The sequence below is a fragment of the Niallia sp. FSL W8-0177 genome, assembly GCF_038006285.1.
In the GTDB taxonomy this organism is placed as follows: Bacteria; Bacillota; Bacilli; order Bacillales; family Cytobacillaceae; genus Niallia; species Niallia circulans_A.
The window spans coordinates 1-57671 of the sequence record NZ_JBBOUX010000001.1; the positions used below are offsets into that span (position 1 = coordinate 1).

A 57671-nucleotide genomic window follows, 5' to 3' on the forward strand; every position below is an offset into this window, starting at 1 on the left:
CTGGAGTTTGGCTGATAAATTCCAGGTTTGGCTGATAAGAGCTGGAGTTTGGCTGATAAGAGCTAAAGTTTGGCTGATAAATCCCGAAATTGGCTGATAAGCCCTTAACTTTGGCTAATATCCTAAAATATCTTACCTCTTTTGCAAATGTCTCAGTTCTTTTTATTAATTTCCTTAAACGAATCAATCATATGCTGCCGAAATTGTCTTGCTACATAAGAATAATGTCTATTTTTTAACCAAGCGAAACCAACCATTTGATAACAATGGGGATTCTTTAAACGAATGATTTTACTATTAGTTAGTTGTTTTCCTAAAAAAGAATACTGAGGATAAAAGGAAATACCTTGTCCTTCGTCAACGAGCTGCAGAACTATCGACAGTTCCGTTCCTTCAAATACAATATTAGGTGTAAAGCCAGCTTGTATACAACATTGTTCAAACATACTTGTAGATTCTAATCCTGACTTATAGCCAATAAATCGTTCATTTTTTACATCTTGCAAATCAATTTCATCTAAGTGTGCTAGTCGATGGTTTTTTGGAACGATTAAATCCAACCGTTCTTTTAAGATAGGCAGCCATTCTATATCCGGCCCTGTTATGGGTGTATTAGAAACGCATAATTCAATTTCTCCCCGCATTAACCGTTCCTTTGCAATAAAATCAGGTAATATCGATTGTTGAATCCGTACATTGGGTCTTCTTTCATAGAAACGTTTGAATATAGAAGGAAGAATAGTGGAACTCATGACACTAACCGATACTTGATCTTCCTCTATTTCAGCCATTTCTTGAATTGTTTCATGGGCGTCTTCTAAGATTCTTAGAGCGTGTTCTACTTCTTTCGCATAAAACTTCCCATAATTATTCAACCGAATATTCTTCCCATTTCTATTGAATAAAGGAACACCTAAATCCTCTTCTAATCTAGCAATTGTTTTGCTTAGTGATGATTGTGAAATATCTAAATGAAGTGCTGCTTGAGACATATGCTCAGTCTTGGCAACAGTTAGAAAGTAGTGTAACTGTAATAATTGCATACGAACCCCTCTTATGAATCATAATAAATATATATATTCCTTTGCTTCTATTGTATCCATTTTCGGAAAGGATTACGATAAAAACGAATTCACAAATTTGTCACATTTAAATTGAATATATTTAAGGAGTAGATCGTATGAAGATTAAAGCAGCCGTTACCCCAGGGCAAGGTAAAGATTTTCTTTTAGAAGAAGTAGAATTAGCTGCCCCAAAAGCAAATGAAGTATTAGTGAAAATTGTTGCAACAGGTGTATGTCATACAGATGCTGTTGCCCGTGATGCAGCAATTGCTCCACTACCTGCAGTACTGGGACATGAAGGAGCAGGGATTGTTGAAGAAGTTGGTTCAGGCGTTACACGTCTAGCAAAAGGGGATCATGTTGTATTATCCTTTGCACATTGTGGACACTGTGAAAATTGTTTAACAGGTCATCCAACTGTTTGTGAAACGTTTAATGACTTGAACTTTGGTGGCGCTCATGATGATCATACACATCGCTTATCTAAAGATGGTAAACCACTTTCCACTTTCTTTGGTCAATCTTCCTTTGGTACATTTGCGATTGCCCATGAACGTAACGTTGTTAAAGTGGATAAAGAGGTAGATTTAGCGCTTTTAGGACCTTTAGGCTGTGGAATCCAAACAGGAGCGGGTACTGTTTTAAATAAAATCAAGCCTGAATTTGGAGCTACTATTGCTATTTATGGTGCAGGTGCTGTTGGCTTAAGTGCTATTATGGCTGCTAAAATAGTTGGCTGTAAAACAATCATTGCTGTTGATATTCATGATTCACGGTTAGAGCTTGCCAAAGAACTTGGTGCAACACATACATTCAACGGAACAAAAGTAGATGTTGTTAAAGAAATTAAGGAATTAACAACTGGCGGAACAAAATATGCAGTCGATACAACTGGCTTTCCTCCAGTAGTACGTCAATGCTTACAAGCATTGCGTCCATTAGGTGTGGCAGCGGTAGTGGGAGTTACACCTGAAATGAATATTGATGTTCATAATGATATAATGGCAGAAGGAAAAACAATGATGGGTGTAATTGAAGGGGACTCTGTACCAAATGTTTTTATCCCACAGCTAGTAGAATACTACAAAAACGGTCAATTCCCATTTGACAAATTAGTTAAATTCTATGACTTTGATCAAATTAATGAGGCTTTCGAAGCTTCTAAAAATGGAGAAGTCATTAAACCGATTTTACGAATAAGTTAATATCATAACTTGATTAGAAAAACCTTCTTGTTGGAAGGTTTTTTCTTAATAGGCAAATTTGCTTAGTGGGAAGATCGTTGTTTAAAGGATGGTATAGGTAGTCTTTTACGTGTATACTAAATACATAAAATAGGGGAAAGTGGCGTTCAGTTGGACGCCGCTTCTTTATATATAAAACAGTATTTTTATTTTAATATCACTACCTCAATTTATAGGCCTCTTAGGCCTCTGAGAACCTTTCTCTGCTTACCCGACTATTTTCCTGAAAAATTGGTAAAGGGAACTTTTCACTCTTAGCATTCGTAATCCCTTATGAAGAAATGGAGGGGGAAAAATGGCTTTGAAAAGGAAGAGAAATAACAAATATAAACAAAATAAGAAATAAACGGAAACCTAGCGAGATAAATGGACAGAGGGCCATTATCCCTTCCTATTCTTTTTTTTGAAGGATGTAATGGTAACGGTTATTTGGGGAGGAATATTTATCGTTCCAGGCCTTTTTGTTCTCGTTATAAGTTTCCTCTCATCCTGACTAAAAAGGCCGCGAGTCCCCAAAAATTAGCCTGGATTGCGCCGTTCCTCACGTTAATATTATTAGGTTTGGGTTACGCTTTCATAGGAATAGGCTGGAGTGATAATGTAGCAGCTTCTTTAGATTACTTTGAAAAGGGAGCAGAAGAAAAGGTCATTATTTTAGAAGAATACAAGGTAGACTATCCTTCTGGAATGTATGGCGGAGCAATTGATTATGTGTATACAGGAGTGGATGGTGAAAAATTGATAACGAATACCGATTTTAACATACAAGTATTCCAAAATGAAAAATATGAAATTCGTTACTTACCTCGGAGCAAGTATATCATGGGAATAAGCCATATAAAGGAGGAGAATTTTTGAATTTTGTTGCCTGGATGATTGTTGCTAGTGAAATAGGCTTTTGGATTGTGATTATTTTAGGATTACTAATTAGATATGTTTTTAAAAGAGAGAAATTAGGCTTTTTCTTTTTAGCACTAACACCAGTAATTGATTTGCTTTTGTTGATTACAACAAGTTTGGATATGTATCGAGGAGCTACCGCCACCACTGCACATGCCATTGCAGCTGTTTATATAGGCGTTTCGATCGCATTTGGAAAAGACATGATTAAATGGGCGGATGAGAGATTTCGTTATTACGTCGCCAAACAAGGAACTAAACCTATTTCATTGTTTGGGATGGCATATGCTAAGCATTACTTGAAAAGTTGGGGGAAACATGTGCTAGCTTATGCTATTGGGGCAGGGATATTACTAGGCTTAATTTTTTTCATCAAGGATACTGCTCGCACAGAAGCACTAGACGGTGTACTAAAATTATGGACAGTAGTATTAGGCATTGACTTGATTATCGCGATTTCCAATTTTATTTGGCCAAAAAAGAAAAAGGGTTAGAGGAAGAATTTTTCTTCCTCCATCATCTTATTCATTAATATTTAGGGCAATTTCTTCTAATTCTTCTTTTACTTGGCCAATAAGGGAAATAGCCGATCCAACGGCTTGAATCCAGCTGCCTAATACACCGATATTTTGTTGATCATGGTTACTTATTCCATGTAATTGTTCTGTTCCACTTATCGCTTGTAAAGAATTCCCGATTCCCTGTAATAAACCACCAATTATATTTTCGATTCTTCCATCTGCTGTATGATCAAAAAATTCATCTGTAAGCCCGACAAAGCTTCCTAATGCTTGAAGCCAATTCCCTGTAATAATTAATTTCTGCTCTGTTGGGGTGTTGCTCCATTTATAAAGAAGTAAGCCGGTTACAACCGTTGAATTTCCAATTGCCTGAATTTCATCTCCTAGCTTTTCTAATGAAATAGTCCCTTGTCCGTCAGCTTGCAATGCGCTGCCTGTTCCTTGTAATATATTGCCAACTAAACGAAGCTGATAATTTGTTTCTCTAGACAAGTGGAAGGAGGGGGTACTTCCGATAGCTGCTTGGATAGTACCAATCGTATTGATAGCTGATCCGAATATCTCTTTAAAATGACCATTCATTCCATATCAACCGCCCATTCCCTTTACACTAACTAACATATTCAAAAATGTTTTAAATGGGATAAAAACGAGCTGGATATAATAAAAACAACTTGGAATAAAGTTTCCAAGTTGTTTTTTCAAAAAGAAGATAATCCTTTTATTTGCTGCCGAAGCTTCCAGAAAACTGCTTTACTACTGCTTGGATTTCCTCTAATCTTTCTGGTTTTATTAGACTGATCATTTTAGGCAGAAACTGTTCGATATCATTTTTGGAAAAAGTACCCTCATCTTGTTTTCGGAAGTTATCCATTAGTATAGCCTTTGCTTCTTCTTCTTTCCCCTCTTGTACTCGCTGTAAGATAAAAGCTAAAAACTTTTCTTGCCCTTGCTTGTCCATTTCGTTGTCCTCCTAATTGTATATCTCTTTGCTTAGTATAAACGTAAAAGCTATTCTCTAAAATATCATTTTTTTATAAGGAAAATAAGTAGATCGAAAAATGAGATTCTGGCTAAGCTATTCTTTTTTTAGGATGTGCTATGTCGTGTTATGATTAGTTCTAAATATGGGTAGACAGGATTATAGAATAAGCTTCTATCTGTTAGTGAAAGAGGCGGGGGATGAGTAGTCCTACAATTTAAATAAGGAGAAACAAATGCAATGATAAAATTTGAAAATGTATCAAAAAGATACACTGATGGAACAGCAGCAGTTGATTCGATTGAATTTGAAATTAAGCAAGGGGAATTTTTTGTAATTATCGGACCAAGTGGTTGTGGAAAAACAACGACATTGAAGATGATTAATCGTTTAATTCCTCTTTCAGATGGCACCATTTATATAAAGGGAAAAAAGATAAGCGAATATGATATTCATGAATTACGGTGGAATATTGGCTATGTTCTCCAACAAATTGCCTTGTTTCCCCATATGACAATTGAAGAGAATATCGCAATCGTACCTGAATTAAAACAGTGGGAAAGAGACAGAATTAAACAAAGAACCGAGGAGCTTTTAGATATGGTTGGTCTCGATCATCAAACATATGCCAATCGAAAGCCTAGTGAACTGTCAGGAGGAGAGCAGCAAAGAGTTGGGGTTATTCGTGCTCTTGCGGCAGATCCCGAGATTCTATTAATGGATGAACCCTTTAGTGCCTTGGATCCGCTTAGCCGTGAAAAGTTACAAGATGATATGTTGGATTTAAAGAAAAATCTAAAAAAAACGACTGTATTTGTTACACATGATATGCAAGAGGCTTTAAAACTAGCAGATAGAATTTGCATTATGAAGAAAGGGAAGATCGTTCAGATAGGCACCCCCCAAGAACTTATCACAAATCCTACTAATGACTTTGTGAAGAACTTTGTTGGAAATAAACATGATAGCTGGAGCAATGATTTTCAACTGAAGGACTTATTAGAGCCAATTATTGAAAAAGAGGATCAAGTGAGTGCCCCAATTACTACCACTATGCAAGAGATAGTGGATATGCTAGTGAAGTATGAACAAGTAATAATCGAACGAGATGGAACGCCAATTGGATTGGTTAATCGCAGGTCAATGATGAAATATGTATCTTCTAGACTACTTCAGAAAGGGGTGTAAGGGATGAAGGAGCTGACACAAGTATTTCAAGACAGAAAGGCTGAATTAGCAAGTGCGCTGTTTGAGCATATTCAAATATCCTTCATTGCTCTCTTTTTTGCAGTCATTATTGCTATTCCACTAGGAATTTATATTACTAGACATAGAAAGGTGGCCGAAGGGATAGTAGGAATCACATCTGTTATTCAAACAATTCCTTCCTTGGCATTATTAGGTATTCTGATTCCATTATTCGGAATTGGCAGAGTGCCAGCAATTATTGCTTTAGTTGCATATGCCTTGCTGCCAATTTTAAGAAATACATATACAGGAATTAAAGAAGTAGATCCGTCCTTAATTGAAGCGGCTCGAGCGATGGGGATGAATACACGAAGAAGATTATTTAAGGTAGAAATTCCTCTTGCGATGCCAGTTATTATGGCGGGGATTCGGACAGCCATGGTATTAATTATAGGAACAGCCACTCTTGCAGCTTTAATTGGAGCTGGAGGTCTTGGCGATATTATTCTATTAGGTATTGATCGTAATAACACAAATCTAATTCTTCTAGGGGCAATTCCAGCAGCATTGCTTGCTCTTCTGTTTGACTACTTATTGAAAAAATTTGAGCAGCTATCCTATAAAAAAGCCTTTATTTCTATTGGAGTGATTGCACTTTTATCGCTTGTAATAATCTTAATGCCATTAATAGGACAGAAGGATGAAGAGATTGTTATTGGAGGGAAATTAGGGTCTGAGCCCGAAATTCTCATTAATATGTATAAAATACTTATTGAAGAAAAAACAGATTTACAAGTAGAGCTGAAGCCGGGATTAGGAAAAACCTCTTTTGTGTTTCAAGCATTGCAAACAGGAAGCATTGATCTTTATCCAGAATTTACAGGGACAGCCATTTCCGAATTTCTAAAGGAAACGGCTACTAGCACAAATCGGGAGGAAGTGTATCGACAAGCGAGGGATGGGATGTTAGAAAAATATCAAATGATAATGTTAGAGCCAATGCAGTATAATAACACCTATGCATTAGCAGTTTCCAAGAATCTTGCAGACCAATTTCAGCTAGAATCTATCTCTGACTTGAAGGGGATAGAAGAGCAAATACAGGCAGGTTTTACATTGGAATTTTCAGATCGTGAAGATGGCTATCAAGGTATCCAGCATCTTTATGGACTTACTTTTCCTAATCTTGTAACAATGGAGCCTAAATTACGCTATGTAGCAGTTGAATCAGGTGAAATTAACTTAGTCGATGCCTACTCCACAGATAGTGAGTTGCAGCAATACCAATTAAAGGTGCTAGAAGACGATCAAAATTTATTCCCACCATACCAAGGGGCTCCTTTAATGAAAGAAGAAACGGCAAAAGAGCATCCTGAAATGGTAGAAGCATTAAACCAGTTAGCGGGAAAAATAAGTGATCAAGATATGAGAAAAATGAATTATCAAGTAAATGTAGAAGGGGAAAGTCCGCGTGAAGTTGCCGAACAATATTTGGAAAACGCGGGTATTGTTCAATAGGGAAACATTGCTATTTCTGCCATAAGCCTTTTCAAAAGAAAACGGAGCAAACTGAATATACGTAGACTCCCTATGGGAGATTGACCCCACAGCACTTGCGAACGCCACATGGAACACGGTGTATATTCAGTCTGCGGGTGATGAGCTGATATATCTATTCTTAAAATAAATAGTCCTCCAAACAAATAAACGAATGTTTTAATACGTACGTATATTTGTTTGGAGGCTCATATTTTGTTGGAATACTTATATCCTAAAATAATTAAATTAAAAGCAATCAAATAGACCCATGCACCGAGGTTTGCTACACTAATTCCTATCAATAGTAATAAAGGATTTTTCCATTTCATGTTAATCGACCCCTAAATTCAAAATTATTTCCAAAAAAAAATCTCATCTCCAAGGTGTATTACTTTTGGGACGAGATTTTGTAAATTTAGAAGTTTGCGATGCCACCCCAGTTTATTACTATGTCGCCATAGAAACCTCTCAAGTATGACATTTGTATAAATGTGTATACTTTTTCTCGATAACGGGGGAACCCGACACATAATCAAAAATCAGAATCTTTCCTATGTGCAGCTCAGTGACTTGCTTCAATATGCTGCTACATCCTCCATTTCCAGCGATAGGAGTTCTCTGTAATGCTTGAACATATCTACTCTACTTTTCTCTTCTTAGCTTTTATTAAAGGTATATTATCATAATAGATTGAATAAATAAACGATTGAATAAGTGAATAAATAAGACAGGGATGGATATGCAGGTTTTTCGATCTTTCTATTCGAATATATTCTTAAGGAAGGAAGCTTTTTCTTATAAGATTTCAAAAGCTGTTTTTGAAAAGGGGATGTGGTGTTTGAAGTTTAGGGGATATTATAAATATGGAGGAGATGCTAAATGAGCATAGAAAGGGAATATTTGCAGGCTGTCGTTAATCGATTTAAAGAGGTAAAAAAACTTGGAGATAATACATTTGAGCAAATAGGGGAAAAAGAAATAAATTGGACTTATAATAGCTCGTCCAATAGTATAGCCATTATTGTAAAACATATGAGTGGAAATATGATTTCTAGATGGACAGATTTCTTAAACACAGACGGAGAAAAGGAATATAGGAATCGCGAGGAGGAATTTACTGATAATATTTCTTCAAAGGAAGAGCTTCATACAGTGTGGGAAAATGGGTGGAAGGTATTAATAGATTCATTGACTAATTTAAAGGAAGAGGATTTATTAAAAACTATTTACATTCGTGGAGAAGGACATTTAGTGCTCGAAGCTATAGAAAGACAAATGGCTCATTATGCCTATCATGTTGGGCAAATCGTTTATATCGGAAAGGTCATAAAAGACACAGAATGGAAGAGTCTTAGTATTCCAAAAGGAAAATCAGAGGAGTATTTAATAGAAATGAAGGAGAAGCATAAAAAAGGTATCGTGGAATAGAGGAGGGAGCTAGACGAAAATGTTTATTGTAAATGTAGAAGGAGCTGTTAGAAGAGCGGATAAGTGGTTGATTGTAGAAAGAAGTAGAAAAGAGGAACATGCTGGGGGAATGCTCTCCCTTGTAGGCGGAAAAGTAGATTTAGAAGGGAATTCCATAGATATTCTCGAAAGAACAGTCAAACGAGAAATTTTAGAAGAAGTAGGTGTGACGGTTAGAGATAAAATGGAATATGTGCATAGCACTTCATTTGTAACAGAAAGTGGGAAGCATGTAATTGATATAGTATTTCTATGCGAGCATGAGCAAGGCGAAGCATTTGTTAAAAGTCCTGATGAAGTAGAAAATATAGAATGGCTGACAACTGAAGAGGTATTAGATCATTCACATGCACCTAGTTATGTAAAAGAAAGTATAAAGCGAGCGGCAGTATTGCTTCAAGCGTAGGCTTTATTAGGATAATCAACTTTAATTATTCTATGTGCAGCACAACCATTTAAGTTGTTGGGGGAAATAGTAAGTTATACCAGTTTAAATATAGGAACTTAGTGAAAAAGATAACAGGATAACTGTTATCTTTTTTTTGGGTATTTACAAAAAATAACATTAGGTAGATTGCTTTTAACGTTATTTACAAAACCTTTACATTCAGTCAATAGAATATTTACAGTGGAGATTTATCATACTATTAGACAAGAAATGACATAAATAGTTGCTATTCTTTTTGGAGGTAAATCATGGTCATTATAAAAAAACTAAAAATAGTACTCTCGTTACTGTCTATACTCCTTTTATTATCAGCATGTTCAAGTAATGAAGAAACGGAACAATCAACAAATGACAGTAAACCCATATCGATTTCAGGATCTACTTCCGTTGGACCACTTGCTGAGAAATTAGCAGCAAAATATCATGAACACGATCAAACTAAAATTGAAATAAATCAAATTGGATCTTCCGCAGGAATTACAAATGCGATGAGTGGCGTTTCCGAAATTGGAATGTCTTCACGAGATTTAAAAGATGAAGAGAAAGGAAAATTAAAAGAAGTAGTTATTGCTTACGATGGAATAGTAGTTGTCACACATCCTAGCAATAAAGTGAAAGAATTGACATTAGAACAAGTAAAGCAAATATTCACTGGGAAAGTGACAAACTGGAGTCAGCTTGGCGGCGATGATATGGAGATTGTTGTTGTTTCTCGTGAAGATGGATCTGGTTCACGTGATGCTTTTCAAGAAATTGTAGGCTATAGCTCTGGTGAATTAATTAGAAACTCTATCATTGCCAGCGGAAATGGAAATATTAAAACGACAGTTGCAAATAATAAACATGCCGTAGGCTTCATTTCTTTTGAATATATTGATGATGCTATTTCGACTATCGATATTGATGGCGTTGCTGCTACTGCCGAAAATGTATTAGAGCAAAAATATAAGTTATCAAGACCATTTTTATTTGTCTATAAAGATGGGAATTTAACTGCAAATGGGCAGAAGTTCATCGATTTTATTCTAAGTGATGAAGGGCAAAAAATTGCAGCAGAGGCAGGAGCAATTCCTATTAAGTAATACCAAAATCTTTAGAAGTAATCTTGGAGGAAAATAGAGTGTCTATTCAAACAACCGAAAAGCAAGCCTCAGCAATGGGCAAAGCAAATAAGAGGAAATATATGTTTGAGAAGGTTTCGGCAAGAGTTTTCTTGTTTTGTGCCCTTCTTTCCGTAATCAGCTTAGTATTAATTATTGGATTTGTTTTCTATAAAGGGGCCCATCCTTTTATTGCAGAAGGATTTAATTTTTTTGATTTTCTCTTTGGAGTCGACTGGGTGCCTAGTGAAGGAGAATTTGGGATTTGGCCCATGATTGTCGCATCTCTGTATGCAACTATAGGAGCACTTATTATTGGAGTTCCCATTGGATTATTCACAGCTATCTTCTTGGCGGAAATCGCATCAAAGCCAATAGCCAAAATTGTTTCACCAGCCATTCAGCTTTTAGCTGGTATTCCATCTGTTTTATATGGTGTTTTTGGACTAGCAATTATCGTACCTTTTTTACAAAATACTTTAGGATTAGTAAAAGGACAAAGTTTATTAGCGGTTATTTTAGTATTAGCAATTATGATGCTGCCAACGATTGTAACAGTCGCAGAGACAGCGATTCGCGCTGTACCAAAAACATACCGGGAAGGTTCCCTTGCGCTTGGTGTATCGGAAATTGGAACAATCTTTAAGGTTGTTGTCCCCGCAGCGAAGTCAGGTATTATGACAGCCATTGTATTGGGCTTAGGTCGAGCGATTGGTGAGACAATGGCGGTTATTCTCGTTGCTGGTAACAGTTTGATTGTGCCAACAAGCTTAACAGATAGTATACGCCCACTGACAACAAACATTGCATTGGAAATGGGCTATGCAGCAGGAACGCATCAAGAAATGTTATTTGCAACTGGGATTGTATTATTCTCGTTTATTTTAATCTTGAATTTTGTTTTAGCGAAAATTAGTGCGAAGGGTGGCAAATAAGATGAGAAAAATGAAAGATAACTTGTTACGCGGCCTTCTTTGGTTTTCTGCTTTCTTATCTGTTGCTGTTCTCGTTATGATTGTTGGCTATATCTTTTATAAAGGAGCTCACTTGCTCAGCTTCGATTTTATTTTTGGTGACTATTCTCCAAGTGGCGGCGGTGGAATTTGGCCGATGATTGTCACAACAATTTATACGATTGTCATTTCCTTGCTGATTGCTACACCAATTGGAATATTAGCAGCTGTTTATTTACAAGAGTATGCGAAACAAGGTCGATTGGTAAAAATCATTCGCTTTGCAACAGAAAGTTTAACAGGTATTCCCTCAATTATTTATGGTTTATTTGGGGCAGTATTCTTTGTAACCACCTTAAAATTAGGAATGTCTATTTTAGCGGCATCTTTGACATTAACGATTATCGTACTGCCAGTTATTATCCGAACAACCGAGGAATCTTTAAAGACAGTTCCTCCTACTTATCGTGAAGGATCATTAGCCCTTGGTACAACAAGATTGCAAACATTGTATAAAGTTATTTTACCAAGTGCGATGCCAGGAATTTTATCAGGAATTATCTTATCTATCGGAAGAATAGTTGGGGAGTCAGCAGCTATTTTCTTAACGGCAGGAACAGTTGCTGCCATGCCAGAGGGCCTGTTGTCCTCCGCTCGTACGCTAACGGTTCATTCCTTCTTAGTAACACAAGAGTCTGGAGATATTGAATTAGCCGCAGCAGTTGGTATTGTGCTAATCGTTATTATTCTTGCTATAAACCTTATCGCAACATTTATATCGAAAAAGCTAAACAAAGCAGACTACTAATTTTTAAAGGGGTATGTTTATGACTACAACAGTAACAGAAAAAAGTCAAAAGAAAACAGGGAAAGCATTCTTAAAGGTTGGTCAAGAAGATACAACGGGTGCATCAAAAATTAGTGTAAGTGACCTAAATTTATTTTACGGTGAAAAACAGGCTTTGTTTGGAGTAACCCTAGATATTGAAGAAAAGAAAGTAACAGCTTTAATTGGACCTTCTGGCTGTGGAAAATCAACTTTCCTAAGAACATTGAATCGAATGAATGATTTAATCGATGGCGTAAAAATTGCAGGAGATATTATTATTGATGGAGAAAATATCTATTCTTCCAATGATGTTATTAAGCTTCGTACAAGAGTCGGCATGGTTTTTCAAAAGCCGAATTTATTCCCGATGAGTATTTATGACAATGTGGCTTATGGTCCAAGAATGCAAGGCATTAAAAACAAAAAAGAATTAAATAAAATTGTCGAAGAGAGCTTACGTGGGGCTGCGATTTGGGATGAAGTAAAAGACCGCTTAAAGACATCTGCACTTGGCTTATCGGGTGGACAGCAGCAGCGTGTCTGTATAGCTCGTGCAATTGCAATGAAACCAGATATTATTTTAATGGATGAGCCTACTTCTGCTTTAGATCCGATTTCTACATTGAAGGTAGAAGAGCTGATTACAAAAATGAAAAAGGATTATACAATTGTTATTGTTACACACAATATGCAGCAAGCAGCAAGAATCTCCGATAAAACAGCCTTTTTCTTAAACGGAGAAGTAGTTGAATACGATGAAACAAATAAGATTTTTTCCACACCTAGAGATCAGCGGACAGAAGATTATGTCACAGGTCGATTTGGATAATAGGAGGAACTAATGGTCATTCGAGAAAACTTTGAGAAGAAGCTAGGCGAGTTAAAACAAAAAATTAGTGAAATGGGTGAAATGTCCATTACTCAGTTAGAAGAGGCTTTTGATGCATTAAAAGCGCAAGATGTAGAAATTGCTTTAAATGTAATGGAAGAAGATAATGACATTGATAATCTAGAATCTGAAATTAATCATTTTGCAATTTGGCTAATGGCGAAGGAACAGCCTGTTGCAAGAGATTTACGTGTTGTAATTGGTGTTATCAAAATTTCATCCGAAATTGAGCGAGTAGCTGATTTTGCTGTAAACATTGCTAAAGCAACAATTAAGATAGGAAAAGCAACTTCTCTTCTGGATTTAACCCATTTAGAGAAAATGAAGGAACTATCAATCGAAATGCTGCAAAAAGCAGTAAAATCCTTTATAGAGGAAGATATTGTCCTTGCAAAGGAAGTAAGTAAGTTAGAAGATAAAGTGGATGATTATTATTTAGAAACCTATAAAAAATTGACAGCCTATTTAAGTGAACATCCCGAAGAAACAAATCAGCTTGTTCAATTATTATTTATCAACCGTTATTTGGAAAGAACAGCTGACCATATAACCAATATGGCGGAAAGCACAGGATATTTGATTAAAGGAAAGATTTATGATTTTAATTCCTAAGAGAAAAGCAATTTGAAAAGTATAGACCTCTATCCCTTAATCGATTGAGTTCATATTCTAATATTAAAGTCACCAGTTCAAAAGAATTGGTGACTTTAATGTTGACAAACACATCATTATAAATAGAAAATATTGTTAGCAATAATGTATTTCGTCATCTGTAAAAAATTTCTTAAAAACAATTCATTTTAATTCAACTAAATTGGTGTCTTCTTTTTTATTTACTAACTATAATTTTGGTAGCGTTTTCATTTAGGCTGCTTATAGAGTAACCTTTCTTTAATTTTATATGAGCTAGACCAATCAATGAGTAGGTTAGGGGAAGAAAGTATGAAAAACAAAGGCTATATCTTGTTTGTAATTCTGCTTATATTCGTTAGTGCATGTGAAAATAAACAGGCAACTAGCATTCGTATTAAAAATAACCCCCATGAACAAGCGATCTATAAAGAGCCATTGCCTAATCAAGATAAGGAAAAGATAATTTCCTTTGTTACAAAGTCTCTTGATAATCCAGTTTTCATAGAAGCAAAGGAAGAAGCAGAACGAGTAAGCTCTCAGTTAGGGGTGAAAATGGAATGGTTGGCCCCGATGGTAGTCGATAGTCAGGAGCAAGAAAAAATAGTAGAGAGCTTAATTGAAAGAAAGGTAGATGGCATTGTTATCAGTGTCTTGGATACCAAGAAAATGACTCCACTTATCAATAAAGCAGTATCACAAGGGATAAAGGTGGCTACTTTTGATTCCGATGCACCGGCTAGCAATCGGGCATTTTATGTTGGAACGAATAATTATGAACTTGGACAAGAAAGTGGAAAATCTTTGGTGAAAATAGTAAAAGAAAAAAAATTGCATCAGCGTCATCTCAGAGTTTTGATTATGACTGGGGTGAAGGAAAGTGTCAATATGCAAGAGAGAATCGAAGGATTTAAAGATGCAACGGAAGAATTAGATTTAGAGTTTGTTGATATGGTAGAATCCTATGATGACATAAATCGCGCTTCAGAGCTTCTAGAGAATTATGTGAAAAGGAATCCTCATTTTGATTTGTTTTTTAGTGCTGGAGCATGGCCGTTATTTTCTCCTCCTGAAGGGATGATTTCATATAAAAGGTGGAAAGAAACTGGCGGTATAGCTGTGATTGTTGATACATTTTATCCAATAGTATTTGCTGCCAATAAAGGATTAGCAGATGCGCTAGTTGGACAAGACTTTCAGGAAATGGGACGTCTAAGTGTTGAAAACATGTATAAATTAATTAATGGGGACAAAGTTAAAGAAACGATGATATATACGGGATTGGAATACGGCAATGCAGATAATTATGAAGAACTGTTAAAAAGAAAAAAGCCGTGGGAGATAAAATAAATGAAGAAATGGCTGAAATGGATCGATCTTTATAGTATCCGAACAAAAATGATTGTCTGCTTCTTGGCACTTAGTCTTATCCCGTTATTAATTCTTGGTTATCTTTCCTATCAATATTACATCAATGATCTCCAAAACAGTATCAATGTTTATACCAATGAAGTAATTCAGCGTGTGGATAAAAATATCGAAACATACATTTTAGATATCGAGAATATTCTAGAAATCTATGATGATTATTACACAATTCAGTACTTAAGGTTGAATGAGGCAGGAGATATAGATGGGATACAGAAATATACTGTTCGTTTATGGGAAACGATAGAACTAATTAGGAATATGAAATCCGATTTAGTGGATATAAGAATCATTTCTCATACAGGAGAGACAATAAGCGCTCAAGGCGTATATTGGAGCGATATGAATGATCCTTTTTTTACGAATATGCGAAAAATAGATGAAGCGCAATTTGCAGTAAAATCACCTTATATGGATATGTTTAATCGCAATGTTTTTTCTATTGGAAAGAAAATTTTATCTCCTAGTTTAAGTGAACCAGCTTATTTGATTATTGATATTGATGTAAATCTATTGAATCGAATTGTAAACGATATCAAATTAGGAGAGAAAGGGTATGTCTATTTTACAGATAGAACAGGGGAGGTAGAATTTTTTCCGGCAGATACTAGTCATCCTATGTTTATAAAGGAACTAATGAACAATGATAGATGGTTAAATTCAGATAAAGGATCATTTGAAGAAGCGGTAAAGGGAAAACATTATCTTGTTAACTTTAAACAATCTGAGATTACAGGTTGGAATATTATTGGGGTCACTTATGCAGATGAACTTAATGAAGACATAAATAAAATCCGGCAGATAACCCTTGTAATTGCTGTGGGCAGCCTTCTGGTCGTTGTGCTCATAAGTATTTATTTAACGAATATCTTAACAAATCCAATTCGTGATTTGCGCAGAACAATTAAACGGTTTGCAGATGATAATTTAGCCATTCGAGCACAAGTCAAAACGAACGATGAAATAGGGCAACTTGCAAGCAGTTTTAATGAATTAATGAATCGAATTCAATGGCTCGTTCAAAAAACGATGGATGATCAAGTGAAAATTCGCAAAATAGAGATGAAAGCACTACAAGAATTAATAAAGCCTCATTTTGTTTATAATACATTAGACTCGATTATTGGATTATTAGAGCAAGAGCGAATTGAAGAAGCGCTAGACTTAATAGAAGCACTTGGCATGTTTTTTCGAACATCGTTAAGCCATGGAAAGGATGTCATTCTTATTGGTGCAGAAATCGAGCATATTCGTAACTATTTTACGATTCAGGAATTTCGCTTTTTTAATAAATTTGATACGAAAGTAGAAGTAGACGAAGAGATATTAAATTATGAGACGGTCAAGCTTATTTTGCAGCCATTAGTAGAGAATGCGATTTATCATGGTGTACGACGGATGAAAACAAGGGGGCTAATTGAAATTAAAGGCAAAGAAAAGGAGGGAGCAGTGGTTCTGGAAGTCATTGATAATGGGGTGGGAATGACAGCTGAAAAGGTGAATCACATTAATAATGTATTAACAGGAATAGAAAAAATAGAGGATGAAAATGAATATTTTGGCATTCGAAATGTGAATGAGCGAATAAAATTAACCTATGGAATGGAGTATGGGATTTATTTTAAAAGTAAACCAAATGCGGGAACAACTGTAACAGTCATTTTACCTATTGTAAAAATATGAGGAGGAATCCTATGTTTAATTTATTGGTTGTAGAAGATGAAGATATGATTCGTCACAAAATAATCAATAATACGAATTGGTTAAGTCATGGTTTCCAACAAGTATTTGAAGCGGAAAATGGTTCAGGAGCAGTAAAAATATTAGCTGAAAACCATATTGATATTCTGATTACCGATATCAAAATGCCAGAAATGGATGGCATCCAACTAACAAAACATGTAAAAGAGTTTTATCCAGAAATAAAAGTAATCATTATTTCAGGTCATGCAGACTTTGACTTTGCAAGAAAGTCAATTACTTTAAAGGTTTGTGATTATATGCTAAAGCCTTTTCAATCTAAGAATCTATTAAAACTCGTATTAAATGTAAAGAATGATTTGATTCGGGATAAGGGAGAACAAGAAAATATAGAAAAAATGAAGAGACAATTGCAAGAAAATAAGCATTCTTTACGAGAAAAACTAATCCAGAATCTCCTGACCAATAGTTTTGTGGGAGATCTAGATAATAACCTGAAATATATGGAAATGGAACATCTTAAGAATGCTTCCTTTTTTGTAGCCGTCCTAAATATGGAACAACTTCAAACAGATCGAAGTGAAATGGAGGAAAATGATAAGTATTTATTTAATGTATCGATCTATAAGCGACTTTCTCGTCTGCTGGAAAAAGAATGGGGGCAGTTCTCTGAACGTGGACAGATAGAAAAGGGCTATATCTTAAATTATAAAATGGATCAAATAGTGTTAATTGTCTTCGAAGATATTGGTATTAGACATCAACTAAGAAAGGTTATTCAGAAAGAAGATCAGGAAAAAGGCTTCACTTTAATAATTGGGATAGGAGATAAGTATAATCAATTACTTGATTTACATTTATCCTATGAAGAAGCTTGTTCTGCAGCTGCATTAAGTCGAATTCACGGTTCTGGCGATGTGTATTTCTATCATAATATTATCAGTAACCATACTTATTACAGCAAGCAATTACACAAAATAGTAAATCATAAAATTTATCTGGATTTAAAATCAGGTGACTTTGAAGAAGTAAAAAAGGACGTAGCGGAATTGCTTGCAGAACTTAAGAATGAAAGTATTCCATATGAAGCAGTGGCAACAGCCATTAATAATATCGTATTTATGTCCTGTAAGACAATAAATGAACAAGGGTACGATGTGAACGAAATATTCGGAGAAACGGGACTACCTATCTTTAATCAAGAGAATAATTTTACTTATAAAGAAATAGAGGATTGCTTATATTCCTTTTATTCCGCTATTCATTCCTTCATCGAATCAAAACGCGGTAATCGAATAGACAGGCTTATTGCGGAAATGAAGGAGTACATGAATGAAAACTTTGCCGAGAATATTTCCCTAACGAGCCTATCCCGTAAATTTAATATAAGTCCCAGCTATTTAAGCATATTATTTCGAGACATCACTTCCCAACATTTTAGTGAATATTTAACAAATTTACGTATCCGAAAGGGCAAAGAGCTGCTCAAGAATACAGATTTACGTATTAAAGAAATTGCCGCACAAATAGGGTATAGAGATGCTTATTACTTTAGCTCCGTATTTAAAAAAGTAACAGGAGTTAATCCTACCCAGTATCGGAATGAGTAAAATGGTGGGGAGGATTAACAGCAAAAAAATTGTAGTGAAACACTATGCAAAAAACATTCATCCATGATGAGTGTTTTTTTTAAAAGATAAGAAAGTATAAAAATTTGGGTCTACCACAGTCATTTAAGCTGTGGTATTTTCATTTTATGGAGACCAATATATTGAGAAGAATATTTTTTGATAAACACCAACATTGGGAAGCTTTCAAAAGAAAACACGGTGCTAAAATCCGCCCTATCGTAATTAAGGAGGTTGAGAAATTTCGAGATTGTGGGGATATCAAAAATGGATTTAAGTTATTTGTGTGTGAAGGTTGTCATGATGTGCGAAAGGTTCCTTACCGATGTAAAGGTCGATTTTGTACCACGTGCTCTGTTGGAGAAAGTGAAGAATGGAGTAGGTTACTTACTGAAGATGTTCTTCAGGTTAATCATCGGCACGTAATTTTTACGATTGATGAAGGACTAAGAGATGTATTTCTCCTTCACCGACATCTATTAAAAGATTTAATGGATGCTTCTGCAAGACTACTTACTGACTTCTTCAAAAAGAAAGCAAAGGTAACACCTGGGATTATTGCTGGACTCCACACTTTTGGTTCAAGGGTCAACTTCAATCCTCACGTACATATGTTAGTTACAATGGGTGGATTAACAGAAAAAGGAGAATGGAAGCAGTATGATTTCTTGCCATTTACGATGCTTCGTAAACAATGGCAAACGGTCGTATTAAAATTAATTAGAAACGGAGTTTCACCAAGAGAAAAGAAAAGAATCCAACCAAGACTTCAAAAGGCGTTCACCAATAATGGCGAAGGCTTCTATGTGTATGCACCTAAACAGAGGGGAAAAATAAAAGAACAACTTCGTTATATTGGCCGTTATATTCGTCGACCAGCGATTGGAATCAATCGGATTGAGGCATATGATGGGCAATTCGTTACGTTCAAATATAAGGATAAAACTGACGGAAAAGACAAATCCGAAACCGTAAGTGTCGAAGAATTTATTTCACGTTTAATTCGCCATATCCCAGACGAGCAATTTAAAACTATTCGGCATTACGGTATGTATTCAAGAAGATCAAAAAACTTGTGTAAAAAAGTGTTGAGTACTTGGCAACAAAAAGCAAGACGTTGGGTTGTAAAAGTTAAGAAAACCTTACGTCGCCAGACGTGGCGTGAAAGAATAGTAGCCAGTGGCAAGAAAGACCCTCTCGTTTGTCAGAGGTGTGAATGTTACTATGAATACAAGGGAGAAGTCTGCCTTGAAAATGGTAAATTAGAAATAAAGGTAGCCTTATGCAAAACTACAAGAGCTTATTTAGAAAGGATGATTAACGATCTCACCGGTATCAAAAACCCGCAAAAAGGGAAAGAAAAAGAAGAAAAACATAAGCCTAAACCAGTCCAAGCAACAGAGCGTCAGCTATGTTTGTTTGGCGTGTCATGAGAAAGAAGAGATTCCTATTAACGTGGTAAGGGATTTCGATTTAATGGATGATGGAGATCCGACAACTCCTCCTATGTTTGCATGTGAAAAATGTGGGGGTGAAATGTATCCTGAGTATTATAAAGGGGTACATGGCATAGAGTACAAATTATCGGATATTCTCTAACCATGAAAAGGACCGGGCTATGCCCGGTTTTTCTTATTCCACTTTTAATAGCAGTAAAACTTCAGCAGATCTAAGTTTTCTTTACTGAAGAAGAAAATAGGAACTTCGAAAAATATTAAAGGATTATAAAAAATATTCCATTTCCAATAGGGAGGAAAAAATATATTCTTTGTATGAAAGCGGTTTACAAACGGTTTGGAGGAGGGAAGAAACGAAGTCATTTCTACTCGCCTATACGTACCGAGGGCCGACTTCATATTCGGCAATCAACTTATGTCTTACTAATAGAAAAGGAATTCAATCTTATCAATTACTTAAAAATTAGGGGGGTATTTTTATGAAAAAACGTAACAGTTTTCTTTCGCTTGTACTTATTCTATCTCTAATGTTTATCATGGCTGCGTGTGGACAGGATGCAAATGGCACACCAGCAAATGAGAAAGGAAATAAGGATGAAGGGGGAACAGAAAAAGAGAAGATTACAATTGGTCTTTCCGTCTCTGATTTAACATTAGAGCGTTGGCAACATGATCGTGATTTTTTTGTTGAAAAAGCAGAAGAGCTAGGAGCAAATGTGTTAGTACAATCAGCAAATGGTGATGAGGCAAAACAATTATCGCAAATACAAAATATGCTTTCACAAGGTATCGATGCACTAGTTATTATTGCTATCAATTCAGATGCCCTGTCAACGGTAGTAGATCAAGCTAAGGCCGAAGGGATTCCTGTGTTAGCATATGACCGATTAATTAATGGCACGGATATTGACGCCTACGTTTCATTCGATAATGTACGGGTTGGGGAAATGCAAGCAGAGTATCTTGTTGAAAAAGTACCCTCAGGAAAGTATTTCTTAATGGGAGGATCACCAACTGATAATAATGCCAAGATGTTTAGAGAAGGACAGATGAATATTATTCAGCCGCTAGTTGATAAAGGTGATATTGAAATTGTCGGTGATCAATGGGCAAAAGATTGGGATGCAAATGAAGCATTAAAAATTATGGAGAACGCTTTAACTGCCAATAAGAATGATATTGATGCAGTAGTGGCATCTAATGATAGTACTGCCGGGGGAGCAATTCAAGCACTAGAAGCACAGGGTTTAGCTGGAAAAGTAGTTATCTCTGGCCAAGATGCAGACTTAGCAGGAGTGCAGCGTATTGCAGAAGGTGTTCAAACAATGACCGTTTATAAACCAATTAAGGCAATTGCAACAAAGAGCGCTGAAGTAGCTGTTCAACTAGGAAAAGGAGAAAAAGTGTCATCTGATTCAACTGTTAATAATGGAAAGATAGATGTGCCATTTATAAAATTGGATCCAATTAAAGTAGGTAAAGAGAACATTGTTGACACTGTTGTTAAAGATGGATTCCATTCTTATGATGATATTTATAAAAATGTTCCAGAAAATGAACGACCAGAACGTCCGTAAGTCTCAAAATATTTAATTAAAGGGGGAGCAGCTAATGCTTTCCCTGACTAATAGGTGGTGAATGAATAATGGACACATATGCGCTTCAAATGGAAGGGATTGTGAAAGAATTTCCGGGTGTTAAGGCTTTAGATAATGTTACTTTTTCCGTAAAGAGGGGGGAGATTCATGCCCTTTGCGGAGAAAATGGTGCGGGAAAATCAACATTAATGAAAATCTTAAGTGGCGTTTATCCACATGGAACCTATGAAGGTGACATCATCATTAATGGTCAAACAGTTCAGTTTAAATCTATTAAAGAATCGCAGGAGGCAGGAATTGGTATTATCTATCAAGAGCTTGCGCTTGTAGGGGAAATGTCAGTAGCCGAGAATCTTTTTCTTGGTCATGAGTTAATGAGAAAAAGAATAATCAATTGGAATGAAATTTATGTAGAGGCCCAAAAGTGGCTCGATCATATTGGGTTAAATATTGATCCGCAAACAAAAGTTGCCGATTTAACAGTCGGGAAACAGCAACTGGTAGAAATAGCAAAAGCTTTAACGAAAAAAACAAGCATACTCATTTTGGATGAACCAACTGCTGCTTTAACAGAAAGTGATGTAGAAATCTTAATCCATTTATTGCAAGATCTACGTTCACAAGGAGTTACCTGCATCTATATTTCTCATAAATTAGGAGAAGTTATGTCACTTGCTGATTCGGTCACCATATTAAGAGATGGCCAGACGATAAGTACTAATTCCATTGAGGAATTATCAGAGGATAAAATAGTCACAAAGATGGTTGGAAGAGAATTAACAGAACTGTTCCCATATGAGGAGCATGCTATTAGTAAAGAAAATATTTTAGAAGTGAAAGACTATACTGTCTATGATGAGCAAGGAAATAAAATCATTAATCAAGTTTCCTTTTTACTTAAAAAGGGAGAAATCTTAGGATTTTCAGGATTAATGGGAGCCGGACGATCAGAATTATTTATTAGTCTCTTCGGTGGATTCAAAGGAAAAAAAGAAGGAAAGGTCATCATAGATGGAAAAGAAACAAATATCCAAAAACCTGCTGATGCAATTAAAGAAGGATTAGCGTATGTTTCAGAGGACCGTAAGCGCTACGGTCTTGTGTTAGGAATGGATATAACAAAAAATACGACGTTAGCGGCATTAAATAAAGTTGTTAAGCTAAATGTTATTGATCAGGCATTAGAAGTGAAAAGTGCAACAGATATAACGGAAAAAATGAAGTTAAAAGCGCCGAGCTTAGAAGCAAGAGTTGGACAACTAAGTGGTGGAAACCAACAAAAAGTAGTTCTAAGTAAGTGGCTGTTAAATAACCCGAAAATATTAGTTCTTGATGAACCGACAAGAGGAATTGACGTTGGAGCCAAATATGAAATCTATAAGATTATTAATGAACTTGTCCAACAGGGGGTCGGAATTGTTATTATTTCATCTGAACTGCCTGAAGTATTAGGAATGTCAGATAGAGTGCTAGTTATGGCTGAGGGTGAAATTTCTGGCGAATTTTTACGTGAAGAAGCTACCCAAGAAAAAATTATGACATGCGCCACAGGAGGGAAGAAAAATGAATATTCAACATCAAACAGTTGAAGAGAGCAAGAAAAGAGAAATAAGCTTTAAAGTTGATATGCAATCTTACACACTTATTATCGCTTTACTATTAATTGCATTAATATTTGGTTTTTTCACTGGAGGTGAATTTCTTTCTTCCCGAAATATCTCTAATTTATTTACGCAAATGTCCGTTATTTCCGTCCTTGCTATTGGTATGACGCTAATAATTGTTGCAGGTCATATTGATTTATCAGTTGGAGCATTAGTAGGATTAACAGGAGGAATCGCGGCAATTTTGCAAGTCTGGTATGATTGGGATACTTTTTTAGTAGTCCTTTGTGCAGTAATTGTGGGAGCGCTTTTAGGATTATGGCAAGGATGGTGGGTTGCTTACCGAGCTGTTCCTGCCTTTATTGTTACACTTGGAGGAATGCTTATCTTCCGAGGTATACTCATTGGTATAAGTAAGGGACAAACAGTCGCACCAATGAGTGATAGTTTTAAAAAAATTGGAACTAGTTATTTTCCATACATTCCTGGATATATTCTTGCATTAGTTAGTATCGCTTTGCTATTCCTTTGGACGACCAAACATCGTACAAAACGAAAAAATATGGGTTTAATGATCCCTGCTGCTAAGATAGACTATGGTAAGACTGTAGCTTATTCCTTTTTTATCCTGCTAGCAACCTATATGTTGAATCGGTATTTAGGTATTCCAATTCCAATCTTAATCGTTTTAGCAATAGCTGCAATCTTTATCTTTATTTCAAATAAAACACCATTCGGCCGATATGTCTATGCAATTGGGGGAAACCAAGAGGCAGCGGCATTGTCAGGGATTAATATAAAATGGAATACGCTGTGGGTGTTTATTACGATGGGAGGGCTTGCTGGTGTGGCGGGTGTTCTGTTAACAAGTAGATTAAATGCAGCAACCGTAAGTGCGGGGAATATGTATGAGCTTGATGCGATTGCTGCATGTGTTATCGGTGGAACTAGTCTGATAGGAGGAAAAGGAAAAATTGTTGGAGCACTAATTGGTGCTTTAATTATGGCTAGTATCGACAATGGAATGAGTATGATGAATATCCAAACCTTCTGGCAATATATAGTAAAAGGACTTATTTTAATTGTTGCCGTTTGGATTGATATATCAAGTAAGAAGTAAATAATAGGCTAGCTTAATGAGTAGAAGAGTCCTTACCTTGTAAAAAGGTGAGGATTTTTTATGGTGAAAATAGGTAAAGCAAATACAAAGAAAAAAACATATTCTAAAGAGAGATGAGCGAATATTTTTAAAGTAGAGAATAAAATTGCATAAAATTAGTACCAGGTAATAGTAATTGGTGTTAAAATAAAAGTAAATGAATAATGAGGTGATGTGAATGTCAACTTCCAAAGCACGTATTACAGCGATTGGTTCATACGTTCCCGAACGTATTTTAACAAATAATGATTTAGAAAAAATGGTGGAAACAAATGATGAGTGGATTGTAAAGCGAACAGGTATTAAGGAAAGAAGAATTGCGGATGAGCAGGAATTTACAAGCGATCTTAGCTATAAAGCAGTCCTTGATTTAATGGAACGATACGATAAAACAGTTGATGATGTTGATTTAATCATTGTTTGTACGATGACTCCTGAATATAAAACACCGAGTGTGGCTTCCAGCCTGCAGGCTAAACTAGGAATAAAGAATACAGGAGCAATGGATTTAAATGCAGCCTGTGCAGGATTTACTTATGGATTATATGTAGCAAATGGACTGGTTACATCAGGACTAAATAAAAAAGTTTTGGTTGTAGGGGCGGAAACATTATCTAAAATTACAGACTTCACTGATCGTACAACATGTATTCTTTTTGGAGATGGAGCAGGGGCAGTAATGGTAGAGTATGATGAAACAAAACCAAGCTTTCTTTCTTCTCATATCGGATCAGAAGGAGAAGGGGGACAGCATTTATATTGCACCAGTCTAGCTACTCAAATGAATGGTGTTGACTTACAGGGAAATGGCTGTATTGTTCAAAATGGTAGAGAAGTCTATAAATGGGCTGTTAAAACAGTTACTAATGGGATGAAAATTGTTGCTGAAAGAGGAAATAGGACTTTAAATGAGATAGATTGGTTTGTCCCCCATAGTGCGAATTTAAGAATGCTAGAATCAATTTGCGAGAAAAGTAATTTTCCAATCGAACAAACTTTATATAGTTTAGTTAACTACGGAAATACCTCTTCTGGTACGATCCCATTGTCATTGGATATCGGAGTGAAAGAAGGGAAATTAAAACAAGGGGATCATGTATTACTATATGGCTTCGGCGGTGGTCTAGCACATGCTGGATTATTAATTAAATGGACGATTTAATAACAAGAAACGGTGGCTTATTAGAATCAAACGTTTGATTAATCAAAAAGCTTAATTACTTTAAAAACAAAAGCAAGAGTTATTCCTTTATGATAAGATGGATGTAACAAAATTTTAGAATACGCCTTATCCCCCTGGCTTATCTACTTAGAAGGAGTATGTATCAGAATGAACTGTCCAATTTAATAATCTCCGTTAATGAATGAATAACTTAATTATTTTTTAATTAGCGGGGGATAAAGCATGAAATTAAATAAGAACTTTACATTATTATTGAATGGGCAGTCTTTTGCCAATATAGGGGATGTCCTCTATATGGTGAGTATTATTAATTTGATCTATACCGTAAAGGGATCAGCAACAGCGGCATCATTTGTGCCGTTTACGATTACAACTAGTATGTTTGTCTCAAGTGTTTTAACACCACTTTTCGTGAGGAAAATTCGATTGAATCGGTTATTGGCAGGATCCCAAATAGGGAAGACCGGATTACTCTTACTATTGGGGTTTATCTTGCCAGGAATAACAGAAGCGAATTATTTTATCATTTTTATAGTTATAGGGCTTATTGCATTTCTTGATGGCTGTGCCAATCCAATCACAAGAACTTTAATTCCATACTATGTTAGACCGGAAAAATTAATGAAAGCAAACGGGATGGTAGAAACAGTGACACAGCTGATTCAGGCCGGAATGTGGTTTGTAGGAAGCATGTTTCTTCTTTTTTTAAGTCCGCAAAATCTTATTTGGTTTGTTGGCTGTTTATTTTTTATCTCGAGTTGTTTATTATGCCTTTTAGAAAATGTAGATGGGAAAACAATAGAGTCAGCGGGTAAACTAGAACAAATAAAAGCGGGCTGGAAAACACTATTTCATACACCGGTGTTAAGAAAAATGGCTTTAGTGGAATGTTTAGAAAGTCTCGCTGCAACGGTATGGATTGCAGCTGTTTTATATGTGTTTATTCAGGATGCGTTAAAGGTGGACCAACAGTGGTGGGGCTTTATGAATGGAACATTCTTTTTAGGATTAATTTTGGGAAGTCTCTATTGCATGAACTATTCTTCTTTTGTGGAAAGAAAATTAGGCGTGTTTTTAGTTGCGGGATCTTTTATAAGCTTTCTGCTAACGATTTTATTTAGTTTAAACAGTATTCCTATGCTTGCATTAGTTCTATCATTCGGTGTTGGTATTGTTACACAAATAAAAAATATAACACAGCAAACTGTTATTCAAACAAGCGTCCCCAAAGAGCAGCTATCAACCGTGTATACTTCTCTTGGAGCAATTGGTACAGGAATTTTCGGGATAGGCTCCTTATTGATGGGGTTACTGGCAGATTTATTAGGGGTAAGGATAGTCTTCCTTTTCTCAGGTGTTCTCCTTGCATTGGTCAGTATGATTATATATAAAAATAAATCTTTATTTCGTATTCAAAGCCATTTAGAAAAAGAATAAAAGTCATTTACTGGAAACTCGACCTTAACCAATAGGTCGAGTTTTTTGAATGGTTGATTCTAAAAATATTGAATTTATAATTCGGATATTTTAGAATAAAAGAAAATAGACGGAGGTGCTTTTCGAATGAAAGTATTTAGCACAACAGGTCGGAAACAAGAAACATATCAAGTTGAAATGAAATATTCTTTATTATGGGAATGTGCTTTGGGGATTGCTGCGATTACCAATGAACGTTTACTAGATTCATTAGATCAGCCGAAGAGTTATTGGGAAAATGTTCGAACAAACCTTTCTCAGAATTTACAAGCACAACTAGACTACGTAGAAGCGAATAATACATGGAAAGCATTGCTACAATTACTGCATCAACAGGATTTTTTGAGTCTTGACGTATTTACGGAATATATAAATAAACTAACGGAGAGACAATTAATCTATCAATGCATTCCGTTTTTAAGTGAAAGCTATCAACCTATTAGGGAGCATGCAGCTGATGGTAACAGAGAAGCGATAGAAAAGTTAAAAGAAGCTACAAAAGATAATCCTTTTTTTCCAACCTATATTTCTTTTATCTGCCAAGTTGATTCTCAGCAATTAAAACAGCATCTTATCACTGTGATGAGTGAATGGTATGAAGCAGTTATAGAACCAGATAGAGAAAAACTCACATCCATTTTACAAACAGATGTCTCCATAAAAGAAAAAATGAGACAGAAAATGGATCCAGAAGAATTTGTAGAATGGGCCACAGGAGGAATACGATATACACCCGAGCCGAGTGTTCATAAGGTATTACTCATTCCTCAATACATCTATCGTCCGTGGAATATTAAAGCAGATATAGAAGGAACAACAGTCTATTACTACCCGGTTTCCAATGAAAGTATTTCGCCGAACGATAAATATATGCCAAGTAACTTTTTAGTTTTAAAGCACAAGGCATTGGGCGATGAAGTTCGACTAAGAATGGTAAAACTATTATTTGAACAAAGTCGAACACTTCAAGACATAACAGAAAAATTAGAAATGGGAAAATCCACGATCCATCATCATTTAAAAATATTGAGATCAGCACAGCTAGTAGGAATAGAAGATGGAAAATATGTATTAAAAAGTAGTGCAATTACCTCGCTGGCAAAAGAATTAGAACAATATATTCAGCAATAAACGATTTGAAGGAGATTAAAGAGTGAAAGGAGGGATATCTAATCTAGATTAGGGAGGAGAATCAGCTTAAAGAGGTGTATATCAGCCAAAAGGAGAAGGGAATCAGCCAAACTAGGAAAATATCAGCCAAAGGGAGGAGAGAATCAGCCAAAGGGAGGAGAGAATCAGCCAAACTGGAGAAATATCAGCCAAAGGGAGAAGGGAATCAGCCAAACAAGGAAAATATCAGCCAAAGTGGAGGGAAATCGGCCAAAGCATCTAAGATAAGATGCCAAATCACCAATCAACCGATCAAACCAAAGAAAGTGGTGTTCATTTGAATATTTTTCGCAATAAATCATTCACGACTATGTGGATTGGAAATGGGATATCGGAGTTAGCGGGAGCCTTTGGGACCTTTTGCAACTCGTTATTAATCTATGAAATTACTGGTTCAACTTGGGCTTTAGGCAGTATGTGGCTATTATATTTTCTGCCTTCTCTCATCCTTCAGCTTTTTATTGGTCCATACCTTGATCGTTGGAGTAGAAAATGGATGATGATTTTTGCTCTCTGGAGTAGAGGCATAATATTTCTTTTTCCTCTCATTGGGTTTGTATCAGACACATTAGTACCGTGGCATGTTTATATTGTTCAAATCATCATTGGATTAATAACTCCGATTTATTCTCCTGCTAATCAAGCCATACTGCCTAATCTTGTTTCCAAAGAGCAATTAAGTAGTGCTAATGCCTATGTAGAAGGAATGGCCAGATTAATGACGTTCACAGCGCCAGTTTTTGCAGGGATTGTCATTGAATATATCGGAATTGGCAGTACTTTATTGTTTATTTGTACGGCGCTGATGCTTAGTGGATGTCTTTTGCTAGGTATTATGGAAGTAAGAGAAGAGAAAGTAGAAAGAAAAACGTGGGCAGTGGAATTTATGGAGGGGGTTCGCTACTTCTTTCAACAAAAAACGATTGTGTGGTTAGGGATTTTTTTAGCATTTGTTCAATTTGGGGTAGGGGTCACAATGGTGATTAATATTCCCTATATTAAAACAGTGCTAAATGGAAATAATGCCATGTACGGTTATTTTATGGCGGGTTTTCCTTTAGGATATATGTTTGGAACCTTACTTGTTGGCAAAATCAAATTCCAATCACGGAGACGCTTGATGCTAGGAGCACTATTAATAGGGGGAGTGACATACATTAATTTAGGAATAACAAGCTCACTCATTTCAGCCATCGCAACGGAAATAGTTGCTGGCATCACTATGGCATTTTTCAGCATACATAATATTACACTTTGTCAGCAAACCGTTCCCAATCATTTAATGGGCAAAATTATCTCGGTCCGATCCTTTATCATTCGAGCGATGATGCCGCTTGGTGTACTAGTAGGCGGAGCATTAAGTGAATTATGGGGAATCCGGCCTTTATACATTTTAATTGGAGCAATAATTACTACTGTTTCTTTAGTGGGATTATCGAGTCCTTACTTTGCCTTTTTGGATAAAGAAAGCATCAATAAAAACAAGCTGGCTGCTTAATCAATTAAGAAAGACTAGGAAATGGATTCGTTCCTTTTTCCTAGTCTTTTCTATTAATATTTCTTTAACAAAATAGCTGAGTTATGACCGCCAAAGCCAAAGGAATTAGAGAGACCAATGGATATGTCGGCTTTTCTTGCTCCCTCTGGGACATAGTCTAAATCACAGTCTGGGTCTGGAGTTTCCAAATTAGTAGTTGGCGGGATAATCCCTTCTCTCAAGCTCTGTATTAAAGCAATTGCTTCCGCTCCACCAGCAGCACCAAGCATATGACCAAGCATGGACTTATTCGCCGTTACAGGAATTTTATAGGCGTCTTCTTCAAATAATTTCTTAATCGCTAATGTTTCCGAGAGATCGCCGACAGGCGTACTGGTTGCATGGGCGCTAATCACATCTACATCAGAAGGAGAAATATTTGCTTTAGTTAATGCCCGCTTCATAGCAAGATATGCTCCTCTTCCTTCTGGATGGGTAGCCACCATATGATGGGCATCTGAGCTTGCACCATATCCAATGATTTCAGCTAAAATGGGAGCATTACGCTTTATAGCATGTTCCAAGTCTTCCACTACTAAAATAGCTGCCCCTTCACTCATCACGAATCCATCTCGATTTTTATCAAAAGGTCTACTTGCTGAAGCAGGTTCGTCATTTCTTGTCGATAATGCTCTGGCATTCCCGAAGCTTGCTAAGGAAAGATTCGTAATTGCAGCCTCCGCTCCGCCCGCAACCATCACATCTGCATCACCATTTCGAATCGTATGAAAGGCTTCCCCAATCGATGTATTTCCAATGGAACAAGCTGTTACCGGAGAGAGGGAAGGACCTTGAGCTCCGAATTTAATACTAATTTGCGCTGCAGCTGCATTGGAAATCATCATCGGTACTAAGTTAGGACTGACTCGATTAGGACCTCTTTGATTCAATGTATTTACATTATCGATAAGGGTGGTCAAACCGCCGATTCCTGATCCTACATAAACACCCATTCGCTCTTTATCTATTGAATCTAAGTCTAACTGTGAATTTGTTAAGGCTTCTTCTGCAGCAGCTAACGCAAACTGGCTAAATCGGTCCAATTTTTTTGCTTCTTTTGCTCCCCATCTTTCATCTGGATGAAAGTCAGTTACTACTCCAGCTATTCTTGTTTTGGAATTAGATACATCTAAATGGTCGATAGAAAGGATTCCCGATTCACCCTTTAAGAGGTTCTGCCAATATTCATCCACGTTATTTCCTAACGGTGAAATAATTCCCATTCCAGTGACAACAACTCTTTTCACGATTTTTCCCCCATTCCTTTTTTCTTTATTGTATCCTTTTCTTATCCTATTACAAGTTGTAGTTTATACTAGTATAAATAGTACTAGCTTAAAAAGGAGAATGGATATGAATAGAGATATAAGGCTAGAAGCACTCTCGGAATTTTTGAAAACAAAGCGCTCTAAGATACAGCCGCAAATGGTTGGACTCCCAGCTGGAACGAGAAGAAGAACAGCAGGACTCCGCCGTGAGGAAGTGGCACAATTAGCTGGAGTAAGCACTACCTGGTATACCTGGCTAGAGCAAGGTAGAGATATTAAAGTGTCTATCTCTGTTCTCGAAGCAGTAGCAGATGCGCTGCAATTAAATTCGGATGAGCGAAAATATGTATATGGATTAGCGTTTGAGGAGGGAAATTCTTTTTTTCCTAAAGAGGCGGAAGAAGACATGATGACTCCAGCCTTAGAAAGAATTTTAAAGGAACTTCGCTACTGTCCAACTATTATAACGGATCGCCGTTCTTTTATCGTCGGCTGGAATGAAGCCGCCAAGCAAGTATTCCTAGACTTTGAAAAAATCCCATCGGAAAAAAGAAATCTCATCGAATTGCTTTTTTCCAGAAAAGAACTAAGAGCATTGGCAGTCAATTGGGAGGACTTTGTAAAAGGATTTATTTCCATCTTTCGCACTTATTTAGGACAATATATGGCCGATGAGTGGTATCAAGAATTTATCGAAGACATGAAAAAGAACTATCCAGACTTTAATAGGATGTGGAATGAAAGTGAAGTAAGTTCTGCTCCTGAGGTATTAATTGAATTTCGCCATTCCAAGGCAGGAAAAATGATTTATAATTTAACCTCCTTACAAGTTCATGGCGCAAATGATTTAAGATGTAGTATTTATACGCCTGTTGATGGAACAGGGACGGAGGAGAAGATTAAGCATTTGATGAAATGAGAGGTGTAGATCGTAATGAAGGAAGAGAATGATGATGTTGAATCGGTCATTTTCTTCCTTTATTCTTCTTATATTCTTTTGGTAACAGTCCATATCGCTCTTTAAAAATTTTATTAAAGAAGCCATGATTTTGGTATCCGACTTCCATTAATACTTCTTCCACGGTTTTTTCTGTATTAGCTAAAAGAAAACTAGCCTTATTTAATCTTTGTTCTTGAAGAAGCTGTTTAAAGCCTTTTCCGGTATTCTTCTTAATCATTCTACTTAAATAATTTGGATGAAAGGAAAAATGTTCTGCAGTAGAATTCAATGTACAAGTTTGAAAATTCTCTTCAATAAATTGAAGAATTTCCAATATATATGGCTGTCTAGATATTGATGAATTTGTATTAGTATCTCTTTGATAATGAAATAATAATTCCGCAAAAATTAGAATCATATAGGCATCGATAATATCCTTTGCACAGAAGCTAGGATTATAGTATTCACATAAGAGATTTTCAACAAGGTATTCAAATTTGTCACTCTTTTGACAGTGGAATAAAATATAGCGATTATGCTGCCTATCTTGAGTGATTGCATCTAACAGGAAATCAGAAATAATACTATTACTGGAAATGCGGCTTAACATAGATGCAGTAAAATAACTCTTGCTCATTAAAAAGTTGATAATAATGTCCTTTTCTTCCACATCTGTAATCGTATGTGGAACAAGTGTGTCCATTATACAAATATCCCCACTTTTTAAGTGGATAATTTGATCTTGCACTAATGCAGTACAGGATCCTGAATATACATAATTCATTTCAATATAATCATGAATGTGAAAGGGGATAAGTGAATATCTAGAATGTTTAACAATTTCAAATTTTGAGTTATTCCCATAACCGAAATTAATAGATTTCCGTTGTTCATCCAGTTTAAATACATAAACTTCTTTATTGTCTATATAAACCTTTTCAAAACTCTTGTATAAGGTGCTGTTAAGTTTAGCATTTTTTTTATGCTCTTTTTCACTTGCCGTCATTGTAAATAAGAATTTTTTTAATTCACTTGGTAACATAAAGAGACACTCATTTCATTAAGTTAAGTTTGGTGATATTTTAAGTTAATTATCGCAATTTAATCTTATTATAAAATCGTTTACAATTCAAAGTGTTAGCGATTACAAATTTGATCGTTAATAAAAAATGCGCGCGCATCAATAATGCAGGTTAAGTTAGGAAAGAAAAGGAGTGAGATAAATGGATTATACTTCATTGGCAGAACAAATTGTTACTGAAGTTGGTGGGAAAGATAATATTAGAAATGTAACACACTGTATGACAAGATTACGTTTTGTATTAAAAGATGCTAAAGTCCCCGATACAAAGACAGTAAAACAAATTCCTGGAGTGCTTGGCGTAACGATATCTGGTGGTCAGTATCAAGTAATTATAGGAACAGAAGTATCCAAGGCATATGAGAAAGTGTGTAACATACTAGGAATAGAGAAGAAAGAAGCTCAAGAGGAAGTCGAAGAGAATAAGGAAAAGGTCGGATTGTTTAATCGTTTTTTTAAATTGATTTCTGGAATTATTTTCCCTGTAATGGGTGTTATGGCAGCAGTAGGTATCATGAAAGGACTACTTGCTGGTCTAACTTCATTTAATCTATTGTCAACAGAAAGTGGTACTTATCAGATTTTATATGCATTAGCAGATGGATTCTTTTACTTTCTTCCAATTATTCTAGGAGTTTCAGCAGCAATAAAATTTAAATCTAATCCATATATTGGCGCTGCGATTGGGTCAGCACTTGTCTACCCTGATATCGTAACGCTTTACAATGATGGAGTAAGTATAACATTCTTGAAAATTCCTGTTATATTAACAAGTTATGGTAACTCTGTCTTTCCTATTATTGCAGCAGTTGCCCTAGCAGCATTTGTTGAAATACGGGTAAAAAAGGTTGTTCCATCTTCTGTTCAATTATTTTTAACACCTTTTGTCACGTTAATTATAACAGTTCCACTTACATTCTTGGTTATTGGTCCAATTATGACTTTTATAAGTGACATTCTTGCAACTAGCACCCAAGCAATCTATGGATTTAGCCCAATTATTACTGGTATTATCTTAGGTGCATTTTGGCAATTAGTCGTTATTTTTGGTTTACATTATGCTTTTATTCCAATTTTAATTAACAATATTACAAATATGGGAGAAGATCCAATTAATGCGATTTTAAATGTTACTGTTTTTGCGCTAGCAGGTGCAGCGATTGGTTTTGCCTTGAAACAAAAAGACAAGGTTAAACGCTCACTAGGATTCTCAACCGGACTTACAGGCTTATTTGGAGTAACAGAACCTATTATTTATGGTATTGCATTACCATATAAGAAGCCATTTGTAGCAGCTTTCATTGGAGGAGGCATTGGAGGAGGCATAACAGCAGCGATGAACGCAAAGATGTTTGGATTTGGTGGAAATGCATTGTTCGCAGCACCATTATTTATTAATCCTGAAGGAATAGATGTTAGTTTCACAGCTTATGTGATTGCGTCAACAGTTGGGTTCTTTGTCTCTCTGTTATTAACCTATTTATTTGCATCAAGAAATGATATATAGCAAATCAATTTTTTTATTTAATACTTTAAGTAGGAGATTACAAGTTTTAAAGAAATCTATTTGTGAGCAATGCGTTATATTTTGAAAAAAGAGGCTTGAATAAGTTAAGAATATTGGTAGTTTATCTCATTCACTTTTGCGGCAGTAAGATTCTCACCTCTTATCTATGAGAATGGGGGATAGAGAGGTGGGGATCAACTGTTTGTAATGGTCCAATTGGTTCAATTAAGGTTTTTGGGAAATATAAAGAAAGGTAAGGGCTTTTAGATATGAAGAAAATAACAACGTTACTTAATGAGCAGGAAGATAATTATATATTGCCTTTCTTGTGGATGCATGGAGAATCAGAGGAAGTTATTCGAGAGTATGTTAATAAAATCTATGAAAGTGGAATAAAAGCACTTTGTGTAGAGCCAAGGCCCCATCCTGATTTTGTAGGGGAAAAATGGTGGAGAGATTTAAAAGTAGTATTAGAAGCAGCAAAAGAAAAAACTATGAAAGTTTGGCTATTTGATGATTCTCATTTTCCAACGGGGTATGCAAATGGCGCTATTTTGAAGGATTTTCCTAAGCTACGAAAGAAATTTTTAAGAATCAATCAAGTAGATTATCATGGACCACAAAAAGATGCAGGAATTATTGTTAAATGGCATGTAGGTGGGGATAGAAATTCAATTATGACTGTGGGAACAGATAAAGCCAAGATGCAAAAAGTAGTGGATGAATATGGAGAAAAAATAATAGCCGTCATAGCTGGAAGAGTGGTTGATTATGAAACAGTAGATACGAGTACATTAACAGATATTACAAAATACTTGAAGGATGGAGTAGTTTACTGGGATATGCCAGCGGGGAATTGGCGTATATTTACATTAGTAGAAACCTTTAATGGAGGGGAATCGTCTACGGAGGGATATCTGAATCCTATTGACCCTTTGGCTACACAAGTATTAATTGATACTGTGTATCAACCCCATTATGAGCATTTTTCTGAGTATTTTGGTACTACAATAGCTGGATTTTTCACAGATGAACCAAGATTTGGAAATATAAAAGGTCCTAATGCCATTATTGGCAAAACTGAAATGGTTCTCCCATGGAGAGCAGATCTATTATCTATGTTAGAAACAAGACTTGGAAAGAGTGCAAAGACTTTATTACCATTATTAATAACAAATGGGACAACAGATCAAAGTCTTGTACGATATGTTTATATGGATATTGTCTCTCAAGCATATGCTGATAACTTTACAGGAAAATTAGCGAGTTGGTGTAATGACCACGGGGTAGAATACATTGGCCATTTAATTGAAGATAATAATGCTCATGGGCGTCTTGGCTATGGAGCTGGCCATTATTATAGAGCTATTAAAGGACAGAGCATGTCTGGGATTGACGTAGTGCTTCATCAATTACTTCCAGGAATGGATGAAGACTATTTTAAAACTTTTACATCAACTGGTTGGGATGGTGAATTCTTTCACTATGGTTTAGCAAAGATGGGCGCTTCGCTTGGCCATTTAGATCCAAAGAAAATGGGAAGAACGATGTGTGAAATTTATGGAGCATATGGTTGGTCAGAGGGACTAAACCTAATGAAATGGATGACAGATCACATGCTTGTAAGAGGGGTCAATCATTTTGTTCCACATGCATTTGATATGGCACCATATCCAGATTCTGATTGTCCGCCACATTTCTATGCACATGGAAATGATGCTCAATATCGATATTTACCATTGTTGATGAACTATACCAATCGAGTATCCGAGCTGTTAAGTGATGGAGTACATGTGGCAACTTCTTTAATTCTGTATCATGCAGAGGCTGAATGGTCAGGAGAAGCTATGCTATTTCAAAAGCCCGCTAAAGAATTATCAAGGAACCAAATTGACTTTGATGTTATTTCTATAGAAATGTTAAAAGAAGCTAAAGTTCTAAATAACCAAATTGTGTTAAATGGAGAGAAGTTCCAAAATCTTATTATTCCCTTCTCGGAAAAACTTCCATTAGTTTTTATGAAATTACTGAAGAAGTTTATAGAGCAAGGAGCAACAATTATCTTTATAGAAGGATATCCTGTAGAATCAAGTGAAGGGGATATATTAACAGATTATTACTCTCTATTTGAAGCGAGTAAACAAGTTCAGATAGTTTCTTTGGAGGAGTTAGCAGGTTATTTGCATTCTATTGGTTCCTACGAAATTATCTTGAAGAAGAATTCACCAACTCTTCGATATTATCAATATCGTCATGGAAATGATGAAGTATATATGTTTTTTAATGAATCTCCAAATTTAGAGGTAGATACCAAGGTCACGCTAAAACAAAAGGGATATATTTATTCATATGATGCAATAAATAATAGGCTTTCATACAGTGCAGATGGAAAACAAAATGAAATTTCCTTAAAGTTGAGCCCTCAAGAATCCTGTTTATTTATTGTCACGGAGAAAGCATTAGCAGCTGAGAAACGCTTAACTCCTATACGAAAATCAGCAGTAGCTATAGAGGGAACGTGGGAAGTGTCCTTTAGTACAGCACAGGAATATCCTCGTTTCGAGAAAAAAATTCAAATAGAACGACTTGAAAATATAGCTAAGCCATCTCTATATCCGAATTTTTCTGGAACTATTCGCTATGAGATTACATTTACTCTTAAAGATAAAGAGTCAAAATATTATTACTTAGATTTAGGAGATGTATATGAAATAGCAGAAGTATTTGTTAATGAATATAAAGCGGGGACTAAGATAGCTAAGCCTTATAAATTTGATGTTACAGATTATTTGAAAGAGGGAATAAATTCCTTAAGAGTAGATGTAACCAATACATTAGGCACTATGCAAAAGGATTACTTATCCCAATATCGAGTATTACAGCCCAGTGGATTGCTTGGAAATGTTTCATTGCAGGGATATGACATTAAATAGTATTTAATGATTGTTTATAAGGTATGCTCCTTAAAGGAGACATACCTTTTTATTCTGAATTTCTATTGTTTTTCTTCCTATTGCCTAATTCAAGAAATAAGCTTTCTAACTCCATCCACTACAGGTGTTTCCGAACGGCCCAGCAATTTTTCAAAATCATTGCTTTCAATGTCTAAAGTACCTTCGCGAATATCCTTTTGAATTGCTACAAGCATAGGAACAACAAAATCTGGTATGCCAGCTTGTGTCATTATTTCTGCATATTTACTGTCATCTACATGTTGGACAGGTACTTCTTTTCCAATCACCTGGCTAACAGCAGCAGCGATCTCTTCTTGTGATAAAGGTTTGCCAGAAAGTTCATAAATCGTATTTTCATGTCCTTCACCGGCTAGCACTTCTGCTGCAGCTTCTGCATAGTCCTGCTGTAGAGCCCAGCCGACCTTTCCGCTGCCAGCAGAGGTAACCCACGGTGCTCCACTTTGAACTCCTTGAATAGTAGAAAGCTCATTTTCTAGGTACCAGTTATTACGTAAGAAGGAATAAGGGATACCTGTTTTTTGAATAGCAATCTCTGTTGCTTTATGAACTTCAGCAAGGAAGTTAGTGCTTTCCTGTGCATTCACAATACTTGTATATGCGATAAAGGAAACACCAGCGTTTTTAGCAGCATCGACAGCATTATTGTGTTGGCGAATTCTAGTTTCTGTATCTCCATCTGCTGAAATAATTAATAGGCGATCGATTCCTTTGAAGGCTGCTGCCAAAGTTTCTGGCTGATCGAAATCTCCATGGCGAACATCTACGCCTTTTGCGCGTAAATCCTCTGCTTTTTCTGGATTGCGTACACTGACAGCAAGCTGATCAGCAGGTACTTTTGCTAATAAAACATTTACGATTTTAGATCCAAGTTTACCAGTAGCGCCTGTTACTAATAGTTTCATTTGAAATTCCCTCCAATTAATGTTTTTCTTTCATTATAACCCAACGACTTTAACAAGATGTGTTGTTGGATATCCAATATAGGTATATAGTATATTCATAGTAAAAAAAATGAAAGTAGTTATTTTTTTATAACATAGTCACATAAATAGTACCATTGGAAGGAGAGAGAAAATGGCACGTTTTTTTGTTCAAAATGAATCTGTCTCAATCGATGAGGAGGGTTTTTGTCCTGTAACTTATACACAAAATTTAACGGCGGGAAGATGGAAGATTATTATCTTATGGCATTTAAGTCAGGGGACAAAACGGTTTAATGAATTGCAAAGACTATTGCCTGGCATATCAAAAGGGATTTTAACAAGGCAGTTAAGAGAATTAGAAGCAGATCAAATGGTGCACAGAGAAGTTTATAAAGAAGTGCCTCCCAAAGTGGAATATTCCTTAACAGAAAAGGGAGTTAGCTTTATTCCTATTCTTGATTTAATGGGAGAGTGGGGGAAAAAGCATTTTAAGGAATAAAAATGGGGACAAATAATTGTCCCCATTAGCTTTACAATACTTTATTCAAGAAATCTTTTGTACGCTCATTTTGTGGGTTTCCAAAAATCTCTTGTGGTGTGCCCTCTTCCACGATATAGCCATTATCCATGAAGATTACGCGGTCTGCTACTTCTCTAGCGAAGCCCATCTCATGTGTAACAATTACCATCGTCATTCCTTCTTGAGCTAATTGCTTAATAACGTTTAATACTTCTCCGACCATTTCAGGATCAAGTGCACTTGTTGGCTCATCGAACAGCATAATATCAGGGTTCATCGCAAGGGCGCGTGCAATGGCAACCCTTTGCTTTTGACCGCCAGACAATTTAGAAGGATTTTCATTAGCTTTATCCTTTAAGCCGACACGGTCTAATAGTTGTAAGGCTTTTTCCTTTGCTTGCTGTGGCGTTGCTTTTTTCAAATCAACTGGAGCAAGGGTGATATTTTCCAAAACCGTTAGATGTGGGAAAAGATTGAAATGCTGAAACACCATTCCGATATTTTCTCTGATTTTGTTAATATCATTTTTTTTATCCGTTAATTTAAAGTCATTTACAACAACTTCGCCACTTGTAACTTCTTCTAACATATTTAAACAGCGAAGAAGGGTACTTTTTCCGGAGCCAGAAGGACCGATTAAACAAACAACTTCGCCCTCTGTTACCTGTAAATCAATCGATTTTAAAACTTCAAGATTACCATATGATTTTTTCAGATTCGTCACATTAAGCTTGGCCATTTTTAATCCTTCTTTCTAATCGATTTGATACTTTTGTTAGAATCATAATGACGATAAAGTACATAATTCCGACGATTAGCCACATTTGGAATGATTCTAAGTTTCTTGCAATAATAATTTTTCCGCTTTGTGTCAATTCGTTAATACCGATAATGGAAAGAATAGACGTATCTTTTAGTGTAATAACAAATTGGTTAATAAATGCTGGAATCATTAATTGGATAGCCTGTGGAAGCACTACCTTTCTCATTGCTTTTCCATAAGGAAGTCCTAAACTGCGCGCAGCCTCCATCTGCCCTTTATCAACGGATTGAATTCCTCCGCGAACAATTTCAGCCATATAAGCACCAGCGTTTAAACTTAATGTAATAAGACCGGCAGCAACTGCTGTAATTCGGAAGTCAAGAGCTGCTGGAATTCCGAAGTAAATAAAGAATGCTTGGACAATTAATGGTGTTCCTCGGAAAATATCAATGTATATACCAGCAATTGTTCGTAAAACTTTACTTTTTGCAATACGTAATAGTCCAAAGATAATTCCTAGTACAGTTGCAATTAATAGAGAAACGACTGTTAAGATAAGTGTCATTTTTAAACCAGATAATAAGCTTGGGAAGCTCTCTTTTAATAAACCAAAAAAGCCACTCTTAGCTTCTTCATCTGATCCAGTTTCTAAGTATTTATCTAATATTTCTTGATATTCTCCAGATGCCTTTAGATTGGCTAATCCAGTGTTGAACATTTCAAGAAGCTCTGTATTTTGTCCTTTGGAAACAGCGAATCCATAAGAGGCTCCTGCTTCTTTATCTGTTACACTTTTTAAGCCATTTCCTTGCTTGATTCCATATGCTAATACTGGATAATCATCAAATACAGCCACGGAATTTCCAGTTCTTACTTCCTCGTACATATTAGCAGAATCATCGAATGTTACGATGGAAAAACCATATTTGTCTTTGATGCTTTCTGCAAAGCTTGCACCCTCTGTTCCTGTTTTAACAGCAACCTTTTGACCTTTCAAGTCTTTATAGGAGGAGACTTTATCATTATCGCTGTCGACGGCCATAATGATACCAGAATCAAAATAGGGTTCCGAGAAATCAAATTTCATTTGTCGTTCTTCTGTTATGCTCATCCCGGCAATAACAGCATCCACTTGTTTTGATTCAAGTGCTTGAACAGCTGCGTTAAATCCAAGTGGCTTCATTTCATATTTGAAACCTTGATCTTTCGCAATAGCAGCCATTAAATCCATATCGATTCCGACGAAGTCGCCATTTACATCCTGAAATTCAAATGGTGCAAATGTAATATCTGTTGCAATCTGATATACTTTCTCCTTTGCTTCTGCTTTTGATATAGGAGAAATAATATTCAGCATAGTTAAGATAACTACGAAGAATAAAACTAATTTAGACATCCTTTTCTTTTCTTTCATTCGTGCAACTCCTTTTCGTTTTTCTTAAGGTTATAAAGTTCTGGTATAACATGTTAGATTACCTAACAAAACATAATTAAAATAATACTAAACAATTTTGATCTTGTACAGATAGGAATATTAAGAGAAAATTTACCAATTATTTTTAAGACGCTGGATTCCTTAAGGGCAAGTATGTTATACTACAGTTACTTATAACGAAAGGGATGATGGGTGAACGATGAAGAACTAATCTTATTTTTCCAAAATTTGAATGAAATACATTTCAAATGGAACAAAAAATAGGATTAGTCTGCCCATTTCCATAAATCGCTTTTTCAAGCATATCTCTAATGGTATGTGCACAATGATTGGTCGATATGCACGCTTTTTGTATATCGGTTATGTATGGTGTGAATGAGCAAATAATTAGGTACGGCTAATCCTTCCAGAGAAAATTTGGGAGGATTTTTTTCTCCCTTCTGAAAGGGATTGATAATATGAAAGAACTCTTAAAGTTAATCAATATCGGATATGAAGTGCTCGATACAACTATTTTTACAAATATAAATGCAAGTGTACAGCAAGGAGAAGTTATTGGGATTATTGGCAAAAATGGTGCAGGCAAATCGACTTTACTGCAGTTAATAAATAAAGAAATTGTCCCTACAGATGGACATATTAAGTGGGTAAAGGAAGACTTATCGGTTAAAATGGTTGAACAGGAGACCGAAAATTATGACTTAGAGAAAGAAACTTTTTTGGAATCGAAGCTATTAGAGAAATGGCAGGTGCCGACAAAGGACTTCCGAGTAATGAGTGGCGGGGAAAAATTAAAAGCACGTCTTGGTAAAGGCTTTGCCCATGATGCTGATTTATTGCTATTAGATGAACCAACCAACCACTTAGATGAACAAAGTATGGCACTGCTTCATGAACTAATAACAGCATATAAAGGAACCATTATTATCGTTTCTCATGACCGCTATTTCTTGGATAAAGTTACGACGAAAATCTGGTCGCTTGAAAATAAACAGCTTATCGAACATAAAGGGAATTATACAAGCTATATGGAGGCACGCGAGCAAAAGAGATTAACCCAGCAGCGGGAGTATGATAAACAGCAGAAGAAGATTAAACAAGTGGAAGGACAAATGAAGGAGCTCACCTCTTGGTCTCAGAAAGCACATGCCCAATCAACAAAACAAGAATTCCCAAAAGAATATTATCGCACAAAGGCCAAACGAATGGATGCTCAAGTCAAATCAAAGCAAAAACGTTTAGAAAAAGAGCTGGAAAAAAATAAAGTGGAACGTTTAGACGAAGAGTATACGGTAGCTTTTTCGATTGAAGCGAATAAAAAGAAGGGGAAACGCTTTTTGGAAATTAAAGATTTATCCAAAGCATTTGACTCTAAAATGTTGTTTGAAAAGGTGAATATAACGATTCAGCATGGGGAAAAGGTTGCGATTATGGGACCTAACGGAAGTGGGAAAACAACCTTATTAAACATTATTTTAGGAAAAGAAAAGGCCAATGGAGAAGTCTGGATTTCACCGACAGCCACTATCGGCTATCTAACACAGGAAGTATTCGATCTTCCTTTAGAGGAAACACCAGAACAGCTATTCTTTAAAGAAACATTTAAAGAAAGAGGAAAAGTACAAACACTGATGAAACATTTAGGGTTTATGGCGTCTCAATGGAAGGAACCAATAAAAAGTATGAGCATGGGAGAACGGGTAAAATGCAAATTAATGGCTTATATTTTAGAAGAAAAAGATGTGCTCATACTCGATGAACCAACCAACCATCTTGATTTACCTTCCCGAGAGCAATTAGAAAAAACGCTATCCCAGTATAATGGAACACTTATTATTGTTTCCCATGACCGTTATTTCCTAGAGCAAACAACGTCAAGTAAGCTAATCATAGGTAATGGAACGGTTCAAAGGCAATGGACAGAGTCTCCAAAACGGGATAGAGATAATAAAGAAGAATTACGGCTAAAACTGGAGACAGAAAGACAAGAAGTGTTAGGAAAATTAAGCTTTATGACACCAAAGGATAAGGAATATGCGGAATTAGATAGAAAGTTTCTGGAATTAACGAAGCAAATGAAGGAGCTATAGGGGGTTATTCCCCTTTTAATTTGTAAAATAATTAATTATTCCAGCTATTGCTAATGAGACTACACCAATTAGAAAGGCTATCATGGATATTTTTATGTTTAATGCGCGATCTTCTTTTGTTTCTGTGAAATGGTGGTTTCTGTGCTGCCTGCCATCTGGCCACGCTCCGATCATTGTCACCGCGATGAAGATCGAGATGATACCGATGATGAAAAAAAACACAAACATAGATATTCCTCCTTTTTAAACAAGAAGTAATTTTCTTGTTTAAAATATACGTTTGATCCAACTTGAAAGTTACAGAAATATAAGATTATTTATGCTTTAATAAGAAGAAAGAGGAGGAACAGACATGAGAATACCTGCTAAGCTACAAAAGGGCGATGAAATTAGAGTAATTGCCCCTAGTCGAAGTGCAGCAATTTTATCAGAAGAGGGAATAGAGCAAGCAAAGAAAAGATTAGAGAATCTTGGCTTTGTTGTGACGTTTGGGAAGCATATTTTTGAATCTGACTTACAATTCTCCTCCACGATTGAGCATCGGGTGGAGGATATTCATGATGCTTTTCGGGATCAAAATGTAAAAGGAATATTAACGGTCATTGGCGGATTTAACAGCAATGAGCTGTTGCCTTATTTAGATTTTGATTTAATAAAAGCTAACCCTAAGATGCTTTGTGGGTATAGTGATATAACCGCTTTAGCAACTGCGATTACAACCAAGGCTGATTTTATTACCTATTCTGGTCCACACTTTTCTAGCTTCCAAATGGAAAAGCTACAGGAATACCAAACAGAATATTTCCGGAAATGCTTGATGGAAACTAGTGCGTTTATCATAGAGCCTTCTGATGTGTGGACAGATGATGCGTGGTATTTGGATCAAGAAAATCGCCAATATGAACCTGGAGGCTGGAGGGTATACCAAGAGGGAAGTGCAAAAGGGCAATTGTTTGGTGGTAATCTATGTACCTTAAATTTACTGCAGGGAACAGAATATATGCCTAATCTTAAAGATGGCATTCTATTTGTAGAAGATGATGAATTAACCATTCCAGAAACATTCGCAAGAGATTTAACCTCTTTGTTGCAGACAGCAGGAATAATTAAAGCATTAGTAATTGGGAGATTTCAGCGAGCTTCGAAAATGACAGAAGAGCAGCTTTTGTTTATTTTAGATAAACATCCTCTTTTGCAGCAAATCCCTGTATTATATGATGTGGATTTTGGTCATATCCAACCATTCTTTACTTTTCCCATTGGGGGAGAAGTAGAGATTGATACAAAGAACTATGGAATTAAAATGACTACTTTTTAAATGGTTCAGTGGAGGAATAGACTTGGAGCTTAAAGAAAAGATAAAAAATCTGCCCGCATCTCCAGGGGTATATTTGATGAAGGATTCCTCTGGACAAATCATTTACGTTGGCAAATCCAAAAGATTAAAAAATAGAGTTTCTTCTTATTTTCAGCATTCGAAAAATCGGATTGGTAAAATAGAAAAATTAGTGAAGCATATAAAGGATTTTGACTTTATTGTCACAGACACGGAGTTTGAGGCATTAATGCTGGAATGTAAGTTAATAAAAGAGATCCAGCCCATGTACAATCGGATGATGAAAGCGACAAAGGCATACAACTACATCATATTCCGATACCAGAAGGGCAGCTACCGTATGGAGATTGTAAATGAATTGGAGAAGGAAGATATTCATTATTATTTTGGTCCTTTCACTAGTAAAAGAACAGTAGAAAATGCGATAAAAGGAATCAAATCATTTTATAAAATAGATTGTTCCAATACGACAAACAGTACTAGTCCCTGTCTCAATTATACAATCGGAAAGTGTATAGGGATTTGCTTCAATCCAATAGCTGAAGAAACGTATCAACAAATTATCCATCGTCTTATCTCTTTATTTAAAAAACAGGATACTAGAATACTAGAAGAGATGTCCGCTGAAATGAATGAAGCTTCTAGTAATTTTGAGTTTGAGAAAGCAGCGGAAATAAGAGATACCATTGCCAAAATAAAGACGATTCTGCAAACAGAAACAGTAATAAATATTATGGTAGATAATCGTCTTTTTCTAGCAGTCGAGTACTTAGATAATGGCCGGATAAAGCTATTTCTGATTAGACGAAATCAAATTTTATACCGGCAAATATATGAAGCAAATCATTTTGATATGCAAGTGGTGAAGAGGCAGATTTGCACATATCTTTCAAGAAAGAATCTGTTTATTGGCACTTTAGATAAAGCAGAAATAGACGAAGCTTATATTATTTACAACTATTTAAACAGCGGCAATTGTCAGTATGTTGTCATAGAGGGCGAATGGCAGGGAAATAGAGAATGTGGTAATTTGGAAAACAATCTCAGGAAAATCATTCCCTTTCATTAATAAGAAATTTTTCAGGAAATACAGATAAAAATGCAGTGACATCCTAAAATAGAGGAGAAATCAATATGCTGTCAAAAGAACAAATTGCTGAAATTAGAGAGCTTAAGGATATTTGTGAGAAAGAAGAAGGTTTTGAGTTAAAGCTTAACTTTGATATGCTCGAAAATCGAAATGGAGAAAAGAAAGAGGACTTTTTTTATTATGTAGACGGCAAACTAGTTGGCTTTTTAGGGAGCTACTATTTTGGCAAAAAAGTTGAGTTGTGTGGTATGGTTCATCCACATTTTCGCCGGAACGGGATTTTTACAGCTTTGCTGGAAGAAGGCTTAGAAACAGCAAGACAGAGAGAAGCTACGAGTATATTATTGAATGCTCCTGCTGCATCGCAGAGTGCAAAAGTATTTCTAGAGAAGCTACCATGTTCCTATGCCTTTTCGGAACATCAAATGAAATGGCATAAGGAAGATTTAATAGAGGATGCTGCGATTTCTTTAAGACCATATGATTATGATCAGGATAAAGAAATAGAAATAGAGCTTGATGTTTTAGGCTTTGGTATAGCTGAGGAGGATGCTCGAGATTACGTTAACACCATAACGGAGCAGGCTGGTGATAAACGCATGATTATTGAGGTAGATGGAAAAACAGCGGGGAAAATCAGAGTTTCTGAAACCGATGGAGAAGCATGGATTTACGGGTTCGTTGTTGTTCCAGAGCTTCGCGGAAAAGGAATTGGCAGAAGGGCATTATCCAAAGTGGTAAAAATGGAAAAGGAAAAAGGCCTTTCTATCTTTTTAGAAGTAGAAGCAAAAAATGCTCGAGCGCTTAAACTTTATGAGTCTTGTGGATTTCGAAGCTATCATTCTCAGGACTATTATGAATATAAATAACTCTTTTGACAGAAGGTATCTAAATGTAGTCATTAAGATACCTTCTATCCTTATATCAAAGGAAGAGCAGTAATACATGTATTATCATCCTTAAAAGTAGCGAGATCCGATTTGGCTGTTTTGCCATTATAGGAGATGGTTAATTTTAAATCTTTATTGCGTGGAAGCCATAAATCGATAAACCCGTTTTGCTGAGAAGTTATAAGTTCATCTACATAAACATTCCCCACGTCATCTTCAATAAGTACCGCGAATTCCTTATTTGCCAATTCCCCGCGGCACCCTGTTAAATTATGGATAGCACAAGGGTGAGTATCTACTAAGTAAGGAGCAACAGAAACAAAAAATTCCTCCTTGGGCAAGCGATAGAGATGCTCTTCGTTGTCGAGAGTATTCACTGTTAATGTATCAGAGGTAATGGAAGCGGCAGCTGCTGACTTCTTCCCGGAACTAAAATCTTGAACAAGTTGTTTGAGATCGCTATCGTCCATTTTTTCATAGCGGTTATTTTGGGTAATAATTAAAAGAATCGTTACAGCAAATAGTATGGTAATAAATATCGGAATGATAAGTTTAGTTTTTTTCATATTAATCGCATTCTCCCTTTCAAGTTTGACTGCTTATGTATAAAGATAACAAAAAAGAGCAAAAAATTATGAAAGAAAAATGGAGATTTTGTGAATTTTTTTTATTTAATCGATTTCTTTTTCATTTTTCAGAAGTTTGGTAAAAATTGTGAGAAAAGTCCTTTCTTTCTCTTGTGTATCTGTCTATTTTCCTATAAAATTTGTAATAGAAACTAGAAAAAGGAAATAGAGTATTTCATTATTTAAATATAATAAAATGATAAAGGCAAATTCATCGAAAGGTGAAGACGCAAAGCTATAGGGACTAAGATCGTGGAGATTAAGTCAGCCAGTTACCGATTTATCTTGATAAAGAAGGGCTAATCGGTGGAAGATTAGCTTTTTTCTATTATTTGGATAGCTGTAATATGTCGATGATAGTCTCACTAATGGTAAGGTGAGGAGAAAAATGGGGATATTATATTTTTGCTGCGGAGTAATGATAGGTATTTTCTTTTGGAAAAAAAATGATAAGCGTAAATATAATAAGTGGAAAGCGAAAGTAGAAAAAGAAGACATTATGTTTCGACTAGTGGAAAGCTCAAAGGACATCGTTTATCGATATGAAGTGAAACCGCAAATGAGACATTCGTATATTAGTCCTTCCGCCGATGCTGTATTAGGAGATGGCATGGTCAAGGAATTTTATCGGAATCCGTATGCCCCTTTAGAAATGATTTATCCCGATGATTATCACATTATGTACAAAAAACTTCATGGTGCAATTGATTATAGTCAGCCATTGGTTCAACGAATGAGATGTTCAGACGGTTCTTATAAATGGTTTGAGGAATATGCGACGCCTATTTATGAGCATGGAGAGCTTGTAGCGATTCATGGAATCATTCGTAATATCGACGAGAAAGTAAGACTACGAGAGAATTTAGAGCATCAGCTGATCCATGATGCATTGACAGAAGTATATAATCGCTTTTACTTTGAACAAAAGATGGAAGAATTTGATACGAAAATAGATGAAGTAATTGCCATTATCCTATGTGATTTAGATGAACTAAAACAAGTTAATGATAAGTACGGTCATAAACAAGGCGATGATTTAATTAAAGCAGCTGGAAAATTATTAAATACTTTTTCTTCTCCTTATATTACGGTCTCGAGAATCGGCGGGGATGAATTTGTCTTGTTAATTCAAGGAATGCAGCAAGAAGAAATAGAAGAGTTATATAAGAGGATGACGATGGGATTAAGCGATAAGGGAAAATGCGTAGAAGAAAACATGGTGAGAATGTCGATTGGCTACGCATTTGGTCAAAGCTCTCTTGGAAGAATGACAGCCTTATTTACAGAAGCAGATAATCATATGTATCAAAATAAAGTTCAGAAGAAAAAGAAAAATCAAAATAAAGTATTGGCAGAATAACTTGTTTTGCAGCACAGGGAAGACAGCTTTCAACTAAAGGAAGCTGTTTTCTTTATATAGAATTGTTTTTTGCAAAGTGTTATTGCATGTTCTTCACGGTGAAAAGGGTATAATAGAAATATCAAAAAGGAATGGAAGGGAGCTAATATGAGTAATAAAGAGACAAAAACAGATGTTGGCTGGAATTTTGATAATAGTTATGCTCGTCTTCCCGAAACATTTTATTCTAAGATGACAGTAAATCCAGTCAGTTCCCCAAGTTTAGTGAAGCTTAATGAGGATTTGGCTAAGACACTTGGATTAAATGGGGAGCAATTGCAGCGCCCTGAGATAATACAAGTATTAAGCGGGAATGAGGTTCCAGAAGGAGGCTTTCCTCTTGCGCAAGCATATGCAGGCCATCAATTTGGCCACCCGACCATGCTAGGCGATGGAAGGGCGATGTTAATTGGAGAGCAGATTACCCCATCAGGCGAACGATTCGATATCCAATTAAAAGGCTCTGGCCGAACTCCCTATTCGCGCGGTGGCGACGGAAGAGCAGCGCTTAAGCCGATGCTAAGGGAGTATATCATTAGTGAAGCGATGCATGGACTAGGGATTCCGACTACTAGAAGCTTAGCGGTTGTTGATACAGGTGAGAAGATTGTCCGGGAAACGAGTTTGCCAGGAGCGATTTTAACAAGAGTGGCAGCAAGCCATCTTCGCGTAGGAACATTTCAATATGCAGCTGCTCTTGAGTCAAAGCAGGATCTTAAAGCACTTGCGGATTATGCTATGGAACGGCATTTCCCAACAATTAAGAAAGATGGGAATCCGTATGTTGAAATGTTTAGAGAAGTAATGAAGCGGCAGGCTGCATTAATTGCTAAATGGCAATTAGTTGGTTTTATCCATGGTGTTATGAACACAGATAATATGACGATTAGTGGCGAGACGATTGACTATGGACCATGTGCGTTTATGGATAGCTTCCATTTAGATACTGTTTTTAGCTCGATTGATGTTCAAGGTCGGTATGCCTATGGAAATCAGCCGAAAATAGCGGGATGGAATCTGGCTAGGTTTGCAGAAAGCCTGTTGCCATTATTCCATGATGATACGGAAAAAGCAGTGGAACTTGCGCAAGCACAATTAGATCAATTTAATCCTTTATATCAGCAGCATTGGCTTGATGGAATGAGAGGAAAATTAGGATTAGTGGCAGCGGAAGAAGAAAAAGATGCTAAGCTAATAGAGAAGCTCCTTGGCATTATGCAAAATAATCGGGCGGACTATACAGATACTTTCCGTGCTTTAACGATAGGGGAAGTAGAACGAATAGAACTAAATAAAAATCAAGCATTTAGCGAATGGCATAAAGCTTGGAAGGAAAGAATTGCAGGACAAGAAGGGGGAGAAGTGGCTGCTCGTGAACGAATGAAAAAACATAATCCGGTCGTAATCCCTCGCAATCATCGTGTCGAAGCAGCACTTGATGCTGCAGAAGGCGGAGATTTAAGTGTAATGGAGGAATTATTACAAATGCTATCTAACCCCTATGCATATACACAAGCACAAATGGAGTACGGCATAGCTCCAGTGAAGATTAACCCTGCTTATAAAACGTATTGCGGAACATGATGATTTTAATAGGGCATAGATAACAATCGAAGGTTCCTTGTTTCTTTTTAGAAACGAGGAACTTTTTTTATTATTTTCGAGTAAATGTTTACATCTCTGTCATCTATAAACAAAGTGTGAAAATGAAACTTTTTAAACGTTCAATCAGTATATGTATATAACGGAAATTTTTCACGGCAGCAGAGCAGCGAGTGGATAAATAAGGTATGATTAGTATAAGAAGAGATAAAAATTGAGGTGATTTACTTGATCCTTCATTATAAATGCCCAAATTGTGGGGGAGATATGAGCTTTAATGCAGATACAGGCAGTTTATCTTGCCCTAGCTGTGGAAATGAAGAGAATATTGAGAGCTATCCAGAAAATTTAATGACCGCTTCTTTTGAAGAGAATGAGGTGAAGGAATACCATTGTGACAACTGCGGGGCAGTATTACTAACAGAAGCAGACACAACGGCAACAAATTGTAGCTTTTGCGGTGCAGGCGTTGTTATTGCTGACCGCTTGGCAGGAGCGCTTGCTCCTAAGAAAGTGATCCCTTTTACAATCAGTAAAGAAGAAGCTATGGCGGCTTTTCAAAAATGGTGCAGAAAGGGACTATTGACTCCAAAGGGATTTATGAATGCAGACAGGATAAAAAGTATTACTGGTATGTATGTACCATTCTGGCTTTATGATTTAAACAGTGATGTTGATGTAACTGCCCTTTGCACAAAGGTCCGGACGTATACAAGCGGTGATTATATCTATACGGAAACGAAGTATTATGAAGCATATCGAAAGATAAATTTAGATTATACGAAAATTCCAGTTGATGCTTCTGAAAAAATGAAAGATGAATTAATGGATAAATTGGAACCTTTTCCATATGAGCAGTTAAAAGATTTTAAAACACCTTATCTAGCTGGCTTTATTTCTGAAAAATATAATTATACGGATGCGGAATTATTGCCGCGAGCCAAAGATAAAGTGAGTGATTACATTGATTCCTTTGTACACTCTACTTTTATAGGGTATCATACGATAAATTATCGGGATAGAAATATTGATACAAAAGCGGTCCGGAGTGATTATGTCTTGCTACCTGTATGGATGGTCAGTTACGATTACGAAAGCCAAGAGCATATTTTTGCGATGAATGGGCAGACAGGAAAAGTAGTCGGGAAACCGCCGATTAGTAAAGGCAAGGTAGCGCTATGGTTTAGCGGAATTGCTTGCGGCACATTCCTTGCATTAAAAGGTATCTCCTTCTTAATGGGTGGTGGTTTCTTTTGAGAAAAATTTTAAGGAACTATAGTAGTTTACTATTTATTGCCTTGGCAATATTTACTCTGTTTTCAGGCAGTGCTGTAAGTGCAGCTTCAGAAAATCAAACGGAATATATCTTTGATGATGCCCAGCTTTTAACAGATTCTGAAAAAACAGAACTGGAAAGCTTAGCAGAGGAATTAGGCGAAGAAACCGAAACTGCCTTATTGATTCTTACGCTAGATGGTACAGATGGAAAAGATATCGAACAATATGTAGACGATTATTATGATGAAGAAGCACCAGGCTATGACCAGCCTCATGGAAATACAGCCATCTTAGCCATTGATATGGAAGAAAGAGATATCTATTTAGCAGGTTTTAAAAGAGCGGAAGATGCATTGGATAACGCGACAATTGATTATATCCGTGAAGAGATAACACCAGCTTTATCAGATGGTGAATATTTTGAAGCTTTCTCCACTTTTATGCATGAATCGGCTTATTATTTAGTGGATGACCCGGCTAATTTAGAAGATGATTATGATTATAGCGGCATAGATGAGGCTCGAAATGAATATAACGAGGAAAATAATGCAAGTGGAATGCCAGCATTTTTCTTCCATTGGGGCTTTCAGCTAATTGCCTCGCTCGTGATTGCAGGGATCATCGTGAGTATAATGGTTTTCCAATCTGGAGGAAAAGTAACCGTGAATGGCAATACGTATATGGATAACTCGAAGATTATAAATAGACATGATCGCTTTATTCGAAAAACAGTAACAAAACAAAGAAAGCCACAAAACAACTCAGGTGGCGGTGGCGGGATCACTGGCGGTGGTCACTCCCATAGTGGAAGCAGAGGAAAATTCTAAACAAATATTTACTTATTGAAAGGGGTTAAAAAAGGATGTCATTTTTTCGTAATCAATTTGCCAATGTAGTGGAATGGGAAGAATTTCGTGAAGATATGATTTTTTATAAATGGAAAAATCGTGAAATTAAAAAGGGAAGTAAATTAATTATTCGCCCAGGACAGGATGCTATCTTCTTAAATAATGGCAATATAGAAGGAGCTTTTCAAGAGGAGGGTGAGTATGATATTGAATCGCAAATTGTTCCATTTCTGTCCACTTTAAAAGGCTTTAAGTTCGGATTCAATAGTGGAATGCGAGTTGAAGTACTATTCGTCAATACTAAGGAATTTACAGTTAAATGGGGCACGAAAAATGCAATAAATATACCAGCTGCTGGGCTTCCTGGTGGAATGCCAATAAGAGCAAACGGAACCTTTCAATTTAAAGTAAAGGACTATATCGCGCTGATCGATAAAATTGCTGGGATTAAAAATCAATATTTAGTAGAAGATGTAAAAATTCGCATTATCTCTGTGCTGGATCAATTATTAATGAAGTGGATAGTCACAGCAGGTAAGGATATGTTCAATCTCCAAGCAAACTCCTTTGAAATTGCCAAAGGCATTCAAGAAGATTTAAATAGCCAGATGATGGAAAGCGGGCTTGCGATAACAGGCTTCCAGATTATGAGCTTCAGCTATCCGAAAGAAGTACAGGAAATGATTAATAAAAATGCCTCACACGGAATGGTTGGCAATATAGATAAGTACCAGCAAATCTCGATGATTGATGGCATGGCTAATGGGAAAATGTCAGGCGGGGGTGCAGCGTCTGATATGGCTGGCATGATGATGGGAATGAATATGGCTAATCAAATGATGGATAAAATGAATAAGCAAAATCAAAGCCAGGGGCAAAATCAGCAGCAAGCGCCGGCTCAACAACCAACACCAGAAGCAGCATCCCAGAATCAAGAGAAAAAACGGCCCAATTTTTGTCCGAATTGTGGAACGAAAACAGGGGAAGGCAATTTCTGCTCCAATTGTGGCCATAAATTAGTATAAAAGAGACGCAAAACGGTTTTCCATAGAGGGAAACCGTTTTGTTTTTGGGTTTATAGGTTGTTATTTTACAAACACAAAAAGCATTTTATTGACATTATATAGAAGGTGAGGTAAATTAGTTAGTATTCTAAGTAATTGAAAAGGAAGGAATGAACATGAAGGAGAGGGAGTTTGAAGTAAATTTTCAATATCTTATTCGCACCATTAATCATAAAATTAAGCTAAGTGGTGATAAAAGGTTGGAAGCGCATGGGATTACATTAGAACAGGCTCGTACTATGGGTTTCATTGATGCGCATGAGGAACAGGGGATTACGCATAAGGATTTAGAATCAAGGTTTAATCGAAAGGGTTCCTCCATCAGTAGTATCATTCATAATTTGGAAAAAAAAGATTTTATAAAACGTACAATTGATCCAAAGGATGAGCGTAGAAAGTTATTGTCTCTTTCAGAGAAAGGGAAAAAAATCGTAGGTGATTTTGAAGCTTTTTTTGCAAATGCTGAGAATATGCTGGTAGAGGGTTTTAGTGAAGAAGAGAAAAAACAGCTATTTCATTTTTTAGAACGAATGAATGTAAATGTAGACAAACAACTTTAGCAAAGTGATATCTTACAGGGGATATCACCGTATATAGTTAGAGTTCTAAGTAAATAAAAAACTAAATTGTTTTTCCTTTTCAATACATTTAGATTAAGTACGGTTCAACGAATGAGGTCTGTTTATTACAAATAAATAGTTAGATTTCTAACTAAATAAAAAAGAAAGTAGTGGGAATATGGAAAAAGAAAATCTTTATTATTTTGAAAAAGCACCAATTGCTAAAGCGGTTGCCCATTTTGCTATCCCAATGATGCTTGGTATGTCAATGACAGTAGTTTATTCGATTTTAAATGCTTATTTTATTGGCTTTTTACAGGACACTGCGATGCTTACAGCTATTACACTAGCACTTCCCGTCTTTGCTCTAATCATGGCTTTTGGAAATTTAATAGGAATGGGAGGGGGTACCTATATATCAAGGCTTCTTGGTGAAAAAAAATATTATAGAGTAAAACAAGTATCTTCGATTTCTATTTACAGTTCTATATTATTAGGTTTATTAATCATTATAATTACAGTTCCATTTATAGATTCGATTGTTTCATTATTGGGTAGTAGCCTCCATTCCTTCGATTATACAAAACAATACGTATTGATGTTAATTATTGGTTCACCGTTTATCATTTTATTTTTTACTATGGAACAATTAGTTCGATCAGAAGGTGCGGCAAATGTTTCTATGATTGGAATGATACTTAGTGTTGCCATAAATATTGTGCTTGATTTATTGTTTATTTTTGTTTTAAAGCTAGGAATTATGGGGGTCGCAGCAGCAACCATTCTCTCAAATATTATGGCTTGTATTTATTTTAGTTATTATATGGGAAAAAAGAGCAAATTCCTTACCTTATCTTTTCGAGAATTTTCATTCGAAAAAACTATCTTTAAGCATATTTTAACGATTGGGGTTCCCGTATTTTTGATGAATGTGTTTATGGGAGTTACAGCCCTATTCTTTAATCACTTTATGATGATATATGGAGATAAAGCAGTTGCTGGTTATGGAATTTCCTCAAGATTACAACAGTTTCCTGAGTTTTTCATCATGGGAGTTTGTGAGGGGGTAGTGCCGTTAATAGCTTATTCCTTTACAGCAGATAGAAAGCGGATGAAAAAAGTTTTGGCGTTTACGAGTAAGCTTATACTAGGAATGGCCGTTCTTTTTGGATTAATTATCTTTTTTACATCCAGCAACCTTATCGGTTTATTTACTAATGATATCGAATTAATTACAGTAGGAAGCTATATCTTAAAAGTAACGTTCTTATCTATGTTTTTATCTGGTTTTACATTCTTAATTATTGGCATGTTTCAGGCGACTGGTCAGGGTACTGCTGCCTTTGTTATGGCCTTTGTGCAAGGATTGGTGTTAATTCCTATTTTGTTTTTTGCTAATTTCACTTTTGGTTTTCATGGTGTCGTTTGGTCCCTGTTTATAGCAGATAGTATTACATTCATAGTAGCCGCAGCTATATTATATGTATTAAGAAATAAATTAAATAGTCCTTCTGTGGAAGAGTTGCTGCAAGGAGAATAATACGCCAAAATAATGGATTCTTGCTTAGGAAAACAAAAATGCAATATTGCTGTAATAGGAGAAGAAACACTAATTCCTCTAGTCTCAGCAATATTGCAGAGATAGTGTCTATTTATGTAAGCTATAAGGGGAACGAGAGAAATTTAGTCTTTTTCGGTTTACAATCAATAAATTATAAAGTAGTATGTAAGAGGTTTAAAGATTACAAGCAAGGAGTTGAATTTTTATGAGTACTCGAAAGTGTATGGAACCTGAACCAGAACCCACGGCCATGAAAGAGGAAGTCATATATAGCCCTTCCTTTAGAAGTTTGAATACTGATAAAGATTCAACTTTATTTGGCAGAGAATGTTGACTTCCTCTACAACAAGAGGAGGTAAAAGCATGAGAAAAATTTATATTTCAAATGAAGATGGAATGTTGCAGGAAACAGATAAAGTAGTCAATGGCTGCTGGATCAATTTAATAGCACCAACAGAGCAGGAGATAACAGAAATTGCAACAGGTTTAGATATTCCATTAGCGTTTATGAAAGATCCATTGGATGAAGAAGAGCGTTCAAGAATTGAAAAAGATGGGGAGAATATATTGATCATTGTCAATCTTCCGCTCGTTTCGTTTGATGAAAAAAAGACACAAATTTATGACACCATTCCATTAGGAATGATTATTGCCAAGAATTGCTTTATTACTGTTTGCTTAAAGGATAATCCTATTTTTCAACAATTTTCTGAAGGAAGAATGAAGAGCTTTTTTACGTACAAAAAAACTCGTTTTTCCTTGCAAATACTGTATAGTATGGCGACAGCTTATTTAAAATATTTAAAGCAAATCAGCAAGAAGACAGATAGCATTGAAAAAGAGCTGCAGCAGTCCATGAAAAATAAAGAGCTTTTCTCTTTGCTTAACATCGAAAAAAGTTTAGTGTACTTTACGACTTCTTTAAAATCGAATAATATTGTTATGCAAAAAATGCTTAAAAGTAATTATTTGAAAATGTATGAAGATGATCAAGAATTGTTAGAGGATGTTATCATTGAGAATCAGCAAGCAATTGAGATGGCCGAAACCCATATGTCGATTTTAAGTGGAATGATGGATGCCTTTGCTTCAGTTATTTCCAATAATGTTAATATGGTCATGAAGTTTCTCACATCCTTCACGATTATTTTATCCTTACCAACAATGGTTGCGAGCTTTTACGGCATGAATGTGCATATTCCATTTCAGGATATGTCCTATTCTTTCACCATTGCGATTATGATTTCCTTCCTATTATCAGGAATAACAGCTCTAGTCTTTTGGAAAAAGAAATTCTTTTGATAATGTACAGCTCCTCCTTATGATAGGGAGGAGCTTCTTTAATAAAATGCTCGAAACTCTTTTGGTGTGAAGCCTGTTTCCTTTTTAAAGGTGGCAACAAAATGACTGGTGTCATTGAAGCCAGTTAAGAACGTAATGTCCTTGATTTTTATTTCTCTATTGGTAACTAAGATTTCTTTTGCCTTTTTTATTCTGTATGCAAGGATATATTGATAGATAGAAACACCGACAAATCGTCTAAAAAGCTTATTCAAGTATTGTGGGGAGATATAGAGTCTCTTTGCGATATCGCCAATATCACATTTCTCTACATAGTTTGTTTCAATCCATTGGATACTCGGCCAAATATATTGCTGATATAAATCATTAGTATGGACGGTTCTATGTAAGCCATGGTCTCGTATATTTAATAAAAAGGTATACACATCAATGGAAAGCTGCTGCTGTCTATTTTGGTTTTCGTTTTTTATATGGGACAACATTTTTCTCGTCCAATTACTGTAAGAGAAATCTTGGCAATCGTTGGCAAGATAGTATGGAGCAGTTCCAAGGATATCTGCTATATTTGGAGAAAAAGTACCGTTAATCGTTAAAAAATTTGTTTGCCAGCCCTTGGCCGAAATGGCCTGATAGTAATGTGAAACAAATGGTGTAATCAGAATTCCTTCCGAAGGTCTTAAGCGGATCTTTTCATTTTCAATGGTGACCTCCCCTAACCCCTCTTCCGTTTGTAACCAATGGTAATACGGATAGCCATCCGCTCGCATAATCATTTCTTGCTCCCACTGATAGCCGATGCTTTCGATGGAAAAGGGATTAGAACCATCTAATAAATTAAAATGTACTTCCATTTATGTATCCCCTTACATTAGTTTCATATTTTTATATAAACTAGTTACTCTTATTATACTTTTTCTT

Annotated in this window: 52 protein-coding genes and 1 riboswitch; of the genes, 41 read left to right on the plus strand and 11 right to left on the minus strand. The window is 36.0% G+C overall.

Annotated features, from left to right (window positions below; genetic code table 11):
* Positions 1-152: 152 nt before the first annotated feature.
* The gene (locus NST77_RS00005; protein WP_095330836.1) at positions 153-1043 is read right to left on the minus strand and encodes a LysR family transcriptional regulator; all 891 of its coding nucleotides are present in this window, start codon (positions 1041-1043) and stop codon (positions 153-155) included.
* Between the two features lie 137 nt (positions 1044-1180).
* Here NST77_RS00005 and NST77_RS00010 point away from each other — a divergent pair, with 137 nt between their 5' ends.
* From NST77_RS00010 to NST77_RS00020, 3 genes are all read left to right on the plus strand, one after another.
* Complete coding sequence (locus NST77_RS00010; protein WP_123258916.1) at positions 1181-2269, plus strand: NAD(P)-dependent alcohol dehydrogenase; 1089 nt, start codon at positions 1181-1183, stop codon at positions 2267-2269.
* 405 nt (positions 2270-2674) lie between these two features.
* Positions 2675-3166, plus strand: coding sequence for a hypothetical protein (locus NST77_RS00015; RefSeq protein WP_341122611.1), 492 nt, complete (start codon positions 2675-2677; stop codon positions 3164-3166).
* Positions 3163-3702, plus strand: coding sequence for a hypothetical protein (locus NST77_RS00020; protein ID WP_095330842.1), 540 nt, complete (start codon positions 3163-3165; stop codon positions 3700-3702). The genes NST77_RS00015 and NST77_RS00020 overlap by 4 nt, the downstream gene beginning before the upstream one ends.
* 27 nt (positions 3703-3729) lie before the next feature.
* Here the strand turns inward: NST77_RS00020 and NST77_RS00025 are convergent, their stop codons facing one another.
* Entirely contained in the window at positions 3730-4311 is a 582-nt protein-coding gene (locus NST77_RS00025) for a DUF6944 family repetitive protein (RefSeq protein ID WP_095330844.1), read from the minus strand.
* A 139-nt stretch (positions 4312-4450) separates the two neighbouring features.
* Entirely contained in the window at positions 4451-4690 is a 240-nt protein-coding gene (locus NST77_RS00030) for a hypothetical protein (RefSeq protein ID WP_095330846.1), read from the minus strand.
* Positions 4691-4951: 261 nt separating this feature from the next.
* Here NST77_RS00030 and NST77_RS00035 point away from each other — a divergent pair, with 261 nt between their 5' ends.
* The 22 genes from NST77_RS00035 to NST77_RS00140 all read left to right on the plus strand — a co-directional run bounded on the left by NST77_RS00035 (position 4952) and on the right by NST77_RS00140 (position 29656).
* Complete coding sequence (locus NST77_RS00035; protein WP_341122612.1) at positions 4952-5899, plus strand: ABC transporter ATP-binding protein; 948 nt, start codon at positions 4952-4954, stop codon at positions 5897-5899.
* Positions 5900-5902: 3 nt separating this feature from the next.
* Positions 5903-7417: an osmoprotectant update ABC transporter permease/substrate-binding subunit OpuFB gene (gene opuFB, locus NST77_RS00040; RefSeq protein ID WP_341122613.1), complete on the plus strand. Its 1515-nt coding sequence runs from the start codon at positions 5903-5905 to the stop codon at positions 7415-7417.
* Between the two features lie 900 nt (positions 7418-8317).
* Positions 8318-8866, plus strand: coding sequence for a DUF1572 family protein (locus NST77_RS00045; protein ID WP_095330852.1), 549 nt, complete (start codon positions 8318-8320; stop codon positions 8864-8866).
* Positions 8867-8885: 19 nt separating this feature from the next.
* Entirely contained in the window at positions 8886-9311 is a 426-nt protein-coding gene (locus NST77_RS00050; RefSeq protein ID WP_095330854.1) for an NUDIX hydrolase, read from the plus strand.
* A gap of 290 nt (positions 9312-9601) precedes the next feature.
* Positions 9602-10435: a phosphate ABC transporter substrate-binding protein gene (locus tag NST77_RS00055; RefSeq protein WP_095330855.1), complete on the plus strand. Its 834-nt coding sequence runs from the start codon at positions 9602-9604 to the stop codon at positions 10433-10435.
* Positions 10436-10473: 38 nt separating this feature from the next.
* Positions 10474-11388, plus strand: a complete 915-nt coding sequence (gene pstC / locus NST77_RS00060) for a phosphate ABC transporter permease subunit PstC (protein WP_341122614.1) — start codon at positions 10474-10476, stop codon at positions 11386-11388.
* A 1-nt stretch (position 11389) separates the two neighbouring features.
* Positions 11390-12214: a phosphate ABC transporter permease PstA gene (gene pstA, locus NST77_RS00065; protein ID WP_095330857.1), complete on the plus strand. Its 825-nt coding sequence runs from the start codon at positions 11390-11392 to the stop codon at positions 12212-12214.
* A 19-nt stretch (positions 12215-12233) separates the two neighbouring features.
* Positions 12234-13064, plus strand: a complete 831-nt coding sequence (gene pstB, locus NST77_RS00070; protein WP_095330859.1) for a phosphate ABC transporter ATP-binding protein PstB — start codon at positions 12234-12236, stop codon at positions 13062-13064.
* Between the two features lie 12 nt (positions 13065-13076).
* Positions 13077-13736: a phosphate signaling complex protein PhoU gene (phoU, locus tag NST77_RS00075; protein ID WP_123258922.1), complete on the plus strand. Its 660-nt coding sequence runs from the start codon at positions 13077-13079 to the stop codon at positions 13734-13736.
* A 330-nt stretch (positions 13737-14066) separates the two neighbouring features.
* Entirely contained in the window at positions 14067-15104 is a 1038-nt protein-coding gene (locus NST77_RS00080) for a substrate-binding domain-containing protein (RefSeq protein WP_163187934.1), read from the plus strand.
* Positions 15105-16865 carry a sensor histidine kinase gene (locus NST77_RS00085; protein ID WP_163187936.1) on the plus strand — a complete coding sequence of 587 codons (1761 nt, stop codon included), beginning with the start codon at positions 15105-15107 and terminating at the stop codon, positions 16863-16865.
* 11 nt (positions 16866-16876) lie between these two features.
* Positions 16877-18493 (plus strand): response regulator, encoded by a 1617-nt coding sequence (locus NST77_RS00090; protein ID WP_341122615.1) that lies wholly within the window; start codon positions 16877-16879, stop codon positions 18491-18493.
* Between the two features lie 146 nt (positions 18494-18639).
* Positions 18640-19944: an IS91 family transposase gene (locus NST77_RS00095; protein WP_083967595.1), complete on the plus strand. Its 1305-nt coding sequence runs from the start codon at positions 18640-18642 to the stop codon at positions 19942-19944.
* 22 nt (positions 19945-19966) lie between these two features.
* Positions 19967-20110 (plus strand): hypothetical protein, encoded by a 144-nt coding sequence (locus NST77_RS00100; RefSeq protein WP_341122616.1) that lies wholly within the window; start codon positions 19967-19969, stop codon positions 20108-20110.
* Between the two features lie 337 nt (positions 20111-20447).
* Complete coding sequence (xylF, locus tag NST77_RS00105) at positions 20448-21545, plus strand: D-xylose ABC transporter substrate-binding protein (protein ID WP_341122617.1); 1098 nt, start codon at positions 20448-20450, stop codon at positions 21543-21545.
* A 68-nt stretch (positions 21546-21613) separates the two neighbouring features.
* Positions 21614-23155 (plus strand): xylose ABC transporter ATP-binding protein, encoded by a 1542-nt coding sequence (locus NST77_RS00110; protein ID WP_163187939.1) that lies wholly within the window; start codon positions 21614-21616, stop codon positions 23153-23155.
* The gene (locus NST77_RS00115; RefSeq protein ID WP_095330873.1) at positions 23130-24290 is read left to right on the plus strand and encodes a sugar ABC transporter permease; all 1161 of its coding nucleotides are present in this window, start codon (positions 23130-23132) and stop codon (positions 24288-24290) included. Before NST77_RS00110 ends, NST77_RS00115 begins: the two co-directional genes overlap by 26 nt.
* 217 nt (positions 24291-24507) lie before the next feature.
* Positions 24508-25491: a ketoacyl-ACP synthase III gene (locus NST77_RS00120; RefSeq protein WP_095330874.1), complete on the plus strand. Its 984-nt coding sequence runs from the start codon at positions 24508-24510 to the stop codon at positions 25489-25491.
* 243 nt (positions 25492-25734) lie between these two features.
* Positions 25735-26949 carry an MFS transporter gene (locus NST77_RS00125; protein WP_095330876.1) on the plus strand — a complete coding sequence of 405 codons (1215 nt, stop codon included), beginning with the start codon at positions 25735-25737 and terminating at the stop codon, positions 26947-26949.
* A 126-nt stretch (positions 26950-27075) separates the two neighbouring features.
* Complete coding sequence (locus NST77_RS00130; RefSeq protein WP_095330878.1) at positions 27076-28119, plus strand: ArsR/SmtB family transcription factor; 1044 nt, start codon at positions 27076-27078, stop codon at positions 28117-28119.
* Between the two features lie 74 nt (positions 28120-28193).
* Entirely contained in the window at positions 28194-28439 is a 246-nt protein-coding gene (locus NST77_RS00135; RefSeq protein ID WP_341122618.1) for a hypothetical protein, read from the plus strand.
* Positions 28388-29656 (plus strand): MFS transporter, encoded by a 1269-nt coding sequence (locus NST77_RS00140; protein WP_095330882.1) that lies wholly within the window; start codon positions 28388-28390, stop codon positions 29654-29656. The genes NST77_RS00135 and NST77_RS00140 overlap by 52 nt, the downstream gene beginning before the upstream one ends.
* 53 nt (positions 29657-29709) lie before the next feature.
* On the opposite strand, the gene fabF is transcribed toward NST77_RS00140, so the two are convergent.
* Complete coding sequence (gene fabF / locus NST77_RS00145; RefSeq protein WP_095330884.1) at positions 29710-30942, minus strand: beta-ketoacyl-ACP synthase II; 1233 nt, start codon at positions 30940-30942, stop codon at positions 29710-29712.
* A 106-nt stretch (positions 30943-31048) separates the two neighbouring features.
* Here fabF and NST77_RS00150 point away from each other — a divergent pair, with 106 nt between their 5' ends.
* Positions 31049-31882, plus strand: coding sequence for a helix-turn-helix transcriptional regulator (locus tag NST77_RS00150; protein ID WP_095330886.1), 834 nt, complete (start codon positions 31049-31051; stop codon positions 31880-31882).
* Positions 31883-31928: 46 nt separating this feature from the next.
* Here the strand turns inward: NST77_RS00150 and NST77_RS00155 are convergent, their stop codons facing one another.
* Positions 31929-32945 carry an AraC family transcriptional regulator gene (locus NST77_RS00155; protein WP_095322536.1) on the minus strand — a complete coding sequence of 339 codons (1017 nt, stop codon included), beginning with the start codon at positions 32943-32945 and terminating at the stop codon, positions 31929-31931.
* Between the two features lie 181 nt (positions 32946-33126).
* Here NST77_RS00155 and NST77_RS00160 point away from each other — a divergent pair, with 181 nt between their 5' ends.
* Positions 33127-34491 carry a PTS transporter subunit EIIC gene (locus tag NST77_RS00160; RefSeq protein ID WP_341122619.1) on the plus strand — a complete coding sequence of 455 codons (1365 nt, stop codon included), beginning with the start codon at positions 33127-33129 and terminating at the stop codon, positions 34489-34491.
* A gap of 269 nt (positions 34492-34760) precedes the next feature.
* Positions 34761-37424, plus strand: coding sequence for a glycosylhydrolase-like jelly roll fold domain-containing protein (locus NST77_RS00165; protein WP_341122620.1), 2664 nt, complete (start codon positions 34761-34763; stop codon positions 37422-37424).
* An 89-nt stretch (positions 37425-37513) separates the two neighbouring features.
* Here NST77_RS00165 and NST77_RS00170 read toward each other — a convergent pair whose 3' ends face one another.
* On the minus strand, positions 37514-38368 hold the full coding sequence (locus NST77_RS00170; protein ID WP_163187951.1) for an NmrA family NAD(P)-binding protein: 855 nt from the start codon (positions 38366-38368) through the stop codon (positions 37514-37516).
* A 172-nt stretch (positions 38369-38540) separates the two neighbouring features.
* Here NST77_RS00170 and NST77_RS00175 point away from each other — a divergent pair, with 172 nt between their 5' ends.
* Complete coding sequence (locus NST77_RS00175) at positions 38541-38888, plus strand: winged helix-turn-helix transcriptional regulator (RefSeq protein ID WP_047941655.1); 348 nt, start codon at positions 38541-38543, stop codon at positions 38886-38888.
* Between the two features lie 31 nt (positions 38889-38919).
* Here NST77_RS00175 and NST77_RS00180 read toward each other — a convergent pair whose 3' ends face one another.
* A complete protein-coding gene (locus NST77_RS00180) occupies positions 38920-39648 on the minus strand; it encodes an amino acid ABC transporter ATP-binding protein (RefSeq protein ID WP_095330890.1) in 729 nt (242 codons plus the stop codon).
* The gene (locus NST77_RS00185) at positions 39635-41029 is read right to left on the minus strand and encodes an amino acid ABC transporter substrate-binding protein/permease (protein ID WP_235850288.1); all 1395 of its coding nucleotides are present in this window, start codon (positions 41027-41029) and stop codon (positions 39635-39637) included. Before NST77_RS00185 ends, NST77_RS00180 begins: the two co-directional genes overlap by 14 nt.
* A gap of 536 nt (positions 41030-41565) precedes the next feature.
* Between NST77_RS00185 and abc-f the strand changes: the two genes are divergently transcribed.
* A complete protein-coding gene (gene abc-f, locus NST77_RS00190; protein WP_061800594.1) occupies positions 41566-43197 on the plus strand; it encodes a ribosomal protection-like ABC-F family protein in 1632 nt (543 codons plus the stop codon).
* 15 nt (positions 43198-43212) lie between these two features.
* Here abc-f and NST77_RS00195 read toward each other — a convergent pair whose 3' ends face one another.
* On the minus strand, positions 43213-43425 hold the full coding sequence (locus NST77_RS00195) for a DUF5316 family protein (RefSeq protein ID WP_061800598.1): 213 nt from the start codon (positions 43423-43425) through the stop codon (positions 43213-43215).
* Positions 43426-43549: 124 nt separating this feature from the next.
* Here NST77_RS00195 and NST77_RS00200 point away from each other — a divergent pair, with 124 nt between their 5' ends.
* The 3 genes from NST77_RS00200 to NST77_RS00210 all read left to right on the plus strand — a co-directional run bounded on the left by NST77_RS00200 (position 43550) and on the right by NST77_RS00210 (position 46492).
* Complete coding sequence (locus tag NST77_RS00200; protein ID WP_061800600.1) at positions 43550-44515, plus strand: S66 family peptidase; 966 nt, start codon at positions 43550-43552, stop codon at positions 44513-44515.
* Positions 44516-44537: 22 nt separating this feature from the next.
* Positions 44538-45602 carry a UvrB/UvrC motif-containing protein gene (locus NST77_RS00205; RefSeq protein ID WP_061800603.1) on the plus strand — a complete coding sequence of 355 codons (1065 nt, stop codon included), beginning with the start codon at positions 44538-44540 and terminating at the stop codon, positions 45600-45602.
* A gap of 65 nt (positions 45603-45667) precedes the next feature.
* Positions 45668-46492, plus strand: a complete 825-nt coding sequence (locus NST77_RS00210; RefSeq protein WP_061800605.1) for a GNAT family N-acetyltransferase — start codon at positions 45668-45670, stop codon at positions 46490-46492.
* 50 nt (positions 46493-46542) lie between these two features.
* Here NST77_RS00210 and NST77_RS00215 read toward each other — a convergent pair whose 3' ends face one another.
* Positions 46543-47079 (minus strand): CueP family metal-binding protein, encoded by a 537-nt coding sequence (locus tag NST77_RS00215; RefSeq protein ID WP_095330894.1) that lies wholly within the window; start codon positions 47077-47079, stop codon positions 46543-46545.
* Between the two features lie 254 nt (positions 47080-47333).
* Positions 47334-47419: riboswitch (cyclic di-GMP riboswitch) on the plus strand.
* A 108-nt stretch (positions 47420-47527) separates the two neighbouring features.
* Between NST77_RS00215 and NST77_RS00220 the strand changes: the two genes are divergently transcribed.
* From NST77_RS00220 to NST77_RS00255, 8 genes are all read left to right on the plus strand, one after another.
* Positions 47528-48499: a sensor domain-containing diguanylate cyclase gene (locus tag NST77_RS00220; RefSeq protein ID WP_053215639.1), complete on the plus strand. Its 972-nt coding sequence runs from the start codon at positions 47528-47530 to the stop codon at positions 48497-48499.
* A gap of 147 nt (positions 48500-48646) precedes the next feature.
* Positions 48647-50122, plus strand: coding sequence for a protein adenylyltransferase SelO (locus NST77_RS00225; protein ID WP_061800608.1), 1476 nt, complete (start codon positions 48647-48649; stop codon positions 50120-50122).
* Between the two features lie 246 nt (positions 50123-50368).
* On the plus strand, positions 50369-51397 hold the full coding sequence (locus NST77_RS00230; RefSeq protein ID WP_047941645.1) for a TFIIB-type zinc ribbon-containing protein: 1029 nt from the start codon (positions 50369-50371) through the stop codon (positions 51395-51397).
* Positions 51394-52245 carry a TPM domain-containing protein gene (locus NST77_RS00235; protein ID WP_053215638.1) on the plus strand — a complete coding sequence of 284 codons (852 nt, stop codon included), beginning with the start codon at positions 51394-51396 and terminating at the stop codon, positions 52243-52245. Before NST77_RS00230 ends, NST77_RS00235 begins: the two co-directional genes overlap by 4 nt.
* A gap of 35 nt (positions 52246-52280) precedes the next feature.
* Entirely contained in the window at positions 52281-53291 is a 1011-nt protein-coding gene (locus NST77_RS00240; protein ID WP_047941644.1) for an SPFH domain-containing protein, read from the plus strand.
* Between the two features lie 155 nt (positions 53292-53446).
* On the plus strand, positions 53447-53890 hold the full coding sequence (locus NST77_RS00245; protein ID WP_047941643.1) for a MarR family winged helix-turn-helix transcriptional regulator: 444 nt from the start codon (positions 53447-53449) through the stop codon (positions 53888-53890).
* Between the two features lie 178 nt (positions 53891-54068).
* Entirely contained in the window at positions 54069-55430 is a 1362-nt protein-coding gene (locus NST77_RS00250) for an MATE family efflux transporter (protein WP_061800610.1), read from the plus strand.
* Positions 55431-55814: 384 nt separating this feature from the next.
* Entirely contained in the window at positions 55815-56753 is a 939-nt protein-coding gene (locus tag NST77_RS00255; RefSeq protein ID WP_095330903.1) for a magnesium transporter CorA family protein, read from the plus strand.
* Between the two features lie 38 nt (positions 56754-56791).
* On the opposite strand, the gene NST77_RS00260 is transcribed toward NST77_RS00255, so the two are convergent.
* The gene (locus tag NST77_RS00260; protein WP_123258938.1) at positions 56792-57604 is read right to left on the minus strand and encodes an AraC family transcriptional regulator; all 813 of its coding nucleotides are present in this window, start codon (positions 57602-57604) and stop codon (positions 56792-56794) included.
* Positions 57605-57671: the final 67 nt, after the last annotated feature.

Bases quoted from the DNA above. Each gene is read 5' to 3' on its own strand.
- NST77_RS00005 (WP_095330836.1), bottom strand. From the start codon at position 1,043: ATGCAATTATTACAGTTACACTACTTTCTAACTGTTGCCAAGACTGAG.
- NST77_RS00010 (WP_123258916.1), top strand. From the start codon at position 1,181: ATGAAGATTAAAGCAGCCGTTACCCCAGGGCAAGGTAAAGATTTTCTT.
- NST77_RS00015 (WP_341122611.1), top strand. From the start codon at position 2,675: ATGGACAGAGGGCCATTATCCCTTCCTATTCTTTTTTTTGAAGGATGT.
- NST77_RS00025 (WP_095330844.1), bottom strand. From the start codon at position 4,311: ATGAATGGTCATTTTAAAGAGATATTCGGATCAGCTATCAATACGATT.
- NST77_RS00030 (WP_095330846.1), bottom strand. From the start codon at position 4,690: ATGGACAAGCAAGGGCAAGAAAAGTTTTTAGCTTTTATCTTACAGCGA.
- NST77_RS00035 (WP_341122612.1), top strand. From the start codon at position 4,952: ATGATAAAATTTGAAAATGTATCAAAAAGATACACTGATGGAACAGCA.
- opuFB (WP_341122613.1), top strand. From the start codon at position 5,903: ATGAAGGAGCTGACACAAGTATTTCAAGACAGAAAGGCTGAATTAGCA.
- NST77_RS00045 (WP_095330852.1), top strand. From the start codon at position 8,318: ATGAGCATAGAAAGGGAATATTTGCAGGCTGTCGTTAATCGATTTAAA.
- NST77_RS00050 (WP_095330854.1), top strand. From the start codon at position 8,886: ATGTTTATTGTAAATGTAGAAGGAGCTGTTAGAAGAGCGGATAAGTGG.
- NST77_RS00055 (WP_095330855.1), top strand. From the start codon at position 9,602: ATGGTCATTATAAAAAAACTAAAAATAGTACTCTCGTTACTGTCTATA.
- pstA (WP_095330857.1), top strand. From the start codon at position 11,390: ATGAGAAAAATGAAAGATAACTTGTTACGCGGCCTTCTTTGGTTTTCT.
- pstB (WP_095330859.1), top strand. From the start codon at position 12,234: ATGACTACAACAGTAACAGAAAAAAGTCAAAAGAAAACAGGGAAAGCA.
- phoU (WP_123258922.1), top strand. From the start codon at position 13,077: ATGGTCATTCGAGAAAACTTTGAGAAGAAGCTAGGCGAGTTAAAACAA.
- NST77_RS00080 (WP_163187934.1), top strand. From the start codon at position 14,067: ATGAAAAACAAAGGCTATATCTTGTTTGTAATTCTGCTTATATTCGTT.
- NST77_RS00085 (WP_163187936.1), top strand. From the start codon at position 15,105: ATGAAGAAATGGCTGAAATGGATCGATCTTTATAGTATCCGAACAAAA.
- NST77_RS00090 (WP_341122615.1), top strand. From the start codon at position 16,877: ATGTTTAATTTATTGGTTGTAGAAGATGAAGATATGATTCGTCACAAA.
- NST77_RS00095 (WP_083967595.1), top strand. From the start codon at position 18,640: ATGGAGACCAATATATTGAGAAGAATATTTTTTGATAAACACCAACAT.
- xylF (WP_341122617.1), top strand. From the start codon at position 20,448: ATGAAAAAACGTAACAGTTTTCTTTCGCTTGTACTTATTCTATCTCTA.
- NST77_RS00110 (WP_163187939.1), top strand. From the start codon at position 21,614: ATGGACACATATGCGCTTCAAATGGAAGGGATTGTGAAAGAATTTCCG.
- NST77_RS00115 (WP_095330873.1), top strand. From the start codon at position 23,130: ATGAATATTCAACATCAAACAGTTGAAGAGAGCAAGAAAAGAGAAATA.
- NST77_RS00120 (WP_095330874.1), top strand. From the start codon at position 24,508: ATGTCAACTTCCAAAGCACGTATTACAGCGATTGGTTCATACGTTCCC.
- NST77_RS00125 (WP_095330876.1), top strand. From the start codon at position 25,735: ATGAAATTAAATAAGAACTTTACATTATTATTGAATGGGCAGTCTTTT.
- NST77_RS00130 (WP_095330878.1), top strand. From the start codon at position 27,076: ATGAAAGTATTTAGCACAACAGGTCGGAAACAAGAAACATATCAAGTT.
- NST77_RS00140 (WP_095330882.1), top strand. From the start codon at position 28,388: ATGCCAAATCACCAATCAACCGATCAAACCAAAGAAAGTGGTGTTCAT.
- NST77_RS00150 (WP_095330886.1), top strand. From the start codon at position 31,049: ATGAATAGAGATATAAGGCTAGAAGCACTCTCGGAATTTTTGAAAACA.
- NST77_RS00155 (WP_095322536.1), bottom strand. From the start codon at position 32,945: ATGTTACCAAGTGAATTAAAAAAATTCTTATTTACAATGACGGCAAGT.
- NST77_RS00160 (WP_341122619.1), top strand. From the start codon at position 33,127: ATGGATTATACTTCATTGGCAGAACAAATTGTTACTGAAGTTGGTGGG.
- NST77_RS00165 (WP_341122620.1), top strand. From the start codon at position 34,761: ATGAAGAAAATAACAACGTTACTTAATGAGCAGGAAGATAATTATATA.
- NST77_RS00170 (WP_163187951.1), bottom strand. From the start codon at position 38,368: ATGAAACTATTAGTAACAGGCGCTACTGGTAAACTTGGATCTAAAATC.
- NST77_RS00175 (WP_047941655.1), top strand. From the start codon at position 38,541: ATGGCACGTTTTTTTGTTCAAAATGAATCTGTCTCAATCGATGAGGAG.
- NST77_RS00180 (WP_095330890.1), bottom strand. From the start codon at position 39,648: ATGGCCAAGCTTAATGTGACGAATCTGAAAAAATCATATGGTAATCTT.
- NST77_RS00185 (WP_235850288.1), bottom strand. From the start codon at position 41,029: ATGCTGAATATTATTTCTCCTATATCAAAAGCAGAAGCAAAGGAGAAA.
- abc-f (WP_061800594.1), top strand. From the start codon at position 41,566: ATGAAAGAACTCTTAAAGTTAATCAATATCGGATATGAAGTGCTCGAT.
- NST77_RS00195 (WP_061800598.1), bottom strand. From the start codon at position 43,425: ATGTTTGTGTTTTTTTTCATCATCGGTATCATCTCGATCTTCATCGCG.
- NST77_RS00200 (WP_061800600.1), top strand. From the start codon at position 43,550: ATGAGAATACCTGCTAAGCTACAAAAGGGCGATGAAATTAGAGTAATT.
- NST77_RS00210 (WP_061800605.1), top strand. From the start codon at position 45,668: ATGCTGTCAAAAGAACAAATTGCTGAAATTAGAGAGCTTAAGGATATT.
- NST77_RS00215 (WP_095330894.1), bottom strand. From the start codon at position 47,079: ATGAAAAAAACTAAACTTATCATTCCGATATTTATTACCATACTATTT.
- NST77_RS00220 (WP_053215639.1), top strand. From the start codon at position 47,528: ATGGGGATATTATATTTTTGCTGCGGAGTAATGATAGGTATTTTCTTT.
- NST77_RS00225 (WP_061800608.1), top strand. From the start codon at position 48,647: ATGAGTAATAAAGAGACAAAAACAGATGTTGGCTGGAATTTTGATAAT.
- NST77_RS00240 (WP_047941644.1), top strand. From the start codon at position 52,281: ATGTCATTTTTTCGTAATCAATTTGCCAATGTAGTGGAATGGGAAGAA.
- NST77_RS00245 (WP_047941643.1), top strand. From the start codon at position 53,447: ATGAAGGAGAGGGAGTTTGAAGTAAATTTTCAATATCTTATTCGCACC.
- NST77_RS00250 (WP_061800610.1), top strand. From the start codon at position 54,069: ATGGAAAAAGAAAATCTTTATTATTTTGAAAAAGCACCAATTGCTAAA.
- NST77_RS00255 (WP_095330903.1), top strand. From the start codon at position 55,815: ATGAGAAAAATTTATATTTCAAATGAAGATGGAATGTTGCAGGAAACA.
- NST77_RS00260 (WP_123258938.1), bottom strand. From the start codon at position 57,604: ATGGAAGTACATTTTAATTTATTAGATGGTTCTAATCCCTTTTCCATC.